This is a genomic window from Bacillus sp. 1735sda2, assembly GCF_024159245.1.
Classification (GTDB): domain Bacteria; phylum Bacillota; class Bacilli; order Bacillales; family Bacillaceae; genus Bacillus; species Bacillus pumilus_O.
Genome location: NZ_JAMYWZ010000001.1, coordinates 2,925,396 through 2,981,970, shown reverse-complemented (window position 1 = coordinate 2,981,970; position 56,575 = coordinate 2,925,396). Strand labels below are relative to the sequence as shown.

At 42.0% G+C, this 56,575-nt stretch carries 56 protein-coding genes, 22 tRNA genes, 3 rRNA genes, 2 pseudogenes and 1 riboswitch (2 of these 84 only partly in view); of the genes and pseudogenes, 67 read left to right on the top strand and 16 right to left on the bottom strand.

Features of this window, described 5'->3' with window-relative positions; all coding sequences use genetic code 11:
- The 9 genes in view from NKR21_RS15625 to NKR21_RS15585 are tightly spaced (at most 22 nt apart) and all read left to right on the top strand, a layout consistent with a single transcriptional unit that may run on beyond the window.
- Positions 1-576, top strand: partial view of an XkdF-like putative serine protease domain-containing protein gene (locus NKR21_RS15625; protein ID WP_144456221.1) — the 3' portion only. Its footprint begins 513 nt before the window's first position; 576 of the gene's 1,089 nt are visible here — the last part of the coding sequence; its start codon lies off the left edge, out of view; its stop codon occupies positions 574-576.
- Positions 577-598: 22 nt separating this feature from the next.
- Positions 599-1,522, top strand: coding sequence for a phage major capsid protein (locus NKR21_RS15620; protein WP_144456219.1), 924 nt, complete (start codon positions 599-601; stop codon positions 1,520-1,522).
- 13 nt (positions 1,523-1,535) lie between these two features.
- Positions 1,536-1,919, top strand: a complete 384-nt coding sequence (yqbG, locus tag NKR21_RS15615; protein ID WP_144456217.1) for a protein YqbG — start codon at positions 1,536-1,538, stop codon at positions 1,917-1,919.
- Positions 1,916-2,272 (top strand): YqbH/XkdH family protein, encoded by a 357-nt coding sequence (locus NKR21_RS15610; protein ID WP_012011045.1) that lies wholly within the window; start codon positions 1,916-1,918, stop codon positions 2,270-2,272. The genes yqbG and NKR21_RS15610 overlap by 4 nt, the downstream gene beginning before the upstream one ends.
- Complete coding sequence (locus tag NKR21_RS15605) at positions 2,269-2,766, top strand: HK97 gp10 family phage protein (RefSeq protein ID WP_012011044.1); 498 nt, start codon at positions 2,269-2,271, stop codon at positions 2,764-2,766. Before NKR21_RS15610 ends, NKR21_RS15605 begins: the two co-directional genes overlap by 4 nt.
- Positions 2,767-2,770: 4 nt before the next feature.
- On the top strand, positions 2,771-3,226 hold the full coding sequence (locus NKR21_RS15600; RefSeq protein ID WP_012011043.1) for a hypothetical protein: 456 nt from the start codon (positions 2,771-2,773) through the stop codon (positions 3,224-3,226).
- Positions 3,213-3,425 carry a YqzN/YkzM domain-containing protein gene (locus NKR21_RS15595; RefSeq protein WP_012011042.1) on the top strand — a complete coding sequence of 71 codons (213 nt, stop codon included), beginning with the start codon at positions 3,213-3,215 and terminating at the stop codon, positions 3,423-3,425. The genes NKR21_RS15600 and NKR21_RS15595 overlap by 14 nt, the downstream gene beginning before the upstream one ends.
- 3 nt (positions 3,426-3,428) lie before the next feature.
- Positions 3,429-4,775: a phage tail sheath family protein gene (locus NKR21_RS15590; RefSeq protein WP_012011041.1), complete on the top strand. Its 1,347-nt coding sequence runs from the start codon at positions 3,429-3,431 to the stop codon at positions 4,773-4,775.
- 1 nt (position 4,776) lies between these two features.
- Positions 4,777-5,220: a phage tail tube protein gene (locus NKR21_RS15585; RefSeq protein WP_003213309.1), complete on the top strand. Its 444-nt coding sequence runs from the start codon at positions 4,777-4,779 to the stop codon at positions 5,218-5,220.
- 285 nt (positions 5,221-5,505) lie between these two features.
- Here the strand turns inward: NKR21_RS15585 and NKR21_RS15580 are convergent, their stop codons facing one another.
- Positions 5,506-5,595, bottom strand: coding sequence for a putative holin-like toxin (locus NKR21_RS15580; protein WP_080772987.1), 90 nt, complete (start codon positions 5,593-5,595; stop codon positions 5,506-5,508).
- Between the two features lie 152 nt (positions 5,596-5,747).
- Between NKR21_RS15580 and NKR21_RS15575 the strand changes: the two genes are divergently transcribed.
- The 21 genes and pseudogenes from NKR21_RS15575 to NKR21_RS15475 all read left to right on the top strand — a co-directional run bounded on the left by NKR21_RS15575 (position 5,748) and on the right by NKR21_RS15475 (position 22,624).
- Entirely contained in the window at positions 5,748-6,188 is a 441-nt protein-coding gene (locus NKR21_RS15575; protein ID WP_144456215.1) for a phage tail assembly chaperone, read from the top strand.
- 41 nt (positions 6,189-6,229) lie between these two features.
- Positions 6,230-6,367 carry a hypothetical protein gene (locus NKR21_RS15570; protein WP_088002055.1) on the top strand — a complete coding sequence of 46 codons (138 nt, stop codon included), beginning with the start codon at positions 6,230-6,232 and terminating at the stop codon, positions 6,365-6,367.
- Complete coding sequence (locus NKR21_RS15565; protein WP_012011038.1) at positions 6,368-10,501, top strand: transglycosylase SLT domain-containing protein; 4,134 nt, start codon at positions 6,368-6,370, stop codon at positions 10,499-10,501. It abuts the gene before it with no gap.
- Positions 10,494-11,162: a LysM peptidoglycan-binding domain-containing protein gene (locus tag NKR21_RS15560; RefSeq protein WP_012011037.1), complete on the top strand. Its 669-nt coding sequence runs from the start codon at positions 10,494-10,496 to the stop codon at positions 11,160-11,162. Before NKR21_RS15565 ends, NKR21_RS15560 begins: the two co-directional genes overlap by 8 nt.
- A gap of 11 nt (positions 11,163-11,173) precedes the next feature.
- Positions 11,174-12,184, top strand: a complete 1,011-nt coding sequence (locus NKR21_RS15555) for an XkdQ/YqbQ family protein (RefSeq protein ID WP_012011036.1) — start codon at positions 11,174-11,176, stop codon at positions 12,182-12,184.
- The gene (locus tag NKR21_RS15550; RefSeq protein ID WP_088002023.1) at positions 12,181-12,447 is read left to right on the top strand and encodes a DUF2577 family protein; all 267 of its coding nucleotides are present in this window, start codon (positions 12,181-12,183) and stop codon (positions 12,445-12,447) included. Before NKR21_RS15555 ends, NKR21_RS15550 begins: the two co-directional genes overlap by 4 nt.
- Before the next feature lie 14 nt (positions 12,448-12,461).
- Positions 12,462-12,884: a DUF2634 domain-containing protein gene (locus NKR21_RS15545; RefSeq protein WP_012011034.1), complete on the top strand. Its 423-nt coding sequence runs from the start codon at positions 12,462-12,464 to the stop codon at positions 12,882-12,884.
- Entirely contained in the window at positions 12,877-13,926 is a 1,050-nt protein-coding gene (locus NKR21_RS15540) for a baseplate J/gp47 family protein (protein WP_144456213.1), read from the top strand. The genes NKR21_RS15545 and NKR21_RS15540 overlap by 8 nt, the downstream gene beginning before the upstream one ends.
- Positions 13,910-14,833 carry a YmfQ family protein gene (locus NKR21_RS15535; RefSeq protein WP_088002029.1) on the top strand — a complete coding sequence of 308 codons (924 nt, stop codon included), beginning with the start codon at positions 13,910-13,912 and terminating at the stop codon, positions 14,831-14,833. The genes NKR21_RS15540 and NKR21_RS15535 overlap by 17 nt, the downstream gene beginning before the upstream one ends.
- Before the next feature lie 11 nt (positions 14,834-14,844).
- Entirely contained in the window at positions 14,845-15,228 is a 384-nt protein-coding gene (locus NKR21_RS15530) for a phage tail-collar fiber domain-containing protein (protein WP_144456212.1), read from the top strand.
- Between the two features lie 13 nt (positions 15,229-15,241).
- A complete protein-coding gene (locus NKR21_RS15525; RefSeq protein ID WP_144456210.1) occupies positions 15,242-16,120 on the top strand; it encodes a hypothetical protein in 879 nt (292 codons plus the stop codon).
- Positions 16,121-16,129: 9 nt separating this feature from the next.
- Positions 16,130-16,459: an XkdW family protein gene (locus NKR21_RS15520; RefSeq protein ID WP_012011029.1), complete on the top strand. Its 330-nt coding sequence runs from the start codon at positions 16,130-16,132 to the stop codon at positions 16,457-16,459.
- On the top strand, positions 16,456-16,629 hold the full coding sequence (locus NKR21_RS15515) for a phage portal protein (protein ID WP_012011028.1): 174 nt from the start codon (positions 16,456-16,458) through the stop codon (positions 16,627-16,629). The genes NKR21_RS15520 and NKR21_RS15515 overlap by 4 nt, the downstream gene beginning before the upstream one ends.
- A gap of 339 nt (positions 16,630-16,968) precedes the next feature.
- Positions 16,969-18,183 (top strand): hypothetical protein, encoded by a 1,215-nt coding sequence (locus NKR21_RS15510; RefSeq protein ID WP_012011027.1) that lies wholly within the window; start codon positions 16,969-16,971, stop codon positions 18,181-18,183.
- 38 nt (positions 18,184-18,221) lie between these two features.
- Positions 18,222-18,334, top strand: a pseudogene (locus NKR21_RS15505) (BhlA/UviB family holin-like peptide); the annotation flags it as partial.
- 265 nt (positions 18,335-18,599) lie between these two features.
- Positions 18,600-19,685, top strand: coding sequence for a pyocin knob domain-containing protein (locus tag NKR21_RS15500; RefSeq protein ID WP_012011024.1), 1,086 nt, complete (start codon positions 18,600-18,602; stop codon positions 19,683-19,685).
- A gap of 134 nt (positions 19,686-19,819) precedes the next feature.
- Positions 19,820-20,032 (top strand): BhlA/UviB family holin-like peptide, encoded by a 213-nt coding sequence (locus NKR21_RS15495; RefSeq protein WP_012011023.1) that lies wholly within the window; start codon positions 19,820-19,822, stop codon positions 20,030-20,032.
- An 11-nt stretch (positions 20,033-20,043) separates the two neighbouring features.
- Complete coding sequence (locus NKR21_RS15490) at positions 20,044-20,307, top strand: phage holin (protein WP_012011022.1); 264 nt, start codon at positions 20,044-20,046, stop codon at positions 20,305-20,307.
- A gap of 62 nt (positions 20,308-20,369) precedes the next feature.
- Positions 20,370-21,440 carry an acyltransferase family protein gene (locus NKR21_RS15485; RefSeq protein ID WP_012011021.1) on the top strand — a complete coding sequence of 357 codons (1,071 nt, stop codon included), beginning with the start codon at positions 20,370-20,372 and terminating at the stop codon, positions 21,438-21,440.
- A gap of 56 nt (positions 21,441-21,496) precedes the next feature.
- Positions 21,497-22,321, top strand: a complete 825-nt coding sequence (locus tag NKR21_RS15480; RefSeq protein ID WP_012011020.1) for a peptidoglycan-binding protein — start codon at positions 21,497-21,499, stop codon at positions 22,319-22,321.
- A 114-nt stretch (positions 22,322-22,435) separates the two neighbouring features.
- Entirely contained in the window at positions 22,436-22,624 is a 189-nt protein-coding gene (locus NKR21_RS15475) for a hypothetical protein (RefSeq protein WP_012011019.1), read from the top strand.
- Positions 22,625-22,678: 54 nt separating this feature from the next.
- Here the strand turns inward: NKR21_RS15475 and NKR21_RS15470 are convergent.
- Both NKR21_RS15470 and cudC read right to left on the bottom strand, forming a co-directional pair.
- Positions 22,679-22,751 (bottom strand) — tRNA-Ala (locus NKR21_RS15470).
- 72 nt (positions 22,752-22,823) lie between these two features.
- Positions 22,824-23,381 carry a transcriptional regulator GbsR gene (gene cudC / locus NKR21_RS15465; protein WP_012011018.1) on the bottom strand — a complete coding sequence of 186 codons (558 nt, stop codon included), beginning with the start codon at positions 23,379-23,381 and terminating at the stop codon, positions 22,824-22,826.
- A gap of 207 nt (positions 23,382-23,588) precedes the next feature.
- Between cudC and betB the strand changes: the two genes are divergently transcribed.
- Both betB and NKR21_RS15455 read left to right on the top strand, forming a co-directional pair.
- Positions 23,589-25,058 (top strand): betaine-aldehyde dehydrogenase, encoded by a 1,470-nt coding sequence (betB, locus tag NKR21_RS15460; RefSeq protein WP_144456208.1) that lies wholly within the window; start codon positions 23,589-23,591, stop codon positions 25,056-25,058.
- Between the two features lie 27 nt (positions 25,059-25,085).
- Positions 25,086-26,294: a choline dehydrogenase gene (locus NKR21_RS15455; protein ID WP_144456206.1), complete on the top strand. Its 1,209-nt coding sequence runs from the start codon at positions 25,086-25,088 to the stop codon at positions 26,292-26,294.
- 39 nt (positions 26,295-26,333) lie between these two features.
- On the opposite strand, the gene NKR21_RS15450 is transcribed toward NKR21_RS15455, so the two are convergent.
- Positions 26,334-26,813 carry a DinB family protein gene (locus tag NKR21_RS15450; protein WP_003213650.1) on the bottom strand — a complete coding sequence of 160 codons (480 nt, stop codon included), beginning with the start codon at positions 26,811-26,813 and terminating at the stop codon, positions 26,334-26,336.
- A 204-nt stretch (positions 26,814-27,017) separates the two neighbouring features.
- On the opposite strand from NKR21_RS15450, the gene NKR21_RS15445 reads away from it, so the two are divergent.
- Positions 27,018-27,548 (top strand): NfeD family membrane protein, encoded by a 531-nt coding sequence (locus tag NKR21_RS15445; RefSeq protein ID WP_012011014.1) that lies wholly within the window; start codon positions 27,018-27,020, stop codon positions 27,546-27,548.
- 11 nt (positions 27,549-27,559) lie between these two features.
- Positions 27,560-29,107 (top strand): flotillin lipid rafts scaffold protein FloT, encoded by a 1,548-nt coding sequence (locus NKR21_RS15440; RefSeq protein ID WP_003213366.1) that lies wholly within the window; start codon positions 27,560-27,562, stop codon positions 29,105-29,107.
- 29 nt (positions 29,108-29,136) lie between these two features.
- Here NKR21_RS15440 and ftsW read toward each other — a convergent pair whose 3' ends face one another.
- Genes ftsW through NKR21_RS15425 form a run of 3 tightly spaced genes read right to left on the bottom strand, consistent with a single transcriptional unit; the run spans position 29,137 to position 32,080 of the window.
- Entirely contained in the window at positions 29,137-30,273 is a 1,137-nt protein-coding gene (gene ftsW / locus NKR21_RS15435) for a putative lipid II flippase FtsW (RefSeq protein WP_119125716.1), read from the bottom strand.
- Positions 30,274-30,275: 2 nt separating this feature from the next.
- Positions 30,276-31,430 (bottom strand): rod shape-determining protein RodA, encoded by a 1,155-nt coding sequence (gene rodA / locus NKR21_RS15430; RefSeq protein ID WP_012011013.1) that lies wholly within the window; start codon positions 31,428-31,430, stop codon positions 30,276-30,278.
- A 14-nt stretch (positions 31,431-31,444) separates the two neighbouring features.
- Positions 31,445-32,080, bottom strand: a complete 636-nt coding sequence (locus tag NKR21_RS15425) for a DUF1232 domain-containing protein (protein ID WP_144456204.1) — start codon at positions 32,078-32,080, stop codon at positions 31,445-31,447.
- Between the two features lie 168 nt (positions 32,081-32,248).
- On the opposite strand from NKR21_RS15425, the gene NKR21_RS15420 reads away from it, so the two are divergent.
- Positions 32,249-32,803, top strand: coding sequence for a GNAT family N-acetyltransferase (locus tag NKR21_RS15420; RefSeq protein ID WP_144456202.1), 555 nt, complete (start codon positions 32,249-32,251; stop codon positions 32,801-32,803).
- Between the two features lie 240 nt (positions 32,804-33,043).
- Here NKR21_RS15420 and thiT read toward each other — a convergent pair.
- A pseudogene (gene thiT, locus NKR21_RS15415) lies at positions 33,044-33,619 on the bottom strand (energy-coupled thiamine transporter ThiT).
- Between the two features lie 98 nt (positions 33,620-33,717).
- Positions 33,718-33,819, bottom strand: a riboswitch (TPP riboswitch).
- Positions 33,820-34,255: 436 nt separating this feature from the next.
- On the opposite strand from thiT, the gene NKR21_RS15410 reads away from it, so the two are divergent.
- The 24 genes from NKR21_RS15410 (at position 34,256) to NKR21_RS15295 (ending at position 41,535) form a co-directional block, all read left to right on the top strand.
- Positions 34,256-35,804: ribosomal RNA gene (locus tag NKR21_RS15410) — 16S ribosomal RNA — on the top strand.
- A 182-nt stretch (positions 35,805-35,986) separates the two neighbouring features.
- A 23S ribosomal RNA gene (locus NKR21_RS15405) occupies positions 35,987-38,917 on the top strand.
- 61 nt (positions 38,918-38,978) lie between these two features.
- A 5S ribosomal RNA gene (gene rrf / locus NKR21_RS15400) occupies positions 38,979-39,094 on the top strand.
- Together the 16S, 23S and 5S rRNA genes with 21 tRNA genes alongside form the textbook arrangement of a ribosomal RNA operon.
- Before the next feature lie 491 nt (positions 39,095-39,585).
- A tRNA-Val gene (locus tag NKR21_RS15395) sits at positions 39,586-39,661 on the top strand.
- Between the two features lie 33 nt (positions 39,662-39,694).
- Positions 39,695-39,770 (top strand) — tRNA-Thr (locus tag NKR21_RS15390).
- A gap of 37 nt (positions 39,771-39,807) precedes the next feature.
- Positions 39,808-39,883 (top strand) — tRNA-Lys (locus NKR21_RS15385).
- An 8-nt stretch (positions 39,884-39,891) separates the two neighbouring features.
- A tRNA-Leu gene (locus NKR21_RS15380) sits at positions 39,892-39,974 on the top strand.
- A gap of 30 nt (positions 39,975-40,004) precedes the next feature.
- A tRNA-Gly gene (locus tag NKR21_RS15375) sits at positions 40,005-40,076 on the top strand.
- Between the two features lie 12 nt (positions 40,077-40,088).
- Positions 40,089-40,174: transfer RNA gene (locus NKR21_RS15370), tRNA-Leu, on the top strand.
- A gap of 10 nt (positions 40,175-40,184) precedes the next feature.
- Positions 40,185-40,261 (top strand) — tRNA-Arg (locus tag NKR21_RS15365).
- Positions 40,262-40,268: 7 nt separating this feature from the next.
- Positions 40,269-40,345, top strand: a tRNA-Pro gene (locus NKR21_RS15360).
- An 8-nt stretch (positions 40,346-40,353) separates the two neighbouring features.
- A tRNA-Ala gene (locus NKR21_RS15355) sits at positions 40,354-40,426 on the top strand.
- 24 nt (positions 40,427-40,450) lie between these two features.
- A tRNA-Met gene (locus tag NKR21_RS15350) sits at positions 40,451-40,524 on the top strand.
- 4 nt (positions 40,525-40,528) lie between these two features.
- Positions 40,529-40,605: transfer RNA gene (locus NKR21_RS15345), tRNA-Ile, on the top strand.
- 7 nt (positions 40,606-40,612) lie between these two features.
- A tRNA-Ser gene (locus NKR21_RS15340) sits at positions 40,613-40,705 on the top strand.
- Between the two features lie 29 nt (positions 40,706-40,734).
- Positions 40,735-40,811 (top strand) — tRNA-Met (locus tag NKR21_RS15335).
- 22 nt (positions 40,812-40,833) lie between these two features.
- Positions 40,834-40,910, top strand: a tRNA-Asp gene (locus tag NKR21_RS15330).
- 18 nt (positions 40,911-40,928) lie between these two features.
- Positions 40,929-41,001 (top strand) — tRNA-Phe (locus NKR21_RS15325).
- Between the two features lie 27 nt (positions 41,002-41,028).
- Positions 41,029-41,104 (top strand) — tRNA-His (locus NKR21_RS15320).
- A 9-nt stretch (positions 41,105-41,113) separates the two neighbouring features.
- Positions 41,114-41,187, top strand: a tRNA-Gly gene (locus tag NKR21_RS15315).
- A 17-nt stretch (positions 41,188-41,204) separates the two neighbouring features.
- Positions 41,205-41,281 (top strand) — tRNA-Ile (locus NKR21_RS15310).
- A 6-nt stretch (positions 41,282-41,287) separates the two neighbouring features.
- A tRNA-Asn gene (locus NKR21_RS15305) sits at positions 41,288-41,362 on the top strand.
- A 3-nt stretch (positions 41,363-41,365) separates the two neighbouring features.
- A tRNA-Ser gene (locus NKR21_RS15300) sits at positions 41,366-41,456 on the top strand.
- 7 nt (positions 41,457-41,463) lie between these two features.
- Positions 41,464-41,535, top strand: a tRNA-Glu gene (locus NKR21_RS15295).
- A gap of 78 nt (positions 41,536-41,613) precedes the next feature.
- Here NKR21_RS15295 and NKR21_RS15290 read toward each other — a convergent pair.
- The 3 genes from NKR21_RS15290 to NKR21_RS15280 all read right to left on the bottom strand — a co-directional run bounded on the left by NKR21_RS15290 (position 41,614) and on the right by NKR21_RS15280 (position 43,969).
- Positions 41,614-42,090 (bottom strand): TspO/MBR family protein, encoded by a 477-nt coding sequence (locus tag NKR21_RS15290; RefSeq protein WP_119125277.1) that lies wholly within the window; start codon positions 42,088-42,090, stop codon positions 41,614-41,616.
- Positions 42,091-42,175: 85 nt separating this feature from the next.
- Entirely contained in the window at positions 42,176-42,910 is a 735-nt protein-coding gene (locus NKR21_RS15285; protein WP_041815883.1) for a TraR/DksA C4-type zinc finger protein, read from the bottom strand.
- A gap of 120 nt (positions 42,911-43,030) precedes the next feature.
- Positions 43,031-43,969, bottom strand: coding sequence for a 1,4-dihydroxy-2-naphthoate polyprenyltransferase (locus NKR21_RS15280; protein WP_012011005.1), 939 nt, complete (start codon positions 43,967-43,969; stop codon positions 43,031-43,033).
- 381 nt (positions 43,970-44,350) lie between these two features.
- Here NKR21_RS15280 and NKR21_RS15275 point away from each other — a divergent pair, with 381 nt between their 5' ends.
- From NKR21_RS15275 to menC, 6 genes are all read left to right on the top strand, one after another.
- Entirely contained in the window at positions 44,351-45,769 is a 1,419-nt protein-coding gene (locus NKR21_RS15275) for an isochorismate synthase (RefSeq protein WP_012011004.1), read from the top strand.
- The gene (gene menD / locus NKR21_RS15270; protein WP_144457588.1) at positions 45,762-47,504 is read left to right on the top strand and encodes a 2-succinyl-5-enolpyruvyl-6-hydroxy-3-cyclohexene-1-carboxylic-acid synthase; all 1,743 of its coding nucleotides are present in this window, start codon (positions 45,762-45,764) and stop codon (positions 47,502-47,504) included. The genes NKR21_RS15275 and menD overlap by 8 nt, the downstream gene beginning before the upstream one ends.
- A complete protein-coding gene (gene menH / locus NKR21_RS15265) occupies positions 47,489-48,313 on the top strand; it encodes a 2-succinyl-6-hydroxy-2,4-cyclohexadiene-1-carboxylate synthase (RefSeq protein WP_012011002.1) in 825 nt (274 codons plus the stop codon). The genes menD and menH overlap by 16 nt, the downstream gene beginning before the upstream one ends.
- A gap of 14 nt (positions 48,314-48,327) precedes the next feature.
- A complete protein-coding gene (menB, locus tag NKR21_RS15260; RefSeq protein WP_012011001.1) occupies positions 48,328-49,146 on the top strand; it encodes a 1,4-dihydroxy-2-naphthoyl-CoA synthase in 819 nt (272 codons plus the stop codon).
- 71 nt (positions 49,147-49,217) lie between these two features.
- On the top strand, positions 49,218-50,678 hold the full coding sequence (locus NKR21_RS15255; RefSeq protein ID WP_144457590.1) for an o-succinylbenzoate--CoA ligase: 1,461 nt from the start codon (positions 49,218-49,220) through the stop codon (positions 50,676-50,678).
- Positions 50,665-51,789 carry an o-succinylbenzoate synthase gene (menC, locus tag NKR21_RS15250; RefSeq protein ID WP_144457592.1) on the top strand — a complete coding sequence of 375 codons (1,125 nt, stop codon included), beginning with the start codon at positions 50,665-50,667 and terminating at the stop codon, positions 51,787-51,789. Before NKR21_RS15255 ends, menC begins: the two co-directional genes overlap by 14 nt.
- Before the next feature lie 106 nt (positions 51,790-51,895).
- Here menC and NKR21_RS15245 read toward each other — a convergent pair whose 3' ends face one another.
- The 4 genes from NKR21_RS15245 to NKR21_RS15230 form a co-directional block, all read right to left on the bottom strand.
- Positions 51,896-52,087, bottom strand: a complete 192-nt coding sequence (locus tag NKR21_RS15245; protein WP_012010998.1) for a hypothetical protein — start codon at positions 52,085-52,087, stop codon at positions 51,896-51,898.
- A gap of 25 nt (positions 52,088-52,112) precedes the next feature.
- Entirely contained in the window at positions 52,113-52,271 is a 159-nt protein-coding gene (locus NKR21_RS15240; protein WP_008360682.1) for a DUF1540 domain-containing protein, read from the bottom strand.
- Positions 52,272-52,339: 68 nt separating this feature from the next.
- Positions 52,340-53,386 (bottom strand): cytochrome d ubiquinol oxidase subunit II, encoded by a 1,047-nt coding sequence (locus NKR21_RS15235; protein ID WP_186299663.1) that lies wholly within the window; start codon positions 53,384-53,386, stop codon positions 52,340-52,342.
- 21 nt (positions 53,387-53,407) lie between these two features.
- Positions 53,408-54,739: a cytochrome ubiquinol oxidase subunit I gene (locus NKR21_RS15230; RefSeq protein ID WP_003217550.1), complete on the bottom strand. Its 1,332-nt coding sequence runs from the start codon at positions 54,737-54,739 to the stop codon at positions 53,408-53,410.
- Between the two features lie 175 nt (positions 54,740-54,914).
- Here NKR21_RS15230 and NKR21_RS15225 point away from each other — a divergent pair, with 175 nt between their 5' ends.
- A complete protein-coding gene (locus NKR21_RS15225; RefSeq protein ID WP_003217579.1) occupies positions 54,915-55,157 on the top strand; it encodes a type B 50S ribosomal protein L31 in 243 nt (80 codons plus the stop codon).
- A gap of 93 nt (positions 55,158-55,250) precedes the next feature.
- Here the strand turns inward: NKR21_RS15225 and NKR21_RS15220 are convergent, their stop codons facing one another.
- Positions 55,251-56,240, bottom strand: coding sequence for a metal ABC transporter solute-binding protein, Zn/Mn family (locus tag NKR21_RS15220; protein ID WP_012010996.1), 990 nt, complete (start codon positions 56,238-56,240; stop codon positions 55,251-55,253).
- A 214-nt stretch (positions 56,241-56,454) separates the two neighbouring features.
- Between NKR21_RS15220 and NKR21_RS15215 the strand changes: the two genes are divergently transcribed.
- On the top strand, positions 56,455-56,575 hold the 5' end (the start) of the coding sequence (locus NKR21_RS15215; protein ID WP_012010995.1) for a beta-class carbonic anhydrase. The gene runs 443 nt beyond the window's last position; only the first 121 of its 564 coding nucleotides appear in the window; its start codon is at positions 56,455-56,457; its stop codon lies beyond the right edge, outside the window.

Below are 56,575 nucleotides of genomic sequence, written 5' to 3'. Positions count from 1 at the left end.
AGAGGGCTTTTTTCTTTGCTGAAAAATTTCTTTTTAAAAGAGGAAGGTGCAAACATGTCACAACCATTTTGGAACATTTTAGACCATCTGCTGGAAGCCTTACAGTCAAGTGATGGTGATGAGGCGGATGTAAGAGCTTCCTTAGAACAGCTCATTCCAATCGTGCAGGACATCCTGAAGACAGAGGATGTACTTCAAGCGATTGGTGAAAGGCCAGCAGATGTACAAAAAGAAGAGTCTGCTTTGACGACGGATCAAGTACAAGAGCTCGAAAAAGCAAAAAAGGCCATCGAAAACGTCTTGCAGCAGGCTGATCAACAGGAAACAGAACAAACAGGGGAAGAACCTGTCCAAAAAGTGCTCGAACAAGTCGTTGCACCAATTCGTCATCAGCTCTCTTCCTTAGAGAAATCAGCCAACAGAGAAAAAGCAGCGATGCAGGAAGTGCTTCAGCAGCAGCTTTTGCCTATTTCAGAGCGTATTCACATGCTTGAAAAGGCAAGGGGCATATCAAAACAAACAATCCACGATACACAAAACGACACGACAAAACCCATATGGGATGGCTTACTATAAGCCGATATAAGGAGGAAACAGTGTGAGAAATCAAGATTTGATTCGCAAGGCCGAAATGACACTTGCCAGCTTAAAAACCGGCGGTCTCATGAACGCAACCCAATCCAACACATTCATTAGAATGATGCAAAACACACCAACCGTTTTAAATGATGCACGCATCATTCCGATGGAAAGTGATTCACAAAAAATTGAAAAAATCGGCTTTGGCCAGCGTATTTTGCGTCCAGCAGAAGAAGGTCAAGCGCTTGATGCAAAAGACCGTGTTGTCCCAGCGACAAGCACTGTCCATCTAAATGCAAAAGAGGTCATTGCAGAAATTCATATGACCTACGACAGCATTGAAAACAATATTGAAAAAGACGGAATTCAGCAGACAATTATGCAAATGCTGGCTGAACGAGCAGCAGTTGATATTGAAGAGCTCATCGTCAATGGAGATACGACTTCATCTGATCCATTTTTAGCCCAAATGGATGGTGTCAGAAAACAAGCAGTCACTCATATTGTGGATGCCAATGGAGCGGAAATTAGCCGCCAAATGTTGAAACAAGCCTATAAAGCAATGCCGTCAAAATATTTACGTGTACCTCAGGATTTCCGATTCTACACATCCCCAAGCTTAGAAGTGGAGTGGAAGGATCAAGTAGCAAACCGCCAGACAACTCTCGGAGATGCGGTGATTCAAGGCGGACTTTCTTCTGCATTCGGTGTACCGGTCAAAGGCCTTGCCAATATGCAGCCATATGACGCAGCGGGAACAGACGTATCAGATATTTTGCTGACACACCCTAAAAATATTATCGTAGGGTTTTCTCGTCATATTCGAATTGAAGTAGAAAAAGATATTCGTAGCCGGAAATTTATTATTGTTCTGACAGCGAAGCTAGACAGCAAATTTGAGGAAGAGGATGCTGTAGCAAAAGTGATGAAAGTGAAAGAGTAGGTGACAGCAGGCCATGATGATTTCTCCTGAAGAACTGCAAGCCTATTCTGTATTTGAGCGTGTGAAAAATCGATCTGTAGAAAGACTGACAGCAGATATTATCGAAGCAGAAGCTGCGGTATTTCAGATCGTAGGTCATGATTTCTCAAGCGAAAAACATCAGCCCCTCCCTGAAAAAGCAAGAATCGCATTATTAAAGATGGCCCAATATTTTGCCATGTTGAATGATGATGAATCTATGATGAAGGGCTTTACGTCAGAAAAAATGGGTGATTATTCATATGCAAAGGCAGCTGATCAAGTAAAAGGCAAACCTTATGTATATGCCCTGCTTGTCGATTACATTGAACCATCATTAACTCGCGGCAGTACCAAATTAAAGGTGAGATCATTATGAGTTATCAATCTCTCTTAACAGACCGCTGTGATCTATTTCACCTTGAACATCAGGAGGCTTCCCGAGGAAAATTCGGGATTCCAGCTGATGACTTACAAATGACTCTTTCCTATCCTGATGCACCTAGCCTGACAGATCTGTCTTGTTATGTCATAGAAAAGAATCAGTCACTTGTGCAAGAAGAGCCAAATACAGTGATTTATCAGTCCTATCTTGTCCATTTCCCTTTAGCAAGTGATATTCGCCTGCATGACAAAATGGTGTGGAACGGCGTCTCACTTAAGTTGCAGCAGCCCAAAATAGTGAAAAATCATCACATTGAAGTGATGGCAGTCAGGAAGGAAAATCTATGAAAATTGATGGACTTGACCGGCTGCTTTCGCAGTTGGAAACAGCGTGTACCGGCGGATTAAAAGCGGAATATCAAGATTGGCTAGAGGACATGGGCCTAGAGCTTTTGGACATCATTCAGGATGAGCTAATCAAGGAAAATGCTGTCGATACAGGCCGGCTTCTTAGCTCCTTTTCGCAAGGAGATAAGGAGAATCATTTTCTCATATCAAAAGGTGGTCTCACGCTTGAAGTGGGAACGCAGCTTGAATATGCCTCCTATGTCAATGACGGACATGCTACTTCTTCAAATGGAGAGCGAAGATGGGTGCCTGGCAGATGGGCCGGCAGCCGCTTTGAATATGATCCGAATGCAAAGACAGGAATGATGCTTGCCTCTCAATGGATAGATGGAAATGGCTACTGGGATCATGCTGTCATGCTTTATGAGCAAATGTTTGAACAATCGCTGGATCGAAAGCTTCAAAGCTGGTTCGATCGACATTTTGGGAGGTGATGAAATGAATCAAGAAGTCGGGGCAATCATGCATTATATTTACACACACTTTCCTGTAAAAATGTATGATCGACTTTTACCAGAGCGTTTTCAAGTGCCATCCGTTTATGTACCGCCTGTAACAGTGATTAGCGGTCCAGATACGGTATCTACGTTTATGAAATCTTATTCTTTGCAAGTGAAAGTGTTTCATATGGATTCAGAAAAAGCGCATAACGCGGTAGAAATCATTGTTGATGCATTGCTTGCTGATCGTCAAATGATTCAGATGATGAGTGAAGATGGAGAGGTGCTTGATGATTATGTCCGCATAAAAAGAGTGGAAACTAGAATGTTAGATCAAGGCGTAGCAGCGATTGTCCTGACGTGGGATAGCAGTTATTGGTACAACCGAGACAAACTAGCAAGCCTTGAAGACATCAACTTTTCAGATGGGGTGATCAAACGTGAGCAAGACTAAAAAAGCAGAGCCCGCTCAAGTAGCTGGCGAAGAAAAAGAATTTGGCTTTTCATTTGAGGCCTTAAAGGAGCACAGTAAGGATCTTTTTGGGGTAAAACCAGAAATCCTTGAAGGTGCTCTTTTTTATATCAAACATCAACCAATTACAAAAACAGAAGCGAAAAAGCACATTGATGCTTTTTTGTCCAAGGAGGTTTAAAGGATGAACGGAGGCACATTTACACCAGGTACAGAGAAAAAGCGTCCTGGCATTTACTTTAATTTTAAAACAACAGCAGAGCAGCGAATTACTTTAGGCGATCGAGGTACGGTGGCACTTCCTCTTGTGATGAGCTGGGGAGAACCAAAAACCTTTATTTCCGTTTCCAATATGGAAGACTTAAATAAAAAGGTTGGACTCAATATTGATGACAAGTCGCTTCTTCTTTTCCGTGAAGCAAAGAAAAAAGCGCAAACAGTCTTGCTTTACCGCTTAAACGAAGGGGAGCCAGCCAAAGCTGAAATCTCAGAAAACTTTGTGGTTACAGCTAATTATGGCGGTCTAAAAGGAAATGAGATCACCATTCAAGTGGCAGAAAATGTACTCGACAGCACCAAACGTGACGTCATTACTTATCTTGGAACAGATATTGTGGATAAGCAGATTGTGACGGATGTCAAAGATCTTGTGAAAAACAAATATGTTCAATTTTCTGGTGAAGGGGAAGCAGTGATCACAGCTGGTGTGGCACTAAGCGGCGGAAAAAACGGTGTGGCAAGTGTCGCAGATTATACAGCTTTCCTAGAAGCAGCAGAAACAGAATACTTTGATGTCATTGCGCTCCCAGTCGATAATAGTGAGCAATTAAAAGCAACCTTCGCTTCGTTTATCGAGCGTCTACGTGATAAGCAAGGACGTAAGGTTCAAGGCGTTGTCGCGAACTATGCAGCTGACCAGGAAGGCATCATCAATGTGACAAGTGGTGTCGTGCTGGAAGATGGAACAGAACTAACACCTGCTCAAACAACAGCTTGGGTCGCAGGGGCTAGTGCAGGTGCAAACTTCAATCAGTCACTCACCTTTGTTGAATACGAAGGAGCAGTGGATACATTAGAACGCCTTGATAATGATCAAGTAGAATACCGATTATCACAAGGGGAGTTCCTCTTCACCTTTGATGCGAGAGACCGCACGGTGAGTGTTGAAAAAGATATTAACTCTTTAACAAGTTTCACAGCTGAAAAGAATCAGCAAATGGCGAAAAACAAAATCATTCGTGTGCTTGATGCCATCAACAATGATTTAACGTTCGAATTAAAAAATCTGATTAAATTACGCAAAGCCAATGGCAATGACATCCCAGCATCCGATGATGGAGTGCAACTTGTGAAAACACTGATTACACAGTATCTCACGCAGCTTCAAGATGGCAGCGGCATTACAGGCTTTAATTCAGAAACAGATATCGTCATCGGTCTCAATGAAGATCGTGATGGATTTATCATCGATCTAGCTGTTCAGCCAGTAGATGCAGCAGAAAAATTCTATTTCAATGTGGAGGTGAAGTAAGATGGCTTTTAAAGCGCAAAATACAATTTCAGGTAAAGAAGGTCGTCTTTTCTTAGAAGGTGAGGAGCTTGCCTTTATCAAAACGTTTGAAGCAAACGTGGAGAAAAATAAATCAGAAGTCAACGTGATGGGCCGAAGAATGACTGGTCATAAAACAACAGGAGCAAATGGAACAGGAACGGCCACATTCTATAAAGTTACATCTCGTTTCGTTCAATTAATGCTCAACTATGTGAAAAAAGGGGAAGATCCTTATTTCACTCTTCAAGCGGTGATTGACGATAAATCATCAGGCCGAGGTACGGAGCGTGTAACATTATTTGATGTCAACTTCGATTCAGCTAAAATTGCTGGACTGGATGTCGATTCAGAAGCACTTGAAGAAGAAGTTCCGTTTACGTTCGAGGACTTTGATCTTCCTGAAAAGCTGAAGAATTCCTTTTAATGAACAAAAGGCATACAAATGACGCAAATAGATGTTGTTTTTATTTTATTCAGCAATATGGTATAATTTTTCATAGTTACAGAGTAGCTACAAAAAAGTGACTGTGTAACCTCAAAAAGTTTCTTAGAAATATGTTTACATGCAAAGTAGTTTGCATAAAATAAAAAGAAGCCAGGATGCGTCAACATCCCGGCAATGTACAATTCGGCCCTTAAGGGGCTGGCTAATCGAATAGGATACTTTAGGATAGACTTCCCTTTTACCTACCAAAGCTCAAGGGGGAGTCTATTTTTTGTCTATATACGTCAACAGGGTTATGATAAATGACCCGAAAGCAAGCATTAACATTAGTGCTTGAAATGTTGACATGAGCATCACCCCCTTCCTATCGGGGGATGAGCCAGACACCCTTGAGCTAGCCGTTCAATTGTACAATTTAAATTATACATGAAAAGATTGGAAAGCACATTCAAAAATGGATGTGCTTTTTTGCATTCAAAAAAACATAACAAAGGGAGTTTTTAAACATGAGCGAAAAACAAACATTTGATCTTTCATTTTTTATGCCAGGACAAACAGTAGAAGCAGAAGAGGTCAAAGTGCCGATTTCTAAGCGTTTTGTTGATAAAAAAGGGAATGTCATTCCTTTTGTTTTTAAAGCCATTACAACTGAACGCATTGATGAACTGGAAAAAGAAAACACGACCTTCAAAAATGTCAAAGGAAGAGGCCGCGTGAAAGACTTAGACAGCCAACGATTCTACGCACGTATTGCCATTGAATCAACGGTTTACCCAGATTTCCGCTCAAAGGAACTAAGAGAAGCCTACAGCACACAAGATCCAGTTGAAGTCGCAAAACGTGTATTATCTGTCGGCGGTGAATACGCAAACTGGTTAAACAAGGCAATTGAAATCAACGGATTTGAAGACGAAATTGAAGATTTAGAAGAAGCAGCAAAAAACTAATAAAAGATGGGGATAAAGAAGCCGTGTTTTTATATTACGCCATGCATGAGCTTCACTACTCCCCATCTGAACTCCTAGATTTATATGAATCACCAAGACCGTTTAAAGCACTCCTATTCGGACTCATCAGCTACAAGCTAGACATGCTAGAAAAAGAAGCAAAGAAAGGAGGGAAATAATTGGCGAAACTCACTGCACGATTTGAATTAGAAGACAAAGTATCGAAGAAGCTGCTGCGAATACAAAAGCGATTTCAAACATTTGAGAAGCAGCTCAAACCATTTAGAAAACCGGTAAAAATAAACCTGGATATAGATGACAAGAAATTAAAAAACTTCAGTTTATCGCTTCGGAAAATATCAATGATCTCCATGAGACTGGATCAAGGAATCTTTCGTGATCTGAAAACATTAAATAATCAATTAAATATGCTCCCAAATCACTTGGTCATATCCATTCAAGCGAAGGGGCTAGATGTCATTAAATCCAGCATAAATCGTTTCAAGCAAGCGGGAACAAGCCCAATTATGCTGACATTCAAACTAAATGATCAATTGTCAGGTAAAATGTCATCAATCAAAAAATCTATCTTTCAGCTCATGAACAGAACGTACTATATGAGATTAAACATGGTTGACCAAGCCACCGCTGCAATTCAACGAATCAAAAAGACACTCAAAAGTTTGACGATGTCTAAACACGAAATCAGAGTGTCTGTACAAGACAATGCAAAGAGTAAGTTGAAAAAACGAGATCAAGCAGAGTCGGTTGTGAAAGAACAAAGCATCAAAAAAGAACCTGAGGCTGTTAGTTCGTCAGTGAAAACAGAAGATCCTAAACAGAGCTGGATCCAGAACCTTGCCAATAAGGGATTAAGTGAAATTCAAAAATATGCAGGTGACGTTGCAGATAAAGTGAAGGAAAAATTGAGTCCTAGAAAGTTTTGGGATGAAAAGGCACTTCCTTGGGTTGAAAATAAAATAGAAGAGTACAAGCAAGATGTGATCGGAAGAATTAAAGAGAAGATTAAATTTAATCCTGAAAAAAAACTAGATCAATTGGTGACTAATGTATTAGATCGGTTCTTAGGTGCAAGTGATCAATCAAGTGAAAGTACCACTCAGGCACCAACAACAGCACCAACAACAGCACCAACAACAGCACCAACAACAGTACCAACATCAACACCATCAAATCCAGCTCCTAAAACGAAACCTCAGTCACGAGGTGGAAAAGGCTTGTTTCGCAATAGTTGTTGCCCCTGTTGTGCAAGAGGTTTAAGCAGGGGAGGATCTACTAAAACTAAAAATCGAAATGGTCGCTCACCAAGACAGACAAGAAATCCAAATGCTACATCAAGAACCGAAATGAATAGAAGACCTCCAAGTAGATTAGGGAAACTGAAAACAAATGCAGGTAAATTATTTGGGAAAATCCCTAATGGACTAAAGAAAGGTGCGGGTATCGCAGCTTCAGCTGGTGGACTTAAGGGTTTAGTGAAAGGTAGCAAGGGGTTAAGTGGATTAGGGAAAGCGATGAAAAGTATAGGTAAAGGGAGCGGCAAGTTATTAAAGAAAGTACCTATTCTAGGAAGTGTACTCAGTGCAACAAATCTCATCGGTATGAACAAAGATAATGCTGGTGAAAAGATTGGTACGACTGGAGGCGGCATCGCCGGCGGAATGGCAGGTGCTGCAGCAGGTGCAGCTATTGGAAGCGTAGTCCCAGGGATAGGTACAGCCATCGGTGGTCTAGTAGGCGGCATCGCTGGAAGTATGGGCGGAGAATCTATCGGTGAAACAATTGGAAAATGGTTTGATGGCGGCGGGTTTGAAAAGATTGGCCAAAAAGCCATTGAAATCAAAAATCAAATTATCGAAGTTTGGTCAACAGTCGCGGCTTGGTTCACAGAAAATGTATGGACACCATTAAGCAGTACGGTTGTCACAGTCGCGTCATCCATTTGGTCAAGTTTAGTCAATGCATGGACATGGATACAAGAAACGTTCAGTGCAGTAGCAGGCTGGTTTATTGAAAATGTGTGGACACCGCTCAGCGACACAGTCGTTACGGTAGCAACGACCATTTGGACAAATCTAGTCAATGCGTGGACATGGATACAAGAAACGTTTAGTGCAGTAGCAGGTTGGTTTATTGAAAACGTATGGACACCGCTTAGCGACACAGTCGTTACGGTAGCAACGACTATCTGGTCAAGTTTAGTCAATGCATGGACATGGATACAAGAAACGTTCAGTGCGGTAGCGGGTTGGTTTATTGAAAACGTATGGACACCACTGAGCAGTACAGTTGTTACAGTTGCTACAGGGATTTGGACCGCATTATCAAATGCATGGAAAAAGATACAGTCAATCTTTGGAGTTGTATCGACATGGTTTATGGAAAATGTGTGGAATCCACTTGTAGATACGGTAGGAACCATTAAAGACAGTTTCGCTAAAAAGTTTGAAGAAGCGTATAAATTGGTCACAGATATATGGGATGGATTATCCAAATGGTTTGAAGACAACATTCAAAAGCCGATTGTAAAAGTAGCAGAAGCTATTGGTGATGGGTTTTCTAAAGCATTTGGTTGGGTTAAAAAGATTTTTGACAAAGCAGGCGGTATTGTAGATGTAGTCATAAATTGGATTGTCGGGAAGAAAAAACCCGATCAAAATGCCACAGGCGGCTATATTACCCAGCCAACCTTATCATGGGTCGGTGAAGCTGGTAACGAATTTGTCATTCCAACTCAAAATAACCGAGGACGCGGGAAGATGCTGCTTGCTCAGGCTGCTTCTCATCTTGGAATGTCTGTTATGCCAAGCGGAGCAGCTGGAAATCAAGTGTCAAGTTCTTCAGCTCCTACAGCAGTAGCTTCATCTTCTTCTGTCGGTCCAATAGACGGATCTGTCTCGATGACTGGGAATATTCAAGCCTCCAGCATAGGCGAGCAATTTAATAAGGATTTTGAACAAGGGTTAAATCAAAAAGTGATTACACTTGATCAATGGAAGCAAAAGAATATTCAGCAGCCTTTTGCTCAATTGACCTCAGACTCAAGTAAGTATGGTCAGCAAACAGTTGCTGCTTTTGCGAATGGTCAGCAGGTGACACCAACAGGAACAGACAGCTTTTTGCAAAGTCGTGTAAAAGCACCATACCAGCAAGTGATGACAGCATCACCAACTTGGGGTTCTGGAACGGTTAGTGGTTTTGCCACAGGTCAAAATGCCACATCAGTTGGTACTAGCCAATACGTAGATCAGCACATCAAACAACCTTTTCTACAAGCAAAACAAGACTCACCAGGCTGGGGCTCAGGAATGATGGATGCTTTTAACAACGGCATGCGTTCAAAAGCTAGTGAAGTCACACAAGCTGCCAAAGAAATGGCGAAGAAAGTAGAACAGGCGTTTAGAGAAGAATTAGATATACATTCTCCTTCTCGTGTCATGATGAGTCTTGGAAAATTCGCATCGATTGGAGTCGTCAAAGGTCTTGATTCAGTTGATGTGAAGAAATTCGCAGAGAATCAAGCGGGTTCCTTAATCGGTGCCTTCAGCGGTATGGGGGCTTCGGGTCTTAGTGTTCAGCAATGGCTCATGGCAGCTCTCATGGCAACTGGCACATCGATGAACTGGCTTCCAGGTCTTATGACCATTGCACAGCATGAGTCAAATGGAAATCCGAGAGCGATCAACTTATGGGATTCCAACGCCAAGAAGGGAACGCCTTCTAAAGGCTTAATGCAAACCATTGGACCGACGTTTAACTCCAATAAAGGCAAGGGCATGAATGACATTTGGAATCCAATTCATAATGCCGTAGCTGCCATTAACTACATTAAGGGCAGGTATGGAACAGTCTTCAATACACCAGGATTACGAAGTATGAGAAGAGGCGGGCCTTATAAAGGCTATGCAAATGGTGGACTGATTACTCAGGAGCAAGTTGCTAGAGTCGGTGAAGGAAACAAACGCGAATGGATCATTCCTGAAGAAAGAGGGATACGCGGAAGGTATTTATTAACGCAGGCAGCCAAGGCACTTGGGATGCAAGTATATGATCCAGCAAATGCGTCTGCTCCTTTACCAGAATCACAAATGCAGCAAGTCACCTCAGCTCAGTCTTCTAGTCGAACAGAATCGTCAAGTAATAAGCAAATCACCATTCAATTTAATGGGGATCAGCATTTCCATAATGGACAAGATCAGCAATCGCTTGTCGAAAAAATTAGAGAAATGCTCGTAGATGAACTGGAAGTAGAGCTTCATACAGGAACGAAGGGGGTCGTGATTGATGGGTAAATCAGTGTATCAATTGTGGATTTCCCAAGGAAAGGACAAGTTGCGATTCCCTGTCCTTCCATCCGAACTTGAAATCACAAATAACGTACAAAATGAAACGGTAAAGGTTGCCTCTTTTGGAGAACTAACCTTTATTGATGTCCCATCGGCTAAGCAAGTATCATTCACTTCATTATTTCCTAAGAAATATTCGCCAATTGTTGAATATAAAAGCATTCCATCACCAGAGAATGCGATAGCGAAAATAGAACGAATGATGCGATCAAAGAAGTCGGTGCGGCTCATTGTAACGGGGACAAAAATCAATATGACGTGTAGCATTGAAAGCTTCACTCATAAAGAAGGATCATATGATATTGGCGATCGTGAATTTACGATCGAGTTAAAGGAATACAAAACCGCATCGCCTAGGAAAATCAAACGAAAGAAAAAAGCAAAACAAACGAAAAAGAAAAGGCCTTCAAAAACACCACCAAAAATGTACACCGTCAAAAAAGGGGATACGCTATGGGCCATTTCAGGCAGATTTTATGGCGACAGTACAAAATGGCGGCGTATTTGGAATGCCAATAAATTAGCGATGATTAAACGGAGCAAACGCAATATTAAGCAGCCGGGGCATTGGATTTTCCCTGGACAAAGGTTAAAAATACCACAATAGGGGGGCTGGCATTGATCGAGCTTTTTGCCATCAGAAGCGGCACCATGTATGAGCTTGTCACAGAGAGTGTGACACTTCAGGGGCAAAGGTATCAAGCCCCTCGCTCTATTCAAGCAAATATTATTACTAAACAAGGCAGTCAAACATATTACCGTGTCTCAGAAGGGGACACGGTTCTTTTTAAATGGAAAGGAAAAGAGCTGTTCAGAGGCATTGTGTTTTCTCGGACGCCTGTTGAAGGAAAACTAACCTTTACCGCATACGACATGCTTCAATATTTGGTGAAAAACCAAGATGTCTATGTTTTTTCAAAACAAAGAGCAGATCAAATTTTGAGACGGATAGGGGCTGACTTTCAAATCCCCATGACCTCCATCGCCAATACCGGTCATGTCATAAAATCGCTAGTGTTTAAAAATGATACGAGCCTATATGACATGATTCTGAAAGCATTAAAAGAAACAAAGCGGCAAACCGGCAGAAACTATCAAATCTATTCTGCTAAAGGAAAGATGGGGCTGAGAGCTTGGCCAGATCCAGAGGACGTATGGGTCATTGAATCAGGTGTCAATCTCATTGACTATCAGTACAGTACCTCGATTGAAGAAACAGCCACTCGTGTTAAGCTGCGCACGTCTGCAGATGAACAGGGGAAAAATAAGAAAAAAGGCAGCAAATCAGAGATTGTAGTGGTCGAACAGGATAAAGCAGGTCAGAGTAAATACGGTATTTTACAACATGTTGAGACGGTTACAGGGCAAATCAACCAACCGCAGCTGCAAAAAAGAGCCAAAGTACGGCTGGCAGAGAAAAAAGGCGTGAAACAAGAAGTCAAAAGCATCCAAGCGCTGGGTATTCCTGAACTGCAAAGCGGTCTTCCGATCTATTTGAAAATCCCTGAAATCAACGTGAAAAAAACCTACTGGATCGATCAAGACAAACATGAATTCAGTGGAGTGAAACACACCATGACAATTGATGTCGTTGAGAAAAATTCCATTCCAAAGGGTGATCAAGCGTGAGGTTAAGTGAAGCAATTAAACGATTAGCAGTGAATGCTGTAGATGCCGCCTCCCCAATTGATCTAGTGGTTGGAGAAGTCACGGCAGTTTCTCCTGTAAGCATCCGGTTAAATGACAACCATAAACTGATCATTCCGGAAGAATTACTGATTTGGCCAAAGCGTCTAAATAAGGGTGAGGATGATGAACTGAAAAGGGGAGACAGCATAATGGTGCTGGCAATGGCAGGAGGGCAATCCTTCTACATCATCGACAAATTGTAAGGGAGGTGATGAACGTGGCACTCTCACCAGAGGAAGAAATTGAAGAAACAGAAGAAGACGAAGAGGTGGAAACCTCAACGACATATCGAATAGATGTTGAAACTGGCAGACTGACAGGTGAAACCATTTCAGGCATTGAAGCAATTCGTCAATTCGTTTATATGACACTTAGGACAGAGCGGTATGCACATCCTATCTACAGCCACGACATTGGTACTGAAATTCAGGAGCTTTTAACGGATACAGAAGCCACGGATGAATACAAAGAAATGGAGATTCCGAGGCTGCTAGAGGAAGCATTAATTGTGGACGAACGGATTGATCATATTGAAGAGATAGAGGTCACAAAGGAAAATGATTCGTTTCATGTCAAGCTAGCGATTGTCACAGATGAAGGCACATTAGAAATAGAGGAGGTGATGGAGAGCGATGTTTGAGGAACAAACGTACGAAGCACTAATGGAAAGAATGCTAGACAGACTGCCAGATGACATAGATAAAAGAGAAAACAGCGTCATTTGGAATGCCTTGGCACCTGCTGCCGCTGAATTGGCACAGTCCTATATTTGGCTTGATCAAGTATTCGAGCTGGTCTTTGCAGATACAGCACAAGGAGAGTTTCTAGATAGACGAGCTGCTGAAGTAGGAATTGAAAGAAAACCAGCAACTAAAGCGGTTTGGTCCGTAGCTATTCAGCCAGAGGATCTCAACATCCCAGCTGGCTCCCGGTTTTTTATTGAAGACGTCTATTTCCAATATTCGAACGATGGCACGCTAGAATGCGAGACACCTGGCAAAGTCGGCAATGGTCAATTAACAGATCAGCCGCTGCTTTCACTTGATACAATTCCGGGGCTTGAATCAATTATCATGAAAGATTTGGTGATACCCGGACAAGAGGAAGAAGATGACGCTTCGTTATACGATCGTTACTTAATACGTGCTAGGCGGGAGGCTGTCAGTGCCAACAAGGCACATTATAAAAAGTGGGCTGAGGAAGTGGCAGGTGTTGGCAGAGCGAAAGTATTCCCGCTTTGGAATGGAGAAGGAACAGTCAAAATTGTCATCACAGACGGCAATCTAGATGTTGCATCAGATCTGCTTGTTAAAAGAGTACAGAAATATATTGACCCAGTGCCAGGTGTAGGAGAAGGACAAGCGCCTATCGGTTCAAAAGCGACCGTCGAAAGCGCCAAATGGCTGGACATTGACATAGAAGTAGCGGTCGAACTTCAAATGGACTGGACCCTTGAAGGAGCGCAGAAAGAAATAGAAGAAAAGGTCAAAGCGCTGTTGAAATCAATCGCATTTGAAAAGAGTACCATTCGAATGTCCGCATTAAATGATATTTTGTACCATTCAGAAAGTGTATCAGATTATGCAAACGTATTATTGAATGGGGAGTCAAAAAACTTAGTATTGCAGGACATTGAGATACCGCGTCTGAGGCAGGTGAAGGTTATTGAGCAAACAGGATGAAATGAAAAATTACTTGCCGCCATATTTTACAGAGATTTATGAAGTCGATCACCTGCTCAAAACAGAAGCGCCAGAGTTTGAGCAATTGGATGAATCCGTTTTCGATTTGACGGATCAGTTCTTCCCTTTGACAGCGACATGGGGCTTGAATAGATGGGAAAGAATGCTGAAGGTGCAGCGAGAATCAGATGATTCCATTGAACTTCGCAGAGCACGTTTACTCAATATGATGTCAAACATTCCACCGATCACGTATCTTTCTTTAGAGAAATCGGTGAATCGTTTTCTGAAAAATCCAAGTGCCATCATTCGTCTGACCACCAATCGCTACCATTTCGCCTTACGAGTCAATTTAGATGATCTGCAAAACACTAGATATATTGTAGACATACTTGAAACGTTAAAGCCAGCTCATTTGGCGTATACGTTCACTGCATTTCATCATACCGATGTACATGAAAAAAATGAACATCACGTGAGGCTCACACTGCGAAGCAGAGTGGGTTTTTTCGATCATATCCCGATTTTACTCAATGGTGAATTCGTATTAAATGGTACGTTTTATCTGAGCGGGACAAGAGGTACAGCAGAGGTTCCGACTCGTTTTCGGCATTCGTTGAAGTTGAGAATGCCGCTTCAGCATAGTACGGAGAACGCATATCGAATGAATTATGTCATGACTGGAGCGGTACATGAAACGAAGCAAGGAGCGGCATTCACTGTACGCACAAAAAATCAGCTCCAGCAACAAACCAAGAAGAAGATGACGTTCCGTCTGCCAGTACATGTCCAAACTGAGCAAGGTGGAAGCTTACTGATCAAGGATCACTACTGGATTCTTGATGGATCTGTTCCGCTGGACGGATCAAAAATGCTAGCAGCTACTTCTCAAAAAATAGAACTATAAGGAGGATCACAATGGCTGATCAATTAACCGTAACAACACTATATGCACGTCAACAAATGGCAAAGGCAAGAGCAGAAGGAACAAAACTCACAAAAGTCGTCAAAATGGCATTTGGAAATGGTGGGACGAAGGATGGGAAACCGATCTCATTAGACGGCACTGAACAAAAACTCAAAAAAGAACTCGTCCAAAAAGAGATTGATTCATTTATCTTCATGGAACCAGCAAAAATCCGCTACACCTGCACGATCGCCGAAGGAGAACTTGCAGGAGAAGTCATCAACGAACTAGCACTTGTCGACGAAGCAGGCAAATTCACCGCCGTCCGCACCATGACAGACAAACAAAAAGACGGCGACATCGAATTTGTTTTTGAGATTGATGATATTTATTAATGGAGGGAATGAAATGGACATCAAATCACCTTTACCGTTTGAAACCTCTGACAAAGCACATGCCAACTTATTTAACCGGATGGTCGACACACTCGTTGAGAATGACAATGCGCTCAGTAAACAAATAGCAGGGATCACGAATGAAAGCTTGTTCATTTTAACAGGCGATCAAGCCATTCAAGATGCATCAGTCAGCGGTGAGCAATATCCAAATGGGATTACGTTTATGGATATTGGCCAAGCCAATGATACGGGATATCCGACGAGATATGGCTTTGTGAAGAATGAGAAGATCAGTAATTTTCGATTTGTACAATACTATTATGGCACTGGGAACGAAGCAGGCAGCTATTTTGATAGCACAGGTACGTGGTGCCGTCACTGGTGGACTGGTTCGGGTTGGACCGACTGGCATAAACTCTCTGGTTTTCTTCACACAAACATTGGTACAACTGGGAAGCAGTTGCTTAATAATGCCGAACGACAAAAAATTCTATTTAATCGAAAAATCAAAGATAGTCACAATAATTTTGATATAAAAACTAGTCGTTTTATTTGTCCAGAAAACGGAATGTACTTAGTAAACGCAGGTGTGTATATTGAGACGGTTCAAATGTATGCAAATTTTGAGCTGTCTATCTTTTTAAATGGAAAAAATTATAAAAACATTTCGCATTATAGACATCTCCCTGCCACACCTTCTGAAACGGCAAAACTTGATATAGGATTATATGGGGCTGCGAATGTGCCAGCGAATAAAGGCGATTACATTGAAATTTACATGTATATAGGATATGCGGGAAATTCCGATCTTTATATATCAGATAATCCAGGCTGGTACAACTATTTTGACATTACAGAAATAGGCGGCAGAAATTTCCCGAGAGTATAGGAGGATTCTATGATTTTATATGAAGCCATTAAGTATCAATACCCCGATGCGGACCCGCAAAAGGATTTTGAACTTAGAAATGACGGTGACGGTTCGTATATCAACGAGTGGCATTTAGATGTGCCAAAGCCAACGGAAAAAGAATTGAAAGCATGGTGGGAGGAATCCCAAAGCAATCCAAGGTATCAACCACCTCTTCCACTAGATTATCTAGCACAAGAAGTAGCCAAAGAAAAGCTCATGAGAAAACAGCTTGAACATCAATGTGAGCATCTAACAAACGAACTAAAGGCGCTAAAAAAAGAGATCCTTTTATATAAAGGAGAGCGAGAATCATGAATTATTGGGTAATGGCATTATATTTTAAATGGGTGACCCCTGAATTGGTCAAACAAGCAGTCGAACTAGGTGATTGTTCAATGGAAGATTTAAATGAAGGATATGAGCAAAGGATGCTCACTCTAGAGCAGTTGCAAGAAATGAACCCAAGCATCAAAGCAAGGAAATGAAAACTGAATTGAAATAAAAAAATAAAGCCCTAATTTGTTTAATGACATGGACAAAGTGTTTCTTGAAAATGATCAGAGTACAAGCAGTAGAAAAAGAAAAAGAAGATATCGAATGATTCCTAGAATTATAACCGAAGGAGACGATCCATTTTGTAGAAGTCGTCTTATGTATAGGGATACAGGGGAACCTTATTTCCATCTTTAATAGATAAGGATATGTGTGGAATCTTCTTCAAATCAAGTCAATTCGACAGAGTTGATTACATTTGATTTTAAGTTCAAAACAAGGTGAAGTCAAACATTATTACATGTGAAAATAGATTTGAAAGGAGAATCATTATGGATATTAAGACACCACGCACTTTTAAAACAACTGATAAAGCCCATGCTGATCTATTTAATGACATGGTTGAGGCCTTTCTTGACAATGATGTAGGTCTTTTAGAAGCAATCAATAAACATATGAACGATATTAATCCACATGCATCAGAAGCAGAAAAGAAAAAATGGAATGATTCTCAGAGCTATAAGATTACAGGGGATAATGGAAGTCATCTAATTAATGTACCAACTGGTGCTAAGATTTTTGATGCGATAAAAGGGAAAGGTATGTGTACTTTTTATGCCGCTTCTGGGGTTGAAGATTCCCCAACCTCAGCAAATATCTCATTGAGAGGATTACAGACAGTAGGTGAAGATAACATTGGTACTGGCTTTGCTGTAGATATTGCTGGTAATGCTTATAGTTTTTACTATAATGCTGCACATGTCACTATTAACTGGACAAAGCTTCCGTCAAATGTTGAAAGAAACAAATGGAATGATGGACAATTATCTAAGATTACCTCAGATAATGGCGGGGTGATTATATCTGTTTTTGATGGTGAAGATTTACTTGAAAAGGTTGTTTCTTTAGGTCCGCGGCATGGTACATTTTATGTTACAGGTAAAGCATTAAACACCCCAACAACAAGATCATGTCGAGGTATGTTTCATTTTACTTCTCAAGATAGCAATGGAAAAGGCACATTTGGATGGGTCATGGCAATAGATTATAACAATTATATGTATACAAACTATCTTGACTTAAATTTGGGTTGGCAAGGCTGGAAACGTGTTTTAACAAAGGAGGATATGTCAAATACTTCTTTTGTGGATTCATATGATCAGAATAATTCTTCAGTTGTAGCCTCGGAAAATATTCCAACAAAACTGCTTTTTGGTGCCACAAGGTCAGATGATTTAGGAGAATATGATCGTTCTCGGTCTGAAATCACATTGAAAAATAGCGGGTTGTATTTAATAAGACTTTATTTAACTAGTACGAATATTCCAGTTGGATCAGATAGTGTTATCTCATGCTATGTGAACGGATCAGAATATCAGCGCTTTGGAAATTGGAACCCAGTTATTTCATCAAGTGTCTATGTGATGTTCCTTCAACAAAAATTTAAAGCAGGGGATAAGTTAACATTTTATATTACACCCAAAAATACTGGTAGAACAATTACTATTGGAACAGCTTATATTACCGTATCTCAATTGAGATGGTAAAGAATATATTAGAATACAGAGGAAAGAAGGTGATTCCAATGGATGTAGATGTGGCGTTAAAATTTTAATGACTCAAGGCCCATTTGCCGTTCACTTTTACTGGATTCTGTTTTATGTGTTCAATACAACAAAGGAACGAGAACAGAAGCTCAATGCACACTAGGTGTTGTTAAAATTATTGGTTCAAATTGCAGGAAGAAAGATTGAGTTTGACTCTGTTGTTATCGGCTCGCATCAAGCCATAGGGATTGATGGAAAAGTCTACGTTCAATAATTCATATGAATTCATTACTTTTGTTTTTCCAGTTGGAAAAAATCAACGAAATATTCTTAAATGTTTAAAAACTATTAAATCAATATTTCCTTCCCAATCTCGTCGGAAGCAAATTAAGTAATGATAGAAAGGAGAGAACAAATTGGATATAAAAACTCCTCGTTCTTTTGAAACGAGTGATAAAGCTCATGCTGATCTATTCAACGATATGTTGAAAACATTGCTTTATAACGACACTGGTATATCAGAACAATTAACTCTTCATATCGATGATTCTAGCCAACACTCTTCAGAAGTAGAAAAAAAGAAATGGAATGAGTCGCAGCTGTATAAAATTACAGGAGATAATGGAGTACAACTTTTAAATATTCCTGTTGGCTCAAAAATTTATGACTCAATTAAAGACAAAGGGACATGTACATTTTATGCGCCCAGTGGAATAGAGGATAGCCCTTCACAATTCGCCATTAGAGGGGTACAGACAGTGGGACAAAATCACATTGGAACAGGCTTTGCGATAGATACATCAGGCAATGCATATTACTTCTACTATAATTCTAGCCATTTATCTATCACTTGGACTCAGATTCCGACAGCAGCTGAAAAAGATAAATGGAACAACAGTCAGCTTCATAAAATAACAAGGGATAACGGTCAACCCTTTTATAAAAGTATAGGTGAGACCACCGACTATAACGAAATTATAGAAACAGGAATGTATCTCATTTATAATGCTGGCCTTAATGGTCCAAAAGAGATCAAAAGGGCATTTATGATTGTTATCAGTTATGGTAATACCCTGTTACAAACTATATATGATGCAGTCAATGGTTTGAACTCTTTTTATAGAATTAGGAAGACTGACTATACATGGACTGAATGGGAAAAACATCTCACGTCTTCAGATTTAAATGCTGCCTGGTATAATGTAAATCTCAATAGTAATATAAACCAATATTCAGCCAACCCATTGAAATATTCTGTCAGACAAAATATTTTATATTTGAGAGGATCATTTGAAATAGTTTCGGCTAATGAAATAGAAATTGCACGTTTAACGTATAAACCATCCTCTTTAACAGTTTTCACTTGTGCGACGGTTGGTTCATATGGGTCTGCAAGGATGTCTTTATCTAAAGATGGTATTCTAAAATTGGATGGATTAATTGCAAACGATCCGTCAAAGGTAACCCGTATTGAAATTAATGAGGAAATTCCATTATGGTAGTCATCATTTGATGATACGACTATAGCTTTTTTGTGTAGTTAATATGGATCTTCACAAATGACTATCAAGACATAACATGAAACAAATACGAAGCCTAATGGCTTTATTTTTTTGCCGGAAAGAAGGTGATTCCAATGGAAGTAGATGTCGTACAAAACTTAATGACACAAGGCCCATTTGCCGTTCTCTTTTGCTGGATTCTGTTTTATGTTCTCAACACAACGAAGGAACGAGAAAATAAGCTCAATGCACAAATCGAGGCACAAAATGAAGTGTTAGCAAAGTTTAGTGAGAAATATGACGTCGTCATCGACAAACTCGATAAAATTGAACGGAATTTAAAATAGGAGGAAACATCATGAAAACATTCGACAAAGGCACTGTGATTCGCACAGTGCTTCTTTTTATTGCACTCATCAATCAAACGCTTGTCATGTTTGGGCAGACGGTGCTGCCGATTAGTGAGGAGCAAGTACAAACAGCTGGTGAGGCGCTATATGTAGCAGGTTCCACCATATTTACGATGGTGACAGCCATTATCGCTTGGTTTAAAAACAATTATGTGACCTACAAAGGTCATTTACAAAAAGATACCCTGAAACAAAGAGGGCTAACAAAATAAATGTATAGTTGCGCTGACTTCCTTCTTCGTATATCCTAAAATTGGAGTTGGAGGGAAGCCAGTTGTTAGAAAAAGATTTGAAATTAAGTAATATAAAGGGCTTGTTGATTTTTCTAGTTGTTTTTGGACACTTAATAGAACTCAATAAACAGAATTATTATCAGCTTTTTGTGTTTATTTACGCTTTTCATATGCCGCTTTTTATTTTTATCAGTGGGTATTTAGCTAAAAGAATGAAAATAAGTAAAATGATGAATCTATTTCTTTTATACATTATATTTCAGTCGTTTTTTGACTGGTTTCTTTATTTTATAGGAGAATATAAAACCCTATCCTTTCATTATGGTAAGCCGCAATTTCATTTGTGGTATATCGTAAGTATGCTCTTTTGGTATGCACTAGCTTGGGGATTATCAAAGTTAAGACTAAGTTTAATAGGGAAATTAAGTATTTTTATTATAATATTCATTGTCTGTTTTATTTCACGCCAGTACACAGGTGTGATCGTAGATACAGTGAAAGAGGTTTATCCGAATTTTACATCTTACACTCTTAGTTATCAAAGGACAATTTCATTTGCACCCTTCTTTTTTGCTGGCTTTTTTATGACAAAGGAAAGCTTGAATGCTGTTTATAAGATTGTAAAACCCTCAATGGCAAAGGTGTTACTCATAGTGACAGGATCATTAACAATTTTATTGATTGAGTTCACACCAAACTTAGAGTGGCTATTTCGCGGCAGCTTTGGAATAAAAAGATTTTTGACTCATGATGAAAGTTATTTAATGAAAATACTCCTTCATTATCTCTTGTCAGCTTGGATATGTTTGCTTGTTCTTATCGCAGTAAATAGTAAGAAGAGCATTCTGACAAAGTGGGGAGATTATTCACTAGGAATTTTCTTGTTCCATCCTGTTTTTGTGTTTATATTAAGAAAGACGGAATTCATGAATGAATGGAGCGGAGATACTCAACTTGTTTTTTATTTCGCACTAGCATTTATCATTGTGAGTTGTCTAGGCTCCAATCTTTTTGCGGCAGTCAGTTGGTTCATCACTTCCCCATATAATACAATCAAAAAATTAACATCTTTATTAAAACCAAAAGCAAAAGAAAAAAATACAAATTTCTAAGTCCCTTAGCAGGGGCTTTTTTTAATATTCAATACACTAATCAAAGGAGAAAGAACATGGCTGAAAAAATTGGATTGCAAACTCTTATAGACCGTTCCATTAGAAATATGGGTTCCGGCATTCACAAGATTGTAAAAGAAAGCGCAATTGAAATGATCAAACAAGCATACAAAGAAGGTATCTTTGTTCAGATTACTTCTGGCTACCGTTCGTTTGCAGAACAAAATAAGCTTTACGCTCAAGGTCGTACCGCTCCTGGGAAGATTGTCACCAACGCTAAAGGTGGTCAATCAAATCACAACTATGGTTTAGCGATTGATTATGTTCTATTAAGTGCGGATGGAAAAAAAGCGCTTTGGACAGTTAACGAGAAATGGCGCCGAGTAGCGCAAATCGGGAAATCACTAGGATTTTCGTGGGGCGGAGACTGGAAGAGTTTTAAGGATTACCCACACCTTGAAATGATGGGCAGTTTGACTTTAACACAGCTTCAAGCGGGTAAACGACCTTTCTTGGTGTCATTTTTATCAAACAAAGTTTCTGAAAAGCCAATTAAGACAAAGCCACTTGAAAAGCTATTAGAAAATGGTTCGATAAAATCTAAAACAAGTACATCTGAAAAGTCAGTCATCTTGCCATCTGGCATCTTAAAAATAACCAAGCCCTTAACAAAAGGATCACAAGTCACGGCCGTGCAAAAAGCCTTATCCTCCCTCTATTTCTACCCAGACAAAGGGGCAAAAAACAACGGGATTGATGGCTATTATGGACCAAAAACGGCGAATGCGGTCAAACGGTTCCAGCTCATGAATGGTCTAGCGGCAGACGGTATATACGGTCCGAAGACGAGGAACAAAATGGAACAATTGTTGAAAAAGTGATGATTCATAAAGTGCTATCAGCAGGAGAATGGATTTTCCCTTGCTGATAGTTAACAAAAAATGACATCATTTATGATATAATCGACCAAATCACTATCATGAGGGGAGAGTAAAATGAAAAAGGAACTGTTCCAAGTCATCATACTGTCAGTGCTGCTCATCTATTTCATTTATCACGGTATGACAAGCGATTTTCCTTTGTCTTACACAATCATACTCATCACGGCTTATGTCTCTGTGATCACGTACCGCATCATAAAAATATTAGGCTTAAGAAAAAACAAAGAACAATCAGAGCTTTAAGAAATAAATACATAAAAAAACCATCCTTGAATTCTCAAGAATGGCTTTTCGTTATGGAGCATAGCGGGATCGAACCGCTGACCTCTACGCTGCCAGCGTAGCGCTCTCCCAGCTGAGCTAATGCCCCGATGTGTTACGACATAATTTATTATAATCAATCCTCCTATAAAATTCAACCTTTAAAACGCACACACATTGTCTATTTTTCTTTCTGATTAATTGGGATATAGTCAAAGATTTCCCCTGAATGAACAGAGTTCGCTAATCGTCTCAGCCAGTCATAATAGGATTTTGAGCTTTCAAGCTGCTCAATGAGCTGCTGGGCTTCCTCTCTTATATGTGCCTCCAACTGATCATCGTGAGCTACCTCTTGAAGCCGCACTTGCGCTTCTTCAATTGCCGCTAAATTCACCTCGACCTCTCGTTCCCATTTTTGCGGAAAGAAGTTCATGAAAAACTTAAAAAAGTCTTTTTCAGCAACAAAGCTATGTTTTCTTCGGCCGCGGTGAAAGGTCTTTTTGACAATATTCATGTCTTGCAGTTTTTTGACACCCGTACTCATACTAGGCTTACTCATTTGCAGCTCTTCACGCATTTCATCCAGTGTCATTTCCTCATTTAAATACATGGTCCCATAGAGAATACCAGCACTTCGAGTAATCCCATAGAGATCCATCGTTTCAGCTATTGAATCAATGACTAGATCTTTAGCAGCTAAAATACGTTCTTCTGCTTGTGGCTGTTCCTGCTTTTTCATCTTGTCCCTGCTTTCTATTAAGAGAATTCAGTACGTTCAAAAAAATCTTTATGGACTATATGTTAACGAAAGAATGCGAAATGTCAAAAGAAATTGAAGCATATCTCCCTTTGACAGAAAAATTTGAACATGATACGTTAATTATGTTCAAAACGTTAAATTTTTATTTAACAAACTTACCAAAAAGAATCAGAGGAGGTTCCTTCTATGAGTCAAACACTATTTATAGCTGGACAATGGGTTGGCGCCAAAAGCGGCGACACGCGGGATATCATCAATCCATTTAATCAAGAAGTGATCGCGACGGTGAGTGAAGGATCAAGAAATGACGCGCAGCTCGCCATTAAAGCAGCGAGAAAAGCCTTCGATCAAGGTGACTGGGCAAACTTGCCTGGAATTGAAAGAGGAAATATGGTGTTTAAGATGGCTGAATTGATTAGACGTGATCTTGATGAACTAGCCAAATTAGAATCGCTTGATACTGGTAAAACAGTAGAGGAAAGCAAAGCAGATATGGACGATATTGCGAACGTGTTCCAATATTATGCAGGGCTTGCTGACAAAGATGGCGGGGAAATCATTGCATCACCAATTCCGAACTCGAAAAGCGAATTGGTCAGGGAGGCTGTTGGTGTATGCGGGCAAATTACTCCTTGGAATTATCCATTGCTTCAAGCAAGCTGGAAAATCGCTCCTGCTCTTGCGGCGGGGAATACCATCGTATTAAAGCCAAGTGAAATCACACCGCTCACCACGATCAAAGTATTCAAACTCATGGAAGAAGCGGGCATTCCATCAGGAGTGGCAAACCTAGTCCTTGGACCAGGTGCAACGGTTGGTGATGAGCTTGCTGTGAATGATCAAGTCGATTTGATTTCATTTACAGGCGGTATTGAAACAGGCAAGAAAATTATGCAGGGAGCCAGCGGGAATGTGAAAAAAATAGCCCTTGAGCTTGGCGGAAAGAATCCGAATATTGTGTTTCAAGATGCTGATTTAGACGTAGCGGTTGACCAGGCAATGAATGCTGTGTTTTTCCATGCAGGGCAAGTATGTTCAGCAGGTTCACGTTTGCTAGTGGAAGAATCCATTCATGATGAATTTCTAGAAGAACTGGTGAAGCGGACGAAAAAAATCAAGCTAGGAAGCGGCTTTGATGAAGAAACCCAAAGCGGCCCACTCATCTCAGCTGAGCATCGAGAAAAAGTAGAAAAATACGTCAGCATTGGGCTAGATGAAGGCGCCAAATTAGAAACAGGTGGAAAAAGACCTGACGCAGAGGAGCTTTCAAATGGGTTCTTCTACTTGCCAACGATTTTCTCAGGCTGCACGTCAGAGATGCGGATTGTCCAAGAAGAAGTCTTTGGCCCAGTATTGACAGTTGAATCCTTCCGTACAGAGGAAGAAGTAATTGAGCTGGCAAACGATACGATTTATGGATTAGCGGGAGCCGTGTGGTCTACTGATATCAGCAAGGCCGAAAGAGTCGCTCGTCAATTAAGATTAGGCACAGTTTGGATCAATGATTTCCATCCTTATTTCGCTCAAGCACCTTGGGGTGGATATAAGCAATCAGGTCTAGGACGTGAATTAGGACGCACCGGGCTCGAGGAATATACGGAGCTGAAGCATGTATATCGTAATACAAAACCTGAAGCGGTTCATTGGTTTCATTAAAAATCACACATTTGGAGGAGATTCTATATGACATTAAATATGAAAATTGAAAGCATGCAGAAATTCCATACATTTGAGATTCCGACTGTCATCAAACATGGCATCGGTGCAGTGAAACATGTTGGGGAAGAAGTAAAAGCATACGGTGTTTCAAAGGTATTGCTTGTAACAGACCCGGGTATTTACCTAGCGGGCGTGGTAGATCCAGTGATTGCTTCATTAAAAGAAGCGCAAATCGATGTAGTACTATTTGATAAAGTAGAGCCAAACCCGCCAGTCCGTTTAGTGAATGAAGGCTTTGCGTTATATGAAAAAGAAGGCTGTAATGGATTAGTCGCAGTAGGCGGCGGAAGCTCAATGGATACGGCCAAGGCGATTGGTGTAGAAGCGACGCATGAAGGATCAGTCCTTGATTACGAAGCGGCAGAGGGGAAAAAACCGCTTGAAAATAGAATCCCTCCGTTAACCACTATTCCAACAACGGCTGGTACAGGTTCAGAAGTGACGCAGTGGGCAGTGATCACAGATGAGGATAGAGAATTCAAATTCAACACAGGTGGACCGCTCATTGCAGCTCACCTCACAGTCATTGATCCAGAGCTTCATGTATCCATGCCGCCTCATGTGACAGCAATGACTGGAATTGATGCACTTGCACATGCGATTGAATGCTATACAATGAAATTTGCTCAGCCTATTACAGATGCGGTTGCGCTCATGGCCATTGAATATGCAGCTCATTATATTCGCCGTGCCTTTGCCGATGGTGAGGACTTAGAAGCCAGATATGGAATGGCACAAGCCGCAATGCTTGCCGGGCTTTCTTATGGAAGCGAATCAGCTGGCGCTGCACACGCTATGAGTCAAACACTCGGAGGAATGATTCCTGTAGCGCACGGTCAGTGTGTAGCAGCAATGATGGGACCAGTCATGGAGTATAATTGGAAGGGGTATCCCGAAAAATTTGCTCGTATCGCGCAAGCATTTGGTATTGATACTAGCCGAATGTCAACAGAGGAAGCAGCCAAAGCTGCTGTGAACTGGATGTATGATTTAGTGGAAGACCTAGAGGTTCCTTCATTAGAAGAGCAAGGTGTATCAAAAGAGATGATTGACCGCTTATCTAAAGAAGCAATGAAAGATCCGCAAACCATTGGAAACCCAAGAGATCTAAACGAAAAAGCGTACAACTGGATTTATGCTCGCTGTTTTGATCTAACACCTAAAACAGTGTAACAATGAAAAAAGGCTCCCAAAAGGGAGTCTTTTTATGTCTTATAGCTGTTCTTTAATTTCTTTGATTTGATGGATATGGCGTTTTTCATGTGCGCCGATAAAATCAAGATATTGCTTAAGGGATAATTCTTCAAACACAGGGTGTGCAATGACACGCTTGAAATCATCCTCAGTAAACGTTGATAGAATTTGATTGAGCTGCTCACGTGCTGTATCAAGCTCATCTTTTAGATGTGTAGGTGTCACATGCTTGCGCTCAGGTTCAACAATACTAGGCGCAGTCGCTTTTCTAGAACGATCCTCTGCCATTTCCACCGGCTTTGGCTCATATTCTTTAATCGGTGCTTTTTTTCCTTCAGCAGCTAGATGTTTTGCTGCCACGAGGTCCATCTTTTTTAAATGATCTGCCACCTCTTGAATACTCCAAGTATCATCAGATAATTTTTGATTCAATTGTTCTTCGTTCAAACCTTGCAACTCTTGCCACAATTCTTGTCTTGCATCATGTAATAAACTCATTTTCATCACCTCAAGATCAAATTTTAACATACTGGTACATGACAATCATTCTTGAGCTATCCTTGAATTCCTTTGAAGAATTGTGAGGAAATTTGAAACCTTTACAAAAGTGGTTCGTATTACCTGTTAGAAGGAATACATTGGAGGTGGGCATGGTCTAAATGAAACAAAGGCTATTCATTTCATGAAGAAAGGGTGAGGAAGATGGATGTGTTTGGGCTGCCACTTCAGACGCTATATTTATACATATTGATGATATCAGGAATCCTGACACTTGTTTTCGTCTTTTTCGGCGATGTGTTTGATGGATTGTTTGAAGCGATTCCTGTTCCATTCCTTCAACCAACATTAATCCTCGCATTTCTTACCTTTTTCTCGGCTGGAGGATTTATCTCTGAAAAAACAGCGATTGTAGGGAGTGGACTTGGCGCAGTCTTATCTGCCGTCCTCGCGGTGGTACTTGTGACTTGTTTGAATGTCTTTGTCTTAGTCCCGCTTTCCTCTGCTGAAGAATCTCTCTCATATACGGAGGCCGACTTAAAAGGAAGGACTGGGGAGATCATTGTATCTGTTCCAAAAGACGGGTTTGGAGAAGTGCTGTTAATTAGTAATAGCGGGAAAATCTCAAAGCCTGCTGTCAGTTTCGACGAAGAGGAGATTCCATATGGAACCCGGGTGCTGGTCGTCGAAGTGAACAAAGGCGTCTTATCAGTTATACCAGATGAAGAAATCTAGGAGGGAATGCTATGCCAGGAACAACTATTTTAATTATTATTGGAATTGTGCTTGTGATTTTAATTGCACTTATTGGTGTATTTGTTTCGAAATACCGGACAGCTGGTCCAGATGAAGCATTAATCGTCACAGGAAGTTACCTCGGAAGTAAAAATGTCCACGTCGATGAAGGTGGAAACAAGATTAAGATTGTAAGAGGTGGAGGTACCTTTGTACTCCCTGTTTTTCAACAAGCAGAGCCGCTCAGCTTACTATCTAGCAAGCTAGATGTTTCAACGCCTGAAGTCTATACTGAACAAGGTGTACCAGTCATGGCAGACGGAACGGCCATCATTAAAATTGGTGGATCGATTGAAGAAATTGCTACTGCTGCCGAGCAGTTTTTAGGTAAAACAAAAGAAGACCGCGAAAACGAAGCGAGAGAAGTACTAGAAGGACACCTTCGCTCCATTTTAGGGTCAATGACAGTTGAAGAGATTTATAAAAACAGAGAGAAATTTTCTCAAGAAGTACAGCGTGTCGCTTCTCAAGACTTAGCAAAAATGGGCCTCGTCATTGTATCGTTTACCATCAAAGATGTCCGTGATAAAAATGGCTATTTAGAATCACTAGGTAAACCAAGAATTGCCCAAGTGAAACGCGATGCAGATATTGCGACAGCAGAAGCAGATAAAGAAACACGTATCAAACGTGCAGAAGCAGATAAAGATGCGAAGAAATCTGAGCTTGAGCGTGCTACTGAAATCGCTGAAGCAGAAAAAATCAATGAGCTGAAAAGAGCAGAATTCAGACGTGAACAAGATACAGCAAAAGCAAGCGCCGACCAAGCGTACGATCTTGAAACAGCTCGTAATCGTCAGCACGTAACTGAACAAGAAATGCAAGTAAAGATCATTGAACGACAGAAGCAAATTGAATTAGAAGAAAAAGAGATTCAGCGTCGTGAGCGTCAATACGATTCTGAAGTGAAAAAGAAAGCAGATGCAGACCGTTATGCTGTTGAGCAGTCAGCTGCAGCGGAAAAAGCGAAACGCCTTGCAGAAGCGGATGCTAAGAAATACAGCATTGAAGCAATGGCAAAAGCAGAAGCTGAGAAAGTCCGAATTGACGGGCTTGCCAAAGCGGAAGCGGATCGTGCGAAAGGGGAAACTGAAGCAGAGGTCATTAGACTGAAAGGTCTTGCGGAAGCAGAAGCGAAAGAGAAAATCGCTGAAGCATTTGAACAGTATGGTCAGGCAGCGATCCTTGATATGATCGTGAAAATGCTTCCTGAATATGCGAAGCAAGTATCTGCACCACTTTCTAATATTGATAAAATTACGGTTGTGGATACGGGAGGTAACGGAGAAGGTAGCGGAGCCAATAAAGTCACTGGCTATGCTACAAACCTCATGTCCAGTCTACAAGAAAGTCTGAAAGCATCCTCTGGAATTGATGTCAAAGAAATTATTGAGAACTTTTCCGGAAAAGGCAATGTGAAGCAAAGCATTCAGGAACTAACGAATGAAATCAAACAACCAAGAAAAAAAGAGATCGCTGATACTCAAATAGAAGAATAAAATCATAGACACCTTCCATCAGAAGGTGTCTATTTGGCATGTGCCCAGTATGGATTCCTATTTACATATGAAGAAAGATTTACGAGAATACCAGCAGATATCATCATGAACACTAGGGAGGAGCCGCCATAACTAATGAAGGGAAGCGGAATGCCTGTGATCGGAAGAAGACCAAAGACAGCGCCTAAATTAAAGACGGCTTGGAGTATGATCTGAAACGTAAGCCCAATCGTTAACAGTTTTCCAAAAGGGTCTTGTAAAGCATGCACAATTCGCATTGCGCGATACATGATGAGTAGATATGCGCCCATCACAATCAACACCCCCATGATGCCCAGCTCTTCACTGATAATGGCCATAATAAAATCCGTATGGGCTTCAGGAAGAAAGCCTAGCTTTTGAATGCTCCCTCCTAAGCCATTCCCTGTCAGCCCGCCTGAATTCATGGCGAGATACGAATGAATGAGCTGATAGCCATCTCCATCTTCATACTGAAAAGGATCACGAAAAGAAGTCAGCCGCTTCAAACGGTATGGAGCTGTCACTGCAAAAAAAGTGATGCCTGCTGCGGCAATCGATCCTAGTAAAATGAGATGGCGCGTTTTCAGTCCAGCGCACAATAAAATAATGCCGCAGCTTAATAAAATAGACACAGCTGTGCCTAAATCAGGCTGTTTTAAGATGAATAAAAAAACAAAACTTAAAAGGATCAGTGGCGGCATTACACCTCTTTTAAAAGAGGTAATGTACGCCTGTTTTTTCGCGTACACATAGGCAAAATAAATCACCATCACTAGTTTCACAGCTTCAGAAGGTTGGAGCATAAGAGAGCCCAGCTGAATCCATCGCTGAGAATTGTTTTTCACAACACCGATTCCAGGAAGCAGAACTAGAATGAGACATAGCAATGACAGCATGACAAGCCACTTGATCCATTTACGATAAATCTGATAAGGGAAAAGAGCAGCAATGAAGAAAAAGAATCCTCCAATCAGGAGCCATTGCCATTGTTTAATAAAGAAATAGCTGCCTTTCTCATACTTCACTTCTCCTAAAGGATAACTAGCACTGTACACCATCAGTAAACCAAATAAACAGAGGAACGCAATTGTTCCAACAAGAACGAGGTCGACTCTTTTGAGATGAGATAGAAAAAATGTTACCATCTTCAATTCCAATTGTCTCCGAACATATAGGATGATGATCTGATATTGACACTAAACACGAGGCCAATGGCAATCATGTTAGTGAGTAGCGCACTGCCTCCATAGCTGATAAAAGGAAGCGCGAGTCCTGTTACAGGCATTAATCCAATTGTCATTCCTACGTTTTGGAAAACTTGAAACACGATCAGTCCAACGACACCCGCACATATGTACAAACCATAAAGCGTATTCGCGTGCATAGCCACATGAATAATTCGGTAAATCATCATCAAGTACAAACACATTAAAAGGGAGGCGCCGATAAAACCAAACTCCTCACCAATGACGGCAAAGATAAAATCCGTATGCGCTTCAGGGATATTACCGCCTTGTACTTGATGCCCCTTTGTAAAACCGCTTCCTGATAATTGACCTGATCCAATACCGAGCATCGATTGTTTCAGCTGATACCCGTATGTTGAATCAAATTCATCGGGAGAGAGCCAGCCATAAATGCGATCAAGCTGATGTGGCTTAATGATTTTTGTGAAATGCTCAAAATGTTCGTTGTGTAAGTAGACCAAAAATGAAAGAAATGCCAGAAAAGAAGCCGTTAATGCGGCCATCATCTTGCTAGAAATCCCTGAAACAAGCATTAGTGTAAAGGCGATAGATAATACGACGAGCGCTGTCCCTAAATCAGGCTGAACTAAAATGAGTAAAAAAGGAACAACGGTCCAGCAAACGACTTTACTTGTAGGAATGATACTTTCTTTAAACGAGAATCGCTGATGCTTGTATTGGTTCAGCACAGCCGCTAGAAGCAAGATCATAAAAATTTTCATGAACTCTGATGGCTGAACTTTGATTGAACCGAAGCTGATCCACCTTTGCGAACCGTTTTGACTCGTTCCAAAAAAGTGCACAAGAATAATGAGAAAAATACCACCTGCAAATAACCGAAAAGATAAACGCTCAAGCAATTCATAATCAAAGTATGCAGCTATGGCCATGAGACCAAAGCCGACGATATACCAGAAGATTTGTCTTTTGACGAAATAAAACATATCCTGCGTTTCATACTGCCCCGATCCGCTATATACAGCTATCAGGCTGATGACAAAGAAACAAATGACAGTGAGTAAAAGGATGAAGTCAATGCTGTACTGTTTTTTCATAGCTTCTTTTCCTGTTACCTATTTGTCAGCTGGTCTATGACGATTTTCACAGCCGCAGCATCATCAATGTAGCCGATCGGAAAAATATAATCTGGTATTAAATCAACAGGCATAATGAAATAAAGGAGCGCGCCCCCCATCAGCATTAATTCTCGAGAAGTACCTCGTCCGGTCATGAATAAGCTGTACATGTCTTTCAAATGCTGAAGGAATGGTCCGATGCCGTTTAGCGTCTCCATCTTTTTCTCAAACTTTGCCGAGATCGTTTCTTTTCCCTCGTTTGTTTGGCTATAGGTCTCATATTCGTTTAGCTTTTGTTTCAATTTCGTCTGACTAAATGTACCGTCATAGACCTCCTGATCTTTCAGTGTTGTTTCGATCTCTTCTACCGCTTGGATGAACGTATCACTATGTGCCTTTTCGTTTTTGATTGGAAACCCAGCAGCAGCTAATAGTTGATCTAATGATAGGTTGAGAGAATCTGAAAGCCGCTGCAGATGATTCAAAGTTGGTTTTCTTTTTCCGTTCATGATTCGAGACAGTGTCGCTTTATCAATTTCTGTGTATGTGCTGAGCTCTCTTAAAGATAAAGAACGTTGTTGCAATCTTTCCTTTAAAAGAGTCCCAAGCTCAGTTGTTTTAGAATCCATTTTACGCCATCCTTTGTATGATGTATCAACTCTTCTATAGAAGAAGTCGTACTCAATATAAAGGTGTGTTGACAAAATGTCAATGGATATCCTTTACTGGTTGAATTTTAGGAAATAGGAATTTATCATAATAAAGATATGGTGAAAAAATGAGAAGGAGTGGCGCGGATGAAGGTGAGACATGCTGTACAACAAGATATTCCTAAAATCGCCGAAATACATGTGAAGAGCTGGCAGACGACTTATCAAGGTATTATCAATCAGGATTATTTGGATGGTTTAAAAATAGAAGAGCGAGAAGAAAGCTGGAGAAGAATGTCACTTGAAGGGACGTTTGTCGCAGAAGATGCCGAGGGGGTATTTGGTTTTGCTTCTTTTGGAAAACAACGTGATGAGAGGTATCCAACATATGATGGAGAACTTTACGCGATCTATTTATTGCAAAAGAAACAGAGATCAGGAGTAGGAATTGCTTTAATTGCAGAAGGAGTGCGTTATTTAATAGAGAAAGGGTATCAAAATATACTACTGTGGGTATTTGAACAAAACTCGGCAAAGCATTTTTATCAAAAGCTTCAACCTCATTTTGTCGTTACCAGCCAGTTCGAGCTGGCTGGCGAGAAGCATGATGAAATAGGGTACGGGTGGGAGCTACCTGTATTAAATGACCATCTACACCGAATTAAATCGTCAGCTTCCAATAATAATGAGAGAAAAATGTGAAAAGCACCGCTAGCAACATATAAGAGATAAGAGGAGAAGCTTCTACTTTTCCTTTTATTCCTGCTATCTTTAAAGCTTCATAGAAACCTGCCAAAAAATAAGCAAGACTGAGAATATAACAGCACAGCATAATGGAGTAAGGGTTCATTGATGTACCTCCAACATGAAATCTTCTACTATTAATAGATTCCATAGAGCGGCAATTTATGCATAAAAAAATAACCAGCTGAAATCAGCCAGTTATTTTTTGTGAGGAAAAACCAAACGAGATGCACTTGGTATGAGTATGCAAAGAACGATACTGCAAATAATAAATGAAGGAACCATATATGTGCTGTTATAAATTAAAGAGTAAACCCAACCTGGCGTTCCTTTTGGTGCATACTGAGAAAAGAAAACAACACCAGAAATAAAGAATGTCAACAGTCTGAAGAAACTTGCAACAAATACGGATAAAGTAATATAGAAGAATTGCTGCTTTCGCTTTTGATCCTGAATGGCTTTTTTAATCAATCCAGCAAATAGGCCGCTTAGGGAAATGACAACAGATGCGACGAAATAATCGAGGAATCCTTAAACTGGTGTAGCGATAATAGGGCCATTCATTAGCTGAAGGCCTGCAATAAGCACGCCAATGATAAACCCGGTTGATATTCCCCATCTAATAGACATAAGAATGACGGGGATCATAATCAGCGCAAGAGATCCGCCATTCGGCATTCTTAAAAAGAGACCTGATAAGTAATCTAATACAAGTGCAAGTGAAGTCATAATTGCGATTTCCATCAGTCGTACCAATTGGTTTGATTGCTGCATAAAAAAATCTCCCTTTTCATGAATTGAGCAAGGAGAGACCGTGTAAGGATGAGTATGTTATTCATAGAAAAACATATCGAGTTGAATACACCATATGTATTCAAATGAATCCACATTCCTACTTCAGTATTAACTGACAGGTTCAAAGGGTCAGAACAACAAGTGTTCACTCTCAGCACAAAGCTCCCCCTGCGGTTATTTAGTTTTCTTCTATTATAAATATACTAAAGACCTTCTAGATCAACAATAGAGAATTCCTGTGACAATCGATTTTTGTATGATTATATAGGTAGAGATAAGGGAAAATAAATTATTTAGAAAAAATACTTGTTTCCTCTCTCAAAAGGTGTTATATTTGTATTCGCCGCTAAAACAGCGCGGTTATTAAATAACATAAAGAAAAAAGTTGTTGACTTTATCTTGATAGAATGTTATATTAATAAAGTCGCCTCTGAGAGACGGCGAAGATGATCTTTGAAAACTAAACAAGACAAAACGTACCTGTTAATTCGAGTTTTTATAAAAAATCCTATGATGTTTCATAGGTAGTCAGTCAAACGCTGACGAGGCAGGAAATGATCACATGCTAAGTTCGCTACATCGTGTAGCAACGCATGTGTGATATGCATCCTGCATACCTCGGAGAGTTTGATCCTGGCTCAGGACGAACGCTGGCGGCGTGCCTAATACATGCAAGTCGAGCGGACAGAAGGGAGCTTGCTCCCGGATGTTAGCGGCGGACGGGTGAGTAACACGTGGGTAACCTGCCTGTAAGACTGGGATAACTCCGGGAAACCGGAGCTAATACCGGATAGTTCCTTGAACCGCATGGTTCAAGGATGAAAGACGGTTTCGGCTGTCACTTACAGATGGACCCGCGGCGCATTAGCTAGTTGGTGGGGTAATGGCTCACCAAGGCGACGATGCGTAGCCGACCTGAGAGGGTGATCGGCCACACTGGGACTGAGACACGGCCCAGACTCCTACGGGAGGCAGCAGTAGGGAATCTTCCGCAATGGACGAAAGTCTGACGGAGCAACGCCGCGTGAGTGATGAAGGTTTTCGGATCGTAAAGCTCTGTTGTTAGGGAAGAACAAGTGCGAGAGTAACTGCTCGCACCTTGACGGTACCTAACCAGAAAGCCACGGCTAACTACGTGCCAGCAGCCGCGGTAATACGTAGGTGGCAAGCGTTGTCCGGAATTATTGGGCGTAAAGGGCTCGCAGGCGGTTTCTTAAGTCTGATGTGAAAGCCCCCGGCTCAACCGGGGAGGGTCATTGGAAACTGGGAAACTTGAGTGCAGAAGAGGAGAGTGGAATTCCACGTGTAGCGGTGAAATGCGTAGAGATGTGGAGGAACACCAGTGGCGAAGGCGACTCTCTGGTCTGTAACTGACGCTGAGGAGCGAAAGCGTGGGGAGCGAACAGGATTAGATACCCTGGTAGTCCACGCCGTAAACGATGAGTGCTAAGTGTTAGGGGGTTTCCGCCCCTTAGTGCTGCAGCTAACGCATTAAGCACTCCGCCTGGGGAGTACGGTCGCAAGACTGAAACTCAAAGGAATTGACGGGGGCCCGCACAAGCGGTGGAGCATGTGGTTTAATTCGAAGCAACGCGAAGAACCTTACCAGGTCTTGACATCCTCTGACAACCCTAGAGATAGGGCTTTCCCTTCGGGGACAGAGTGACAGGTGGTGCATGGTTGTCGTCAGCTCGTGTCGTGAGATGTTGGGTTAAGTCCCGCAACGAGCGCAACCCTTGATCTTAGTTGCCAGCATTTAGTTGGGCACTCTAAGGTGACTGCCGGTGACAAACCGGAGGAAGGTGGGGATGACGTCAAATCATCATGCCCCTTATGACCTGGGCTACACACGTGCTACAATGGACAGAACAAAGGGCTGCGAGACCGCAAGGTTTAGCCAATCCCATAAATCTGTTCTCAGTTCGGATCGCAGTCTGCAACTCGACTGCGTGAAGCTGGAATCGCTAGTAATCGCGGATCAGCATGCCGCGGTGAATACGTTCCCGGGCCTTGTACACACCGCCCGTCACACCACGAGAGTTTGTAACACCCGAAGTCGGTGAGGTAACCTTTATGGAGCCAGCCGCCGAAGGTGGGACAGATGATTGGGGTGAAGTCGTAACAAGGTAGCCGTATCGGAAGGTGCGGCTGGATCACCTCCTTTCTAAGGATATATGGAGCAGCGTGCGTTTTCGTCTTGTTTAGTTTTGAAGGATCATTCCTTCAAAACATGTCTCTAGCGAGACAGGATTGTTCTTTGAAAACTAGATAACAATAAGTAATACATTCACATTGAATGCAATGCAAAGTTCATCACACATAGTGATTCTTTCTAAAGTAAGAAATGGTTAAGTTAGAAAGGGCGCACGGTGGATGCCTTGGCACTAGGAGCCGATGAAGGACGGGACGAACACCGATATGCTTCGGGGAGCTGTAAGCAAGCTTTGATCCGGAGATTTCCGAATGGGGAAACCCACTGCTCGTAATGGAGTAGTATCCATACTTGAATACATAGAGTATGAGAAGGCATACCCGGGGAACTGAAACATCTAAGTACCCGGAGGAAGAGAAAGCAAATGCGATTCCCTGAGTAGCGGCGAGCGAAACGGGAACAGCCCAAACCAAGAGGCTTGCCTCTTGGGGTTGTAGGACACTCTATACGGAGTTACAAAGGAACGATATAAGCGAAGAGGTCTGGAAAGGCCCGCCAAAGAAGGTAACAGCCCTGTAACTGAAATGTTGTTCTCTCCAGAGTGGATCCTGAGTACGGCGGAACACGTGAAATTCCGTCGGAATCCGGGAGGACCATCTCCCAAGGCTAAATACTCCCTAGTGACCGATAGTGAACCAGTACCGTGAGGGAAAGGTGAAAAGCACCCCGGAAGGGGAGTGAAATAGATCCTGAAACCGTGTGCCTACAAGTAGTCAGAGCCCGTTAAAGGGTGATGGCGTGCCTTTTGTAGAATGAACCGGCGAGTTACGATCCCGTGCAAGGTTAAGCAGAAGATGCGGAGCCGCAGCGAAAGCGAGTCTGAATAGGGCGCATGAGTACGTGGTCGTAGACCCGAAACCAGGTGATCTACCCATGTCCAGGGTGAAGTTCAGGTAACACTGAATGGAGGCCCGAACCCACGCACGTTGAAAAGTGCGGGGATGAGGTGTGGGTAGGGGTGAAATGCCAATCGAACCTGGAGATAGCTGGTTCTCTCCGAAATAGCTTTAGGGCTAGCCTCAAGGTAAGAGTCTCGGAGGTAGAGCACTGATTGGACTAGGGGCCCCTACCGGGTTACCGAATTCAGTCAAACTCCGAATGCCGATGACTTATCCTTGGGAGTCAGACTGCGAGTGATAAGATCCGTAGTCGAAAGGGAAACAGCCCAGACCGCCAGCTAAGGTCCCAAAGTATACGTTAAGTGGAAAAGGATGTGGAGTTGCTTAGACAACCAGGATGTTGGCTTAGAAGCAGCCACCATTTAAAGAGTGCGTAATAGCTCACTGGTCGAGTGACTCTGCGCCGAAAATGTACCGGGGCTAAACGTATCACCGAAGCTGCGGACTGTTCTAACGAACAGTGGTAGGAGAGCGTTCTAAGTGCTGTGAAGTCAGACCGGAAGGACTGGTGGAGCGCTTAGAAGTGAGAATGCCGGTATGAGTAGCGAAAGACGGGTGAGAATCCCGTCCACCGAATGCCTAAGGTTTCCTGAGGAAGGCTCGTCCGCTCAGGGTTAGTCGGGACCTAAGCCGAGGCCGAAAGGCGTAGGCGATGGACAACAGGTTGATATTCCTGTACCACCTCCTCACCATTTGAGCAATGGGGGGACGCAGGAGGATAGGGTAAGCGCGGTATTGGATATCCGCGTCCAAGCAGTTAGGCTGGGAAATAGGCAAATCCGTTTCCCGTGAAGGCTGAGCTGTGATGGCGAGCGAAATTTAGTAGCGAAGTTCCTGATTCCACACTGCCAAGAAAAGCCTCTAGCGAGGTGAGAGGTGCCCGTACCGCAAACCGACACAGGTAGGCGAGGAGAGAATCCTAAGGTGATCGAGAGAACTCTCGTTAAGGAACTCGGCAAAATGACCCCGTAACTTCGGGAGAAGGGGTGCTTCTTAGGGTGTTAAAGCCCCGAGAAGCCGCAGTGAATAGGCCCAGGCGACTGTTTAGCAAAAACACAGGTCTCTGCGAAGCCGTAAGGCGAAGTATAGGGGCTGACGCCTGCCCGGTGCTGGAAGGTTAAGAGGAGCGCTTAGCGTAAGCGAAGGTGCGAATTGAAGCCCCAGTAAACGGCGGCCGTAACTATAACGGTCCTAAGGTAGCGAAATTCCTTGTCGGGTAAGTTCCGACCCGCACGAAAGGCGCAACGATCTGGGCACTGTCTCAACGAGAGACTCGGTGAAATTATAGTACCTGTGAAGATGCAGGTTACCCGCGACAGGACGGAAAGACCCCGTGGAGCTTTACTGCAGCCTGATATTGAATGTTGGTACAGCTTGTACAGGATAGGTAGGAGCCTTGGAAACCGGAGCGCTAGCTTCGGTGGAGGCATCGGTGGGATACTACCCTGGCTGTATTGACCTTCTAACCCGCTGCCCTTATCGGGCAGGGAGACAGTGTCAGGTGGGCAGTTTGACTGGGGCGGTCGCCTCCTAAAATGTAACGGAGGCGCCCAAAGGTTCCCTCAGAATGGTTGGAAATCATTCGCAGAGTGTAAAGGCACAAGGGAGCTTGACTGCGAGACCTACAAGTCGAGCAGGGACGAAAGTCGGGCTTAGTGATCCGGTGGTTCCGCATGGAAGGGCCATCGCTCAACGGATAAAAGCTACCCCGGGGATAACAGGCTTATCTCCCCCAAGAGTCCACATCGACGGGGAGGTTTGGCACCTCGATGTCGGCTCATCGCATCCTGGGGCTGTAGTCGGTCCCAAGGGTTGGGCTGTTCGCCCATTAAAGCGGTACGCGAGCTGGGTTCAGAACGTCGTGAGACAGTTCGGTCCCTATCCGTCGCGGGCGCAGGAAATTTGAGAGGAGCTGTCCTTAGTACGAGAGGACCGGGATGGACGCACCGCTGGTGTACCAGTTGTTCTGCCAAGGGCATCGCTGGGTAGCTATGTGCGGACGGGATAAGTGCTGAAAGCATCTAAGCATGAAGCCCCCCTCAAGATGAGATTTCCCATTCCGCAAGGAAGTAAGATCCCTGAAAGATGATCAGGTTGATAGGTCTGAGGTGGAAGCGTGGTGACACGTGGAGCTGACAGATACTAATAGATCGAGGACTTAACCTATATTCTATTGTGAAGTTTGAACATTGTTATCTAGTTTTGAGAGAACATTCTCTCCATCAGGTTTGGTGGCGATAGCGAAGAGGTCACACCCGTTCCCATACCGAACACGGAAGTTAAGCTCTTCAGCGCCGATGGTAGTTGGGGGTCTCCCCCTGTGAGAGTAGGACGCCGCCAAGCTTGTATAAGGATCAGTTCCATTTGGAACTGATCTTTTTTGTGCTTCTTGAGAAAATATGCTACTGATTGCACTTGTTTGATGAACGTTTCAACACTCCACTCTAGCGTATTTATAAGCAGATGAAAGTCTTTAAAAATGAGATCGTGTATTCCAGTTAACTATGAAATAACCAGTAAAGAGTTAGATGAATAGATGATAGAAAAGCTCTGTATTGATATTAGTAGATAATTAATTCTAATTCAGACATAATGGGTATCTAATGTGAGATGCTAATATTTATGAAGGAATTGCCCATTTTTAAAGAGAATATAGAATGGAGGCGTTTAAGTGATGAACGTTAGATGACGCTGATTGATTAGAGGAAATAACGGTCATTTGCTAAAAGAAATACGGGATGAAAATTGAAATAAAATTTTTTTAATATAGCCTTTACAAATGATGAAAACCTGTATATAATAATCTTTGTCGGATCGAGAGATTCCTACATAGTGGAGGATTAGCTCAGCTGGGAGAGCATCTGCCTTACAAGCAGAGGGTCGGCGGTTCGAGCCCGTCATCCTCCACCATATTTATTCTTACATAATGTTAGGATAGATAAAGCCGGTGTAGCTCAACTGGTAGAGCAACTGACTTGTAATCAGTAGGTTGGGGGTTCAAGTCCTCTTGCCGGCACCAGTTTCATATGGTAAGATAGACAAGTCGCTTTTAAAGCGAGCCATTAGCTCAGTTGGTAGAGCATCTGACTTTTAATCAGAGGGTCGAAGGTTCGAGTCCTTCATGGCTCACCATGTTTCATGCGGGTGTGGCGGAATTGGCAGACGCGCTAGACTTAGGATCTAGTGTCTTTATGACGTGGGGGTTCAAGTCCCTTCACCCGCATTGCCAAATAAAATAAAGAAATCCTGTAATGCGGAAGTAGTTCAGTGGTAGAACACCACCTTGCCAAGGTGGGGGTCGCGGGTTCGAATCCCGTCTTCCGCTTATACCATCCACGCCGGGGTGGTGGAATTGGCAGACACACAGGACTTAAAATCCTGCGGTAGGTGACTACCGTGCCGGTTCAAGTCCGGCCCTCGGCATTATAAATAAGCGCCCGTAGCTCAATTGGATAGAGCGTTTGACTACGGATCAAAAGGTTAGGGGTTCGACTCCTCTCGGGCGCGCCATTAAGATCGGGAAGTAGCTCAGCTTGGTAGAGCACTTGGTTTGGGACCAAGGGGTCGCAGGTTCGAATCCTGTCTTCCCGACCATCTTTTATGGGGCCTTAGCTCAGCTGGGAGAGCGCCTGCCTTGCACGCAGGAGGTCAGCGGTTCGATCCCGCTAGGCTCCACTTTTAAAAGATTATTTTGATCATGGCGGTGTAGCTCAGCTGGCTAGAGCGTACGGTTCATACCCGTGAGGTCGGGGGTTCGATCCCCTCCGCCGCTATAAAGGACCTTTAGCTCAGTTGGTTAGAGCAGACGGCTCATAACCGTCCGGTCGTAGGTTCGAGTCCTACAAGGTCCACCATCTATACGGAGGAATACCCAAGTCCGGCTGAAGGGATCGGTCTTGAAAACCGACAGGGGTGTCAAAGCCCGCGGGGGTTCGAATCCCTCTTCCTCCGCCATATTTTTTAAAAACTTAAATTGATATCATCGCGGGGTGGAGCAGTTCGGTAGCTCGTCGGGCTCATAACCCGAAGGTCGCAGGTTCAAATCCTGCCCCCGCAACCAAATTATTTTATACAGCCAAAATGGTCCGGTAGTTCAGTTGGTTAGAATGCCTGCCTGTCACGCAGGAGGTCGCGGGTTCGAGTCCCGTCCGGACCGCCATTTTTAAAAAGAATACATGGCTCGGTAGCTCAGTTGGTAGAGCAACGGACTGAAAATCCGTGTGTCGGCGGTTCGATTCCGTCCCGAGCCACTTTTATAAAAAAATATTGATAGTATGGCGGTTGTGGCGAAGTGGTTAACGCACCAGATTGTGGCTCTGGCACTCGTGGGTTCGATTCCCATCAATCGCCCCATACATATTTGCGGGTGTAGTTTAGTGGTAAAACCTCAGCCTTCCAAGCTGATGTCGTGGGTTCGATTCCCATCACCCGCTCCATTTGTATATCCAATCATGGGCCTGTAGCTCAGCTGGTTAGAGCGCACGCCTGATAAGCGTGAGGTCGGTGGTTCGAGTCCACTCAGGCCCACCATGATATTCCGCAGTAGCTCAGTGGTAGAGCTATCGGCTGTTAACCGATCGGTCGTAGGTTCGAGTCCTACCTGCGGAGCCAAATGGAGAAGTACTCAAGTGGCTGAAGAGGCGCCCCTGCTAAGGGTGTAGGTCGCGCAAGCGGCGCGAGGGTTCAAATCCCTCCTTCTCCGCCATTTATCTGGCCCGTTGGTCAAGCGGTTAAGACACCGCCCTTTCACGGCGGTAACACGGGTTCGAATCCCGTACGGGTCATTTTTAAAAGAGGTCTTGTCAAAGATCTCTTTTTTATTTTCTCCAAAAAAGAAAGACCGCCATAATAACGGTCTTTTTTTACATGTTCATGGAATAGATCGTATAAGACAAGTAAGTTGCAAAGAATCCCCATAACACATAAGGAATGAGTAAAATTGGAACGACTTTGCTTAGTTTACGCGAGACGATCACAAGAGCAAGTGCTGTCAGTGCGACAAGCAGGCAATCAATCGTAGCGGCAAATAAATCTTTTTGTGTAAATTGAAAAAAACTAAAGGCTTGATTAAATACATAATTTAAAAGAAAAAGAATCCAAAATGGTAAAGTGATTTTTTGAAATCCATATTTTCCATAAATGATCGCTGCGGACAACGAGATGAGAGCAAATAAGACAGCCCATACAGCACCAATTACACCACCACTTGGTGTCCATTCCGGTTTATTTAATGCATCATACCACTCTCTGTCAATCGGAAACAGGAATCCCGCCACAGAGAATAATGCGTATGTAATAAAGAAAACAATCACTGCCCAAATGATACTTTTTCTTGCCATTAGAATCTCCTCCAATCAAATTCACTCTTAAAGTGATTTCCCAATTATTACATGATATAAACATGAAGCCCCCATTATGAGGGGACTAATGATTTTCTTCTGTATAAGGTTCTTCTTCGTACGGCTTCAAATCACCAAATACGGTCATGACGCCTTCTTCGTCCAATGCTTCTTCATAAGCTTCGTGGGCTTTATTTGGATATACCTTGCTTGCTTTTCCCTCAATATCAGCAGCTGCGAATCCCTCATAGTCTTCGACATAATCTTCATCTTCTGATTGTGTATACACATCATCGTATGTCAATGGAGGAAATTCCATATCGGACGGCGTATCAGAATTTCCGTACCGTTCTACGTCTTGATATGCATCTTCACCATCGTATGCCGCACTTTCTTCATTTTCAAATTGACCTGAGGGCGGACTTAATAAATCCTCTTCAATCGGACGGTTTTGTGAAACGGTTTGTTCTTTTGAATGTTCTGTGCATGTGACGGCACTAGGCAAGGCTTCTAAACGTTCCTTTGGGATAGGGGCTTTACAGACCTTGCACTGGCCATAAGAGCCGTCTGTGATGGCTTGAAGTGCTTCATTGATGTCTAACAGATGTTCATGTTCCAAACTGTTTAATGCAATATCTTTCCCGCGTTCGAACAGTTCTGTCCCTTGATCACCTGGGTGATTATCATAGGCTGACAGATCTCCGACAGAATCATAAGGAAATGATACTTTTTGTTCATCGTCATGGCTTTTGGCTTCGAGTTCATGCTTTTCATCGAGAAGTCGCTGCTTCAAATGATGTAATTCGTCTTTAGACAACAAAGCGATCATCCTTTCATATCAAACATAATGTTAGTATGAGCAATTTTATCTGTAAGACTAGTTCCAATTTGAAGCAATTCCTCATGAAAAAACGCCTGCGGCTGGGGCAGGCGTTCTTTGTTAAGCAATATAGTATTGTAAGATCAAAGCGATTGTTAGCAGAAAACCGAAAAATGTATTGGTTTGAGCTGTCGATTTCATGGCATTCATTAATTCAATTGGTTTTTCTTTTTGCTTAAATTCTTTGATAGCTGTATATGCTTTTGGGACACTGAGTAAAACAAGAAGACTCCAAAGGCCGACAATATCTGTGAAGATATAAACAAAAATAAGTACATATGAGATCAAAAACATGGAAAGTAAAATGTTCACTGCCGCTTTTCGTCCAGCAAGGATAGCAAGTGTTTTTCGTCCATTTTCTTTATCACCGTCTAAATCGCGGATATTGTTCGATAGTAAGATGGCACCAACTAAAATTGAAATTGGTAATGAGACGAGAACAGCTTTTGACGTCAGTGTGCCTGTTTGAATATAGAAACTGATCAGAATAATTCCTAGTCCCATAAAGGCACCTGACACAAGTTCTCCAAACGGTGTATATGCAATAGGAACAGGACCGCCTGTATAGAAATAGCCTGCTGCCATACAAATGAGTCCTATCAGTGCAATCCACCAGCTAGACATCATGCAAATGTATACTCCTAGTAGTAAGGAAAGCGCAAATAGTGCATAAGCGAGGCCGAGAACTGTTTTTGGCTTTACACCATTTCTGACAATGGCGCCGCCGATACCGACAGATTTCTCGTTGTCCAATCCGCGAACAAAATCAAAGTATTCATTAAACATGTTTGTTGCGATTTGGATAAACATTGATGCAAACAGCATAGCTAAAAATAGCCCAACATGTATTTGACCACTTGGAAGTGCTAGAACAGTTCCTAAAGTAACGGGAATAAATGCTGCTGTTAATGTATGCGGTCGTAGTAAATTCCACCAAATCCGCCAGTTCTTATCAGGCTTTATCGGTGAAAGCTGATCTGATATCGATTGATGCTGCATAAAATATACTCCTTTAAATAAAAAAATACGTACACGTCCAAATTCCAGTTTAGCAAAGTTCAAAAAGGTGTCAATATATTGATGCGATGAATCCAGAAAAAGATGTTTGCTAATCGTTGCCATATCGAGAGAAAGCTTGATCTTAAAACAAGACTTTCCATTTTTCTTATAGATGCTCTCGTTTCAAGAAGCGAGAGCGAAAAAATCTAGAAAGCGTGATATAATAAGGAATCGAGGTTTTAAAAGCTGTTTTCTTTACTAAGTTCATCTGTTAAGGTTTATAATAGAAAAGCAGGTCATTCGACATATTCGAATGTTCACGTATTTTTTCATGATGGTTTTATTTTTTATGTTATTTCATGGATTTTGGAGGAATGTATCATGGTGACAACAGTGCAAAGTACTTTCCGGCAGGAAGCGCTTGCGACATTAGAAGAAGCGAATAACGTCAACCATGCTGTTTTGATAAGCTACTCCAGAAGAGTTGACGATCTGGATCCTCTTGCCTTTTTCCAAAGCGGCGAAGCGGATTTTTTAGGCGAGCGCTTTTTTTGGTCTGATCCAGAAAGCCAAATGATATTTTCTGGACTTGGCAGAGCGGCCGTTATTAAATCATCTGAGCAAGGTAAGGAACGATTTGATACAGTCCATCAAGAATGGGAACAGCTGAAGCAGCACATGTTCCATTTTCATGATGAGAAGGAGTTAAGGCAAGCGGCTGTTGGTCCGCTTTTATTTGGTGGATTCTCATTTGATCCGTATGAAGAGAAGGCGCGTCACTGGGAAGCTTTTGGTGAGGCTCATTTTTTTGTGCCATCGATGATGCTCACTGTCTCAAAAGAAGGCACGTTTCTTACGATCAATGAATGGAAGCAGGTGGATGGGAATGTTCATCAGCTCATTCAAGAATTAGAACAAAAAGCCTCTCAATTCAAAACATTACCGCTCAGATATGATGGACAAGCTGAACTTGTTCATATGGAAGAACTAGATGTGAATGAATGGATGAAGGCGATCCAAGAAGCGACAGACCACATTCGTGCTAACGAATATGAAAAGGTTGTTCTAGCAAGAGAAGTCTTGCTTCACTATAAAAATCAAATTGAACTCGCTCCACTGTTATCAGCATTATTAAAGCATCAAACAACAAGTTATGTATTTGCGGTTGAACAGGGGAGACAAGCATTTGTCGGAGCTACACCGGAACGTTTAGTGAAAAAAAGCGGCGGAGAGGTCTTTTCATCTTGTTTAGCAGGTTCAATTGTTCGTGGAAAAAATGAAGAGGAAGATAAAGCATTAGGCGAGGAACTGTTGCATGATGAGAAGAATTTGATTGAACATCAAATTGTTGTCAATATGATTGAACAAGCATTTGAAGCCAATTGCCTTCGCGTGCATAAACCAAATCAACCTAGTCTTTATAAAACAAAAAATATTCAACATTTGTTTACACCGATTGTGGGAGAAATTAAAAACAGTTGTTCCCTCTTTTCGTTAATTGAACAGCTCCACCCGACGCCAGCATTAGGCGGATATCCGAAGGAAAAGGCGGTTGAGGTCATTCGTGAAATCGAACCGTTGAAACGTGGCTGGTATGCAGCACCAGTAGGGTGGATTGACTCTCAGGACAATGGAGAATTTGCTGTCGCCATTCGGTCAGGTCTTATTGAGGAAGACCATGTTCGTTTGTTCGCTGGCTGCGGCATTGTAGAGGATTCCCTTGCAAAGCAGGAGTATGAGGAAACACAAGTGAAATTAAGACCAATGCTATCTGCGCTTGGAGGTTGTCCTATTGAATAATCAGATTATGACAACATATATTGGCAGATTGATGGATGAATTTGTCCAAGGTGGCGTACAAGAGGCAGTTGTCTGTCCAGGTTCTCGTTCAACCCCGCTTGCAATGTTGGCTCTTGCCCACCAAGACATCAATGTCCATGTATTAGTGGATGAAAGGTCTGCTGCTTTTTATGCGCTAGGTCTCGCGAAAGCAAGTCAAACCCCAGTGCTGCTTATTTGTACATCAGGTACAGCAGCTGCTAACTTTTATCCAGCCATTGTAGAGGCACATTATTCCCGTGTCCCACTTATTGTTTTAACTGCTGATCGGCCGCACGAATTGAGGGAAGTTGGAGCACCTCAAGCGATTGATCAGCAATTCTTATTCGGTAAGTTTGTTAAATGGTTCACAGACTTAGCATTGCCAGAAGAAAGTCAGATGATGTTACGCTATGTTCAGACAGCGGCGGCAAGAGCAAATCATATGTCGATGCAAGAGCCGAAGGGACCTGTACAAATCAATGTCCCTCTGAGAGAACCATTGCTTCCTGATTTGTCTATTCATCCTTTCGACAGAGAAGAAACAGACCGAAAAAAGGTATTAGCTACAGGTCAGGCTTACCCAAATGATGATGTGCTATCTGAAATTGTGACGGTCATGAACCGTTCCAAAAAGGGACTGATTGTGTGTGGAGAGCTTCATACTCAGAAAGAAAAAGAGGCAGTGTTACGTCTTTCAAAAGACTTGCATCTTCCAATTTTAGCGGACCCGCTTTCTCATTTGCGAAATGGTCATGAGCATGCAGAGCTTATAATTGATGCGTATGATTCTTTATTAAAAGATGAAGCATTGCAGCAGCACCTATTGCCGGATATGGTGATTCGTTTTGGACCGATGCCTGTGTCTAAACCTTTATTCAAATGGCTGGAAAAACATGTGGATGTGAATCAGATTGTTGTTGATGCTGCTGGAGGTTTTCGAGATCCTGGACTGAGTGCTTCATACATCATTGAAAGTAATGTGGCAGCTTTTATAGATGAAGTAGTCAATAGAGCAGATCAACGTGCGGATACAAGTTTTCTAAAGCGCTGGCAGCATGCTAATTCATCATTCAGAACGCATGCATCTCATTATTCTGATGAGGATCTGTCATTTGAGGGGAATGTGTACCGTCAGCTTCAGCATCTCTTACCGAAGGAGAGTGTTCTTTTTATCGGAAATAGTATGCCGATTCGTGATGTGGATACGTTTTTTGAAACGCAATCGAACCCTTTTCGAATGATGGCGAACCGAGGCGCAAATGGTATAGACGGCGTCGTGTCTACAGCACTTGGCACGTATGCAGCTTTGAAACAGCCAGTCACCTTAGTGATTGGAGATTTATCATTTTACCATGATATGAATGGTCTTCTTGCAGCTAAGTTGATGGACATTCCACTGACGGTTGTGCTGTTAAACAATGATGGAGGAGGCATCTTTTCGTTCCTTCCGCAGGCGTCTGAGGAACCGTATTATGAAAAACTCTTTGGTACACCGACTGGACTGAATTTTGAGTATGCTTCTAAGCTGTATGGGGGAACCTATTCGAAACCTTCAACGAAACAAGAATTCCATGATGTCTATAAGGCTCATATAGAAGAGCCTGGACTTCATTTAATTGAAATTGAAACAGATCGGCATTCTCGTGTAAGCAAGCATCGTCAAATGATGGATGACATATTGGAAGAAGTGAAAAAAGAATGTCTTCTTTCATAATAAGGATGCGTGATGGTGTGGCGTACGAGGTGATAGATCAGAATCCATCAGGTGAGAATGCCACGCTATGCTTACACGGTTTTACTGGAAGTGCGGCTTCTTGGAACTTTTTGAATGCTTATATGGAAAATACAAGATTGATTCAAATCAGTTTGCTTGGACATGGCCGCACGGACTCACCAGAAAGTATAAGAAGATATGCGATGTCGCATCAACTGGCAGATCTTGCAGAGATTTTAAACCAATTAAAGCTTCACAAAGTGAATATTCTCGGATATTCTATGGGAGGACGTATTGCTTTATCATTTGCCTCTCGTTATTCAGAGCGAGTCAACAAGTTGATTTTAGAGAGTACCTCTCCAGGGCTTCGCACGTTTAAAGAGCGGATGGCAAGACTCAAACATGATCATCAGCTCGCTCAGAAAATGAGAGATGAAGGTTTAGTGAAGTTTGTGGATTTTTGGGAGAGTATCCCACTATTTGCTTCGCAAAAAACTTTATCAGCTCATGCGCAGGCTCAACTAAGAAAGGGAAGGCTGAAAGCCAACCCGCTTGGACTAGCTCGCAGCTTAGAAGGCATAGGAACAGGATCGCAGCCCTCTGTTTGGAAGGCATTAAAGCATTTAAATTTACCTGTTTTGTTGATTTGTGGAGCGCTTGATGAGAAGTTTTGCAATATCGCCACACGTATGCAGCAGGAGCTTGAAGGCAGTCAATTGATGTTGGCTGAGCAGGCTGGGCATACAGTTCATGTGGAACAACCACATTTTTTTGGTAAAATAGTTAGTGAGTTTATTACCCAAGATTAGAGGAGGAACTATTGATGGCTATTGAATGGCAAACTGAGCGTCAATATGACGAAATTCTATATGAAACGTACAATGGGATTGCAAAGATTACGATTAATCGTCCACACGTACATAACGCGTTTACACCTAAGACTGTGAGTGAATTAATTGATGCATTTTCGCGTGCTCGTGATAATTCAAATGTTGGTGTGATCGTACTTGCAGGTGCTGGCGGCAAAGCATTCTGTTCTGGTGGAGACCAAAAAGTGCGCGGTCATGGCGGTTATGTAGGAGACGACCAAATTCCGCGTCTAAATGTACTGGACTTACAGCGTTTGATTCGTGTCATTCCAAAACCTGTTGTTGCAATGGTGGCTGGTTATGCAATCGGCGGCGGACACGTTCTTCATATTGTATGTGACCTGACAATTGCAGCAGATAATGCGGTATTTGGACAAACTGGTCCAAAAGTAGGCAGCTTTGATGCTGGTTATGGTTCAGGCTACCTTGCACGTATTGTAGGTCATAAGAAAGCGAGAGAAATCTGGTACTTATGCCGTCAATACAATGCACAAGAAGCGCTTGATATGGGCCTTGTCAATACAGTTGTACCATTAGAGCAGCTTGAAGAAGAAACAGTGAAGTGGTGTGAGGAGATGCTAGAAAAGAGCCCGACTGCTTTACGATTCTTGAAGGCTGCATTTAATGCAGATACGGATGGATTAGCTGGAATTCAACAATTTGCAGGAGATGCGACACTTCTTTATTACACAACAGATGAAGCAAAAGAAGGACGCGATTCCTTTAAGGAAAAACGCAAGCCGGACTTCGGTCAGTTCCCGCGTTTCCCTTGATTCAATCATACCGATGAAAAACAGCTTAGTGCATCAGACTAAGCTGTTTTCTTTTACGAAAAGGAGGTGTCATGATGAAGCAACCGAATTGGCTGCTCCACCGTGCTTATGTAACACCAGAAAGAGTCGCGCTCATTTATCAAGATAAAAAATGGACATTCCGCGATTTAGCTGATGAAGTCAATGAGCTTTCAAATAGACTTGCACAAACATCATTAAAAAAAGGGGAAGCAGTCGGGCTTCTGATGAACAATCATCCTCAAATGGTGATGCTTGTTCATGCTTGTTTTTCATTAGGATTCAAAATCGTTCTATTGAACAATAAGTTAACAAAAGCGGAAAGACGCTTTCAACTTGAAGATGCAAAAGCAGCCGCTTTATTTACTGAACCTGTTTATGCCAGTGATCATAAGGGTGAACTTCCCGTTTATACAATGGAGACATTACCTGAAGCAGGTCAAGAGAATGTAAAGAAAATCGAAAACGATTTTGACTTGAACCAAACAGCGACGATCATGTATACATCTGGCACAACAGGACGCCCAAAAGGGGTCGAGCAAACGTTTGGTAATCATTTTCATAGTGCAGTTTCCTCTGCACTCAATATGGGCCTCAGAGAGGATGATCGCTGGCTTATTTCACTGCCTCTTTTTCATATTAGCGGATTATCCGCTTTATTTAAGTCTGTGATTTATGGGATGACTATCGTACTTCATCAGAAGTTTGATGTCGATGAAGTAATAGGTTCGATTGAACAGCATCGTGTGACGATGATATCTGTTGTCCAAACAATGTTATCTCGTTTATTAAGCAGACTGGAAGAATGTCCGTCTTCTTTGCGCTGTCTTTTATTAGGCGGAGGGCCTGCGCCTTTGACGATGCTTCAAGAAAGCAAAGAGAAAGGGTTCCCTGTCTTTCAATCGTACGGCATGACAGAGACTTGTTCACAAATTGTGACCCTTGCACCTGAATTTAGTGTAGAAAAGCTTGGATCAGCGGGAAAACCCCTTTTTGGGTGTGAGCTGAAAATTCAAGATGGTACACGCATTTGTTGTCCTTTTGAGCATGGCGAAATTATGGTGAAAGGGGCAAATGTCATGAAAGGGTACCTTTACCGTGAAGAGGCGACCGCTGCTGCCTTTGATCAAGGCTGGCTGAAAACGGGGGATATTGGCTATGTGGATGAGGAAGGTTTTTTATTTGTGCTTGACCGCCGTTCAGATTTGATTATTTCTGGCGGTGAGAATATTTATCCTGCTGAAATTGAAGCGGTCCTGTTAACACATCCGCATGTAAAGGAAGCCGGAGTGACGGGTATAGATGATGATAGATGGGGAGAGGTACCAGCTGCCTTTCTTGTCACAGATCATAAAATATCGAAGAATGAGCTCTATGCTTTATGTGAGTCGCATCTAGCAAAATATAAATGGCCTGCCTCTTTTCACTTTGTGGACGAGCTGCCAAGAAATGCGTCAAATAAATTGCAGAGGCACAGACTCAAGTCAAAGGGGTTTTTAGATGATTCAAATTGAACGAGTGATTTTATATCATGTTACGATGAAGCTCAAGCAGCCATTTACCACAAGTCTTGGGACCATCTCAGATCGTGAATTTATTATTGTCGAGGTAAAAGATCAAACGGGATTGACTGGATGGGGAGAAGTGTCAGCCTTTTCTTCTCCGTGGTATACGGAAGAAACCATTGAGACCTGTTACCATATGCTGAGAGCTTTCTTTATACCAAATGTGCTGACACGCACCTTTACACACCCTTCAGACATACCAGACAGCCTGTACCAATTTAAAGGGAATAGGATGGCGAAAGCGGGAATTGAAGCGGCTGTTTGGGATATTTATGCGAAGCGTGAGAATAAGTCGTTACGAGATGTATTAGGCGGTACCAAGGATAGAATACCTTCTGGAGTTGTAGCAGGGTTAGGACCCATTGATGACATGCTAAAGCAAATACAGCAATTTGTGGACCAAGGCTATCAGCGTGTAAAGGTGAAAATTAAGCCGGGACAGGATATTGGAATCCTTAAAAAAATTAGAGAGTCTTTTCCCCACCTTCCACTCATGGCGGATGCAAACTCTGCTTATGAGTTAAAAGATATAAGCAAACTCAAGCAGCTCGATGACATTCGTTTATTAATGATTGAACAGCCATTAGCTGCAGATGATATCGTCGATCATCGCCATTTGCAAAAGCATTTAAAAACACCGATATGTTTGGATGAAAGTATTTGTTCCTTAGATGACGCTAGAAAAGCTGTAGAGCTTGGCAGCTGTCAGATTATTAATGTGAAGCCTTCACGAGTTGGTGGGCTAACAGAAGCCCTTAAAATCCATACATTTAGTAAAGAGCATCAAATTCCATTATGGTGTGGGGGAATGATTGAAACAGGCATTTCCCGCGCGCAGAACGTGGCACTTGCTTCTCTTCAGCAATTTACTATTCCAGGTGATATTTCAGCTTCGTCAAAATATTGGGAGCAGGATATTATTTATCCTGAAATCAAGGTTGAAAATGGTTTTATTGAGGTGCCTCGTTCCCCAGGAATGGGCGTAGAAGTGGATTATCAAGCGCTTCGTTCTTTTTCAGATAAAATTGACGTGTTTACAAAACATGATTTTGTGATGTGAAAATGAGATATTCACCTTTTGCACATCCATTAAAAACTATATATAGTGAGAGAAAGTCTTTCCTTCCTGTCTCAACAAAAAAGAAAGAGCGGTGATCCGCTCTTTCTTACTCTTCTACCAGTTCACTGTCATAAGCAAGCTGTCCAATATAGTGATTCATCTCACTTGGCATGTCTGCTGCATGGCCATATTCATAATCCCAAAGATTTAAAAAGGAGTGAGCAGCCTGATAAAATGCGGCTTCGTCCGCATCATGAATTTCATCAAAAAACGTTTGAAGCAGCCGATCGTGTTTCAATGTGAAGCGCCTCCTTAAATGAGACTTAAAGGTCTTGTGGTTTAAACGTTTTACAATCCGTTTCTTCACTTTTTTCAGCCGTATTTCCTGTATGGCTGACGACATAGATTGCATCTGCACCACAGCGGTTTCCAGCATTCCAATAGGAACAGTTATTGACTTCACAAAGGATTTTTTGACTCATACAGATGACCTCCTTTTGAGTATGTCTTTCTTCTATAATGTAACCGAAATGAACCTCATCCATTCACGTTAATCTTCCTGGCGAATATAGCGCTTATCCTTCATAAACAATCTCCAGAAGAAATAGAACCCAGGAAATAAGATGATAAAACCTACAATATACGTGATAAATAATGCTCTAAATGTCACAGGGTCTGTAAATCCAGACATGATTGTAATATCTGGATAGGCCATATAAGGCAAATGGGCGCGTCCGTACACGTAGCTTGCTAAAAAATATTGAATGGTAATCGCAATGACAGCTAAACGCGGCCTGCCTTTCCGATGCTTAAACCGGCTATTTGGCAAAAATAGAGCCAGCCCTGCTAGCAAAAACATCAAGAGTGATACAAGAAGAATAGGGAAGTTCTGCATCATTTTTGTGAACAGCCAATTTGCCTCGCTTCTTAATGTCAGCATGATGAAAAAGGCCATCATGAGTGAAAGCGGACCCGTAATGAGCGCTCCTCTTCTATAAATGCTGTAAGCTTCATCTTCATCAGCCACATTCGAGAAATCAGCTAAAAGCAATGATGAAAGAAAAAGGGTGCTGAAAATGGCAAAGCCGACAAAAGAATAGACATTTGCACTCGTAAAGACCAGTCCAAGATCTAAAGAGTAGTTGTTGTTCTGCTCAAAGATAAATCCACCATGAGTAATCGGAAGAACCATGATGAGGATCGATGGAATGATAAAGCCGCTAATCCCTGAAATGTAAGTCACTGCTTTTCTGTATTTTTTAGGAAGAGAATGAGAAAATACGAGAAACCCGCTTCGCAGTGCAAGAAGCAATAATATAATGCTGCCGGGTATTAATAAAACAGTACCAAGGACAAAGGTCGCACCTGGAAACATGCTAAACAACGCAACAACAATTGCGACAATGAATACGTTCGTTACTTCCCATGTTGGAGAGAGGTACTTATTTGCGATATTAGCGGCCTTTGTTTGTTCTTTATTCATATAAATCATGGACCAAAATCCTGCGCCGAAATCCATTGATGCCATCACTGCATAGATAAAAACGAACCCCCATAAGATGGTGATTGCAATGAGTGCATCAGTTGTCACATCCATTTGCATCTAGATCGCTCCTTTTTAAGATTCTGTTAACCGTAGGTCTTCTTCAATCGAATGTTTTCTAAAGTAGTACGTCAGCACAATCACAGTTGCTATGCCTAAGATGAGATAGACGATGGCAAATAGGATAAAGAGTGTGCCAATTGAGCCTGATGATGTGACGACCTCTGAGGTTTTGAGCATTCGGTAAATGACCCATGGCTGACGGCCTGTACAGGCAAAGATCCAGCCGAATTCAATAGCTAAAAGACTAAGGGGTCCGCCGAATAAGTAGAGAAAAAGGAGCCACTTCGGATAATGTTCGCGTTTTAAAATTTTACGATAAAGCAGTGCTAGCACCGCAAACAAAATGAGGACTGAGCCAATAATGACCATGCCATTAAATAACGTGTGTATAAATAAAGGGGGCCACTCGTCACGCGGGAAATCATTTAAGCCTTTGACCACTGTATCAAAGCTATTCCCTGCAAGGAAACTAAGCGCCCAAGGGATTTCAATTGCTCCTTTAATTTCCTTTGAATCGGCATCAGTAAAACCACCTATTGCAAGAGGTGCATGTGATTGTGTTTCAAATAAACCTTCAGCACCTGCTAACTTTTCAGGCTGATATTCGTACAGAAGCTGAGCAGACTCATGACCATTTATGGCCGTGAGAAATGAGAAGAGGCCGCCTACAATGAGTCCAAGAAAAAGAGCTTTTCGATGAAACGTATAGAGTTTCTCATTCTTTCTTGTTTTGAGCATTTTAAAAGCGGCTACTGATGCAATGACAAAAGCACCTGTTGTAAAAGCAGACAGCACGACATGTGTCGCAGTTACGACGAAGCTTGGATTGAAAAAGGCCTTCCAAGGCTCAATATTCGTAATTTCTCCATTGACCATTTGAAAGCCAGCAGGAGTACCTTCAAATGCATGTACGTTTGTGATCAGGATCGCTGAAGCGGCTGCACCAATCACGACAAAAATAACGGTAATAATGCGCATAGCAGGTGATAGGCGATCCGCTGCGTACACATAAATAGACATAAATAATGCTTCAATAAAGAACGCATAAATTTCAATCTGAAATGGCAGTGACATGACTTTTCCGATGACTTCCATAAAACCAGGCCATAGAAGAGCGAGCTGGGTACCAGCAATCGTTCCTGTTGGAATGGCGACACCTAACAAGACAGCCTGCGCTTTCGTCCACCGTTTCGCCATGACAGCATAGTGAGGATCTTTCGTTTTTTGGAAGATGAGTTCAGCTAACAAAATCATTAGCGGGATGCCGACGCCAAGCGAGGCATAAATAATGTGAAAGCCCATGGTTGTGCCGAACAGGCTTCTAGCTAAAACGAGATCAGTCAATTTTTTCTCCGCCTTTCTTATCGCTTCTCTTTTTCATGATGTTATTATTCTCCACCATTTTTAGATTATTCTTCCTGACTAAGAAAGCTTGATTTTTGACAAGTTGTAAAAGAGGGAGTAGAATATAAATATAAAGCGTAATGATTACGTTTTGACAACGAAAGGAGTTTTGACATTGAAAAGAGATATTCATCCAACCTCACATGAAGTTGTATTTATGGACGTAAACAGCGGCTACCGCTTTTTGAGTAAATCGACAAAGTCATCCAATGAGACAGTAGAATGGGAAGACGGGAAAACGTACCCTGTCATAAAAGTAGAAACAAGCTCTGATACGCATCCTTTTTATACAGGACGCCAAAAATTCGGAGAAAAAGGCGGAAGAGCCGAGTTGTTTAAGAAAAAGTATCAAATGTAATATAAAAAAGCACACCCTACAATAAAGCACACCCTACAATGGTGTGCTTTTTTTACAGCAAAAAACCCCGGATCATCACCCAGGGTTTAACAATTAATCATTTAAAGCAGTTTTCAAGGTCTTTAGGTTTTGTTTCATTAAGCTAACGTAGCTTTCGCCATTTTTGGCGTCATCTTCAGTTATAGATTCTAAATTTTTAAGTGTGAGGCTTTTTGCCCCAATTTCACTGCGGATCGTATCTGAGACTTTGCTACTGACGTTGTTTTCAAAAATCACATATTGAATGTGATGCTTTTCAGCTTTTTGAACAATGCTTTCGAGCTGCTTTTGTGAAGGCTCTTCAGAAGCGGATAATCCTAATACACTAATTTGCTCAATACCGTAGCGCTTTTCCCAATAACCGTAGGCTGCATGGGAAACAAGGATTTCTTTATGTTTTGCTTTAGATAATGTTGTGTTGAACTCTTGATCTAGCGATTGCAAATCTTTTTTTAGTTTTTCATAGTTTTTTGTGTATTCGTCTTTATGATCTGGATCTAATGAAACGAGTGTATCTTTAATGTTTTTCGCCATTTGCTGTGCATAAACAGGGTCTAACCATGCATGAGGATCTTTATCTCCGTGATCGTGTCCATCATGGTCATGTTCTTCTCCTTCATGATCGTGATCATGATCTTCCTCTTCTTCATGTGAATGCTCTTCTTTTGTCGATAACAATTTGATGCCTTCGGCTGCTTTGACTGTTTTCACGCCTTGGTCTTTTAAGGTAGACGCGGTTTTGTCAGCGAATGCTTCAGCACCTGTGCCGCTGTAGATGAAGGCGTCACCTTCAGCCATTTCAACCATCGTTTTTGAACTTGGTTCAAAGCTGTGTGCATCTGCATTGGCAGGGTAGACGCTTTGCGCATGAACATGAGAACCGCCAATTTTTTCAGTGAAATCTTGAATAGGGAAAATAGTGGTGTAGACGGTTAGTTTTCCATCTGCTTTTCCTTTTGAAGCATTTGTGCCCGCACTGCTTGAGCAAGCGGCAAGGCCGATCGCAAATAAAGCAACTATTAACATATAAAAGATTTTTTTCATGTGGAAAATGTCTCCTCTCAATCTATTAGATAGAAATGATTACGATTTAATGTCCTGAGTTATTGTATCGTAATAATTACGATTTGAAAAGAGGAAAATAAAAAAATTTCACCAGAAGATGTTTCCTTTAAAAAAAATGCGCTGCAAAACGTGACGAAATTTCTCACATTGTGCTATATTTATTTTTAAAAAAAGATAAAGGAATGGACAACGTATGAAACTTTTAGAAGAAATCATCGAATATAATCAACAATTTATTGAAGAAAAGAAATACGAAGAGTTTACAACAACGAAGTTTCCACAGAAAAAAGCTGTCATTCTGTCATGTATGGATA

What these genes read in the sequence shown, in the direction of transcription:
- NKR21_RS15275 (WP_012011004.1), top strand. Translation starts at nt 44,351, where the DNA reads ATGGTGACAACAGTGCAAAGTACTTTCCGGCAGGAAGCGCTTGCGACA.
- ftsW (WP_119125716.1), bottom strand. Translation starts at nt 30,273, where the DNA reads ATGGTAACATTTTTTCTATCTCATCTCAAAAGAGTCGACCTCGTTCTT.
- NKR21_RS15440 (WP_003213366.1), top strand. Translation starts at nt 27,560, where the DNA reads ATGCCAGGAACAACTATTTTAATTATTATTGGAATTGTGCTTGTGATT.
- NKR21_RS15490 (WP_012011022.1), top strand. Translation starts at nt 20,044, where the DNA reads ATGAAAACATTCGACAAAGGCACTGTGATTCGCACAGTGCTTCTTTTT.
- NKR21_RS15450 (WP_003213650.1), bottom strand. Translation starts at nt 26,813, where the DNA reads ATGAGTTTATTACATGATGCAAGACAAGAATTGTGGCAAGAGTTGCAA.
- menC (WP_144457592.1), top strand. Translation starts at nt 50,665, where the DNA reads ATGATTCAAATTGAACGAGTGATTTTATATCATGTTACGATGAAGCTC.
- NKR21_RS15255 (WP_144457590.1), top strand. Translation starts at nt 49,218, where the DNA reads ATGATGAAGCAACCGAATTGGCTGCTCCACCGTGCTTATGTAACACCA.
- NKR21_RS15510 (WP_012011027.1), top strand. Translation starts at nt 16,969, where the DNA reads ATGGATATTAAGACACCACGCACTTTTAAAACAACTGATAAAGCCCAT.
- NKR21_RS15280 (WP_012011005.1), bottom strand. Translation starts at nt 43,969, where the DNA reads ATGCAGCATCAATCGATATCAGATCAGCTTTCACCGATAAAGCCTGAT.
- NKR21_RS15445 (WP_012011014.1), top strand. Translation starts at nt 27,018, where the DNA reads ATGGATGTGTTTGGGCTGCCACTTCAGACGCTATATTTATACATATTG.
- NKR21_RS15600 (WP_012011043.1), top strand. Translation starts at nt 2,771, where the DNA reads ATGAATCAAGAAGTCGGGGCAATCATGCATTATATTTACACACACTTT.
- NKR21_RS15525 (WP_144456210.1), top strand. Translation starts at nt 15,242, where the DNA reads ATGGACATCAAATCACCTTTACCGTTTGAAACCTCTGACAAAGCACAT.
- menB (WP_012011001.1), top strand. Translation starts at nt 48,328, where the DNA reads ATGGCTATTGAATGGCAAACTGAGCGTCAATATGACGAAATTCTATAT.
- yqbG (WP_144456217.1), top strand. Translation starts at nt 1,536, where the DNA reads ATGATGATTTCTCCTGAAGAACTGCAAGCCTATTCTGTATTTGAGCGT.
- NKR21_RS15220 (WP_012010996.1), bottom strand. Translation starts at nt 56,240, where the DNA reads ATGAAAAAAATCTTTTATATGTTAATAGTTGCTTTATTTGCGATCGGC.
- rodA (WP_012011013.1), bottom strand. Translation starts at nt 31,430, where the DNA reads ATGAAAAAACAGTACAGCATTGACTTCATCCTTTTACTCACTGTCATT.
- NKR21_RS15475 (WP_012011019.1), top strand. Translation starts at nt 22,436, where the DNA reads ATGAAAAAGGAACTGTTCCAAGTCATCATACTGTCAGTGCTGCTCATC.
- NKR21_RS15530 (WP_144456212.1), top strand. Translation starts at nt 14,845, where the DNA reads ATGGCTGATCAATTAACCGTAACAACACTATATGCACGTCAACAAATG.
- NKR21_RS15235 (WP_186299663.1), bottom strand. Translation starts at nt 53,386, where the DNA reads ATGGATGTGACAACTGATGCACTCATTGCAATCACCATCTTATGGGGG.
- NKR21_RS15580 (WP_080772987.1), bottom strand. Translation starts at nt 5,595, where the DNA reads ATGCTCATGTCAACATTTCAAGCACTAATGTTAATGCTTGCTTTCGGG.
- NKR21_RS15585 (WP_003213309.1), top strand. Translation starts at nt 4,777, where the DNA reads ATGGCTTTTAAAGCGCAAAATACAATTTCAGGTAAAGAAGGTCGTCTT.
- NKR21_RS15605 (WP_012011044.1), top strand. Translation starts at nt 2,269, where the DNA reads ATGAAAATTGATGGACTTGACCGGCTGCTTTCGCAGTTGGAAACAGCG.
- cudC (WP_012011018.1), bottom strand. Translation starts at nt 23,381, where the DNA reads ATGAAAAAGCAGGAACAGCCACAAGCAGAAGAACGTATTTTAGCTGCT.
- NKR21_RS15480 (WP_012011020.1), top strand. Translation starts at nt 21,497, where the DNA reads ATGGCTGAAAAAATTGGATTGCAAACTCTTATAGACCGTTCCATTAGA.
- NKR21_RS15570 (WP_088002055.1), top strand. Translation starts at nt 6,230, where the DNA reads ATGCATGAGCTTCACTACTCCCCATCTGAACTCCTAGATTTATATGAA.
- NKR21_RS15420 (WP_144456202.1), top strand. Translation starts at nt 32,249, where the DNA reads ATGAAGGTGAGACATGCTGTACAACAAGATATTCCTAAAATCGCCGAA.
- betB (WP_144456208.1), top strand. Translation starts at nt 23,589, where the DNA reads ATGAGTCAAACACTATTTATAGCTGGACAATGGGTTGGCGCCAAAAGC.
- NKR21_RS15590 (WP_012011041.1), top strand. Translation starts at nt 3,429, where the DNA reads ATGAACGGAGGCACATTTACACCAGGTACAGAGAAAAAGCGTCCTGGC.
- NKR21_RS15455 (WP_144456206.1), top strand. Translation starts at nt 25,086, where the DNA reads ATGACATTAAATATGAAAATTGAAAGCATGCAGAAATTCCATACATTT.
- NKR21_RS15495 (WP_012011023.1), top strand. Translation starts at nt 19,820, where the DNA reads ATGGAAGTAGATGTCGTACAAAACTTAATGACACAAGGCCCATTTGCC.
- menH (WP_012011002.1), top strand. Translation starts at nt 47,489, where the DNA reads ATGTCTTCTTTCATAATAAGGATGCGTGATGGTGTGGCGTACGAGGTG.
- NKR21_RS15560 (WP_012011037.1), top strand. Translation starts at nt 10,494, where the DNA reads ATGGGTAAATCAGTGTATCAATTGTGGATTTCCCAAGGAAAGGACAAG.
- NKR21_RS15290 (WP_119125277.1), bottom strand. Translation starts at nt 42,090, where the DNA reads ATGGCAAGAAAAAGTATCATTTGGGCAGTGATTGTTTTCTTTATTACA.
- NKR21_RS15240 (WP_008360682.1), bottom strand. Translation starts at nt 52,271, where the DNA reads ATGAGTCAAAAAATCCTTTGTGAAGTCAATAACTGTTCCTATTGGAAT.
- NKR21_RS15540 (WP_144456213.1), top strand. Translation starts at nt 12,877, where the DNA reads ATGTTTGAGGAACAAACGTACGAAGCACTAATGGAAAGAATGCTAGAC.
- NKR21_RS15610 (WP_012011045.1), top strand. Translation starts at nt 1,916, where the DNA reads ATGAGTTATCAATCTCTCTTAACAGACCGCTGTGATCTATTTCACCTT.
- NKR21_RS15575 (WP_144456215.1), top strand. Translation starts at nt 5,748, where the DNA reads ATGAGCGAAAAACAAACATTTGATCTTTCATTTTTTATGCCAGGACAA.
- NKR21_RS15425 (WP_144456204.1), bottom strand. Translation starts at nt 32,080, where the DNA reads ATGGATTCTAAAACAACTGAGCTTGGGACTCTTTTAAAGGAAAGATTG.
- NKR21_RS15520 (WP_012011029.1), top strand. Translation starts at nt 16,130, where the DNA reads ATGATTTTATATGAAGCCATTAAGTATCAATACCCCGATGCGGACCCG.
- NKR21_RS15515 (WP_012011028.1), top strand. Translation starts at nt 16,456, where the DNA reads ATGAATTATTGGGTAATGGCATTATATTTTAAATGGGTGACCCCTGAA.